Raw genomic sequence first — 57,671 nt, forward strand, 5'->3', positions numbered from 1 at the left:
GCCCGCGATGAGGCCGTCACTTTCAGCATTTTTGGTGACTGACACGCCGCCTTCGCTGGCAAGCCAGCTCCCACAGGGATCTTCGGTGATCTGAAGCTCACCAACGCATACGCACACCCAGGCTGCCAATCAGGCCATTCAAATCGTTGTCGTCGACATCGCTGCTGTAATCGGCACTCACGTACAGACTCACCGACGGTGTCATCCGCGCCACCAGTCCCAGGCCCAATTCAACGGTCGACGACTTGCGACTGCTGCTGATCTTGTCGACCTGATCGAGCGTCACCGTATTGCCGGTGTACACCGTGTGCCAGAGGTTGGTGCGCACGTACGGTTCGACCGGCAGACCGTTCAAGTCGTAACTGCCTTTCAGCCGGGCACCGACACGACCGCTCCAGGCGGTCAGGTCTGTTGATGAGGCATTCCCCGATCCGGCATACGGCGTATCTAGGGTGATGCGCTGGTTGATCAGTTGCGCCTGCGGTTCCACCACCCAATTTTCACTCAAGCCAATCGGAAAACCGCCTTCCACGGAAAAGGTCAGCGCGCTGCCTTCAGTGGCTTGCCGCGCGCCTTGTTCGTTGCGGCTGAAGCCACTGACGCGGCCACCGCTGGCGGACAGGTCGACGTGCCAGCCTTGCGCGCCGGTCAGGCTGTAATAGGCGCCGAGGCTCTGCCCTTGCAGGTTGAGGGTGTCGGTGGTCGGATCGCTTTGGGCGCGACTGGTGAGCAGGCCGTTGCCGTTGGCTTGAATCTGGTTGAGGCCGCCGATCAGGCCGATGGTCTGGGTATGGCCGCTGCCACTTTGCAGAGTCAGGATCGCCGGGCCTTTGAAGTCGCCACTGCCAGGCATCGCAAAACCCGAGGACAACACATCGTCTTGCGCCTGCCGGGCAGGGCGTCCGTAGAGCTGATCCCAGGCATTCGGTGCGAGGTCTTCAGTGATCAGGTTGGCGCCACGCACGTCCGGCCGTGAGCTGAAGCGTTGCTGATCGGGAGTAATGACGGTCGCTGGCAAGGTCATGACCGGTACGTCCGCGCGATACCACGGCGTGGTTTCATCCGCCGCAGGACCGGCCTGCGCCTCCATGGATGAGCACAGCAAGATAGAACTCGACACTGTGCAGAATGTGATTTTGATCTCGTGTGGGGTAATTGAAATTCTCATGGAGGTCTACCTTGCAAGCGCATGCATTCTCTCTGTGTGGCGTCTCTCCTACCCCGAACGAGGGGCGACCGAATGGAGCGGGGCGAACCGTGGCCGCTCGATTTCGCGAGTGTCCGAAGGCTCGCCCCGGGCAGTGATTCCGGGGGTAGTAAGGTAGAGATAAGAAGAGTCGCGCGCGCTCGTCAAGAAATTGAACGATGAGCGGTAGTGGCAAAACGGCGTTTGCAAGTGTTTGTTTTTCTGCACATAACTAAGTGGTTGTTTGTATGGAATATCGAAGGAAAGCCTCGCCATACGGAGGTTTTATTGCCGACGGAAGGTCTGCCAGCAGATGCAAACCCCCCTATGGCCGATCTCTCCGTGTAGGGCGATGCTGTCAATATTTCGTCCAGGCAATCGCATGATTACAGGTGAACTTCAACCGCCAGCGGCAGGTGATCGGAGAGATGCGTCCACGGCTTGTTGCCGAGGATACGTGGGTCGTGGCTGCTGGCATTGCGCAAGTAGATGCGGTCCAGTCGCAGCAAGGGGAAACGTGCCGGGTACGTCTTGGCCGGGCGGCCATGATGACGTTCGAACGCTTCGTGCAGATAGTCACGGCGGGAGAGGGCAGCGTTGCCCTGCAACTGCCAATCGTTGAAGTCGCCGGCGATGATCACCGGGGCATCGTCCGGCAGGGATTCGAGCAATTGGCAGAGCAGTTGCAACTGCAACTGGCGATGGCTTTCGAGCAGGCTCAAGTGTACGCAGATCGCGTGAACCTCGGCATGCCCCGGTACGTCCAGCACACAGTGCAGCAGGCCGCGGCGTTCGGGGCCGGTGATCGACACGTCGAGATTACGGTATTCGCGAATCGGGTATTTCGACAGCAGGGCATTGCCGTGGTGACCGTTGGGGTACACGGCGTTGCGTCCGTAAGCGAAATCGCTCCACATACTGTCGGCGAGGAACTCGTACTGCGAGGTTTGCGGCCATTCGTTGTAACGGCTCGAATGACGTTCGTGCTCACCCACCACCTCTTGCAGAAACACCAGGTCGGCGGACGTGCTGCGCACGGCTTCGCGCAGTTCCGGCAAGATGAAACGCCGATTGAGCGCGGTGAAACCCTTGTGCGTATTGACCGTCAGCACGCGCAGGCGATGAATGCCGGGCGCATCGTTAAGGTGACGCTTGGGATCGCTGGACACGTGCACTCCTCTGAATCTGTCTGCTTATTCATGCGACTGATGCAGAGGCCCGGCAGTTCCTTTTCATACCCATCCGTGTAGGAGCTGCCGAAGGCTCGGGCCGCGATCGGACGATCTTTTGACTTTAGCTGTTTAAAAACCAGATCAAAAGATCGCAGCCTTCGGCAGCTCCTACAGGGGGCTGTTGTTTTTTTAGAGGAAGACGATTTCGTAGGGCTGGCGCATGCGTTCGAGCACCATCGGCGACAGTTTGGCTGCAAGGCCCAGTGCCGGTTCGTCGCTGAGCTGGCTGGCGTAGGCATGGGTGGCGTGGCTTTTGCGCGCGACGGTCCAGGTGTCGAGGCGAATTTTGCGGGCGCGCTCCCAGGGGATCAACTTGTGCTCGCGCTCCGGCCAGTGCCAGGCCCAGATCGGCACATCGTGAAAGGTCGCCCCGGTCAGTTCCGCCGCTCTGGCGCTGGCTCGTCCGACGGCTTCATGGTCGTTGTTGCCATCACCGCGCCAGGTGCTGAACACTACGTCGCCGGGGCGCAAGTAACGGCTGATGAATTCGGTCAGTTGCGTTTCCTGATCCATCAGGCCGCTGTCGTTGAAACCACCGCGCACCCATTTCAGGCTGTGCATGGGCAGGCCCAGACGGCGCAGGGCTTCGACGCTTTCCTGGGGGCGAAACACGCTCAGGCGTTTTTCCGACCATTGCCGCGAACCGGGATGGCTGGCGCTGCCGTCGGTGATCGAGAGTAATTGCAGGGGATGGCCGAGGTTGGCCAGTAACTGTAGGAGACCGCCGGATGTCACCACTTCATCGCCGGGGTGCGGGGCGATGACCACGGCGCGCGCACCGGGCGGGACCAGACTGCGGGTATTGATGACGGGAATATTGTCGAGTTGCGGGGCGCTGTTCCATATCTGCGCTGGCTGCCCGCTTTCGCTGAGGGATAACAGTTTCATGGGTGCGACGTCCTTGTAGTGTCTCGCCCTCAGTCGCGCACGCAGACATAAAAAGCCGCTGGTCGACCCGTGAAGGCAGGTTGATTGCCGTACGACGCTCCGAACCCTGGATTGCCGCGCAGCAGAGTATTGCTCAAGAAGCGCTGTTCGTCTCGTGACAGATTAGCCTGATCTGGTTTTTTTTCTCAAAGCTGTGCCAGTTGTCGCAGATAATCGCCAAATCCGCCGCGTGCGCGGCTGTCCAGACGGGCGCTGGTGTGGATCTGCGGGCGATGGCTCCAGGCAATGTTGGCGCCGGACAGCTCCAGCTCACGCACCAGTTGCACGTCTTCATCGCACGCCAGCGGTTGAAAACCGCCGGCCCAGCGGTAGGCATCGGCGCTGATGCCCAGGTTTGCACCGTGGATATGCCGGTGCCCGTCACAGCCGCGATAGTGGCTGTGATAGCGGATCTGCGCGGCCTGATCGAACGATTCATGCCAGTGTTCCACCGTCACGGTGCCGCATACCGCGTCAGCGCCGAGCCCGAGTTGCGCCACCAGCCAGTCGTCGGCCACGCGGCTGTCGGCGTCCGAGCAGGCGATCCAGCGTGCGCCGCGCTCCAGCAGCAGACGCGCACCGGCAGCGCGGGCCTGGCCGACGTTGCGCGCTTCGATCTGCAGGTTCAGCACCGGATAACGGCCGACGATGTGCGCCGAGCGATCGGTGCAACTGTCCAGCACCACCAGCACTTCGACCGGTTCGCCGGCGAGCAAGGCGTGCTTGCTGGCGCGCAGCGCGGCGCTCAGGCATTCGTCGAGCAAGTCTTCTTCGTTGTGCGCCGGGATCAGAATGCTGATCACCGCAAGCCCTCCAGTGCGGCCACCGAACGTGGCTCACGGCTCCAGACCTCAAGTATGAAGTCCGCCTCCTGATGCAGCACCAGACGCGGCATTTGCAGTTGCTCGTGAATCAAATCGTGAACCTGCCGCGCATTCAGCGGGCAGTCATCAATCGGCGGGCGCCAGTGGCAAGCGAGCAATTGGCCGTCGGCGGTCAGGGAATGGCTGATGTGACGAATAACGGCTGTCAGATCCTGGCTATCGAGGTAGTAGCCGATTTCGCTAAATACAATCAGGTCGAATTTTTCCTCCGGCCAGTCATCCGGCAGGCGGTTTTGCCGTACTTCGGCATGGTCAAACAGGCTCAAGCGGGTTTGCGCCAGACGCACGGCGGCACTGGCGGTGTCGCAGCACAACAGGCGGTCGCAACGGCGAGCCAGTTCAGCGCTCAACTCACCGTTGGCGCAGCCGGGTTCGAAAATCGCCCGATAGTGCGGGCGCGGCAGGGCGGCGAGGGTGATGGCGCGTTTGCGCTGCTCGTACCAGCGCTCGCGGAAGGCCCAGGGGTCATCGTTGCCGGCGAACATGCCGTCGAAATAGCGATCCTCGACACTCATAAAAACACCACTTCGAAAGGCTGCAGCAGGCGGTCGATCACGTAGGGCGCGAGCACCGGGGCGAGTCCCGCTTGCGCGTCGCCTTCCAGTTGGCTGGCAAAGGCGTGCACTGCGTGCCGTTTGCGCGCGATTTGCGCCGGCGTCAGCAGAATCTTGCGCGCTCGCTGCCACGGCACGACGGCGTCTTCAGGCGTCGCCCAGTGCCACGTCCACACCGGCAACTCATGGCAGATGGCACCGACCCGGCGCGCCGCTTCGGCACTGGCGCGGCCGACGGCTTCGTGGTCGCAATGGCCATCCTCGCGCCAAGTGGTAAACACCACGTCGTTGGCGCGCAGATGCTGTTCGATGAACGCGCTCAGTTGTTGTTCCTGAGCCGCCACCTGAGTGTCGGTGAAACCACCGCGCAGCCACTTCAAACGGTGCATCGGCAGACCGAGGCGGCGCAGGGCTTCGGCGGATTCTTGTGGACGGATCACGCTCAAGCGTTCGACCGGCCAGCGTTCGGAGCCGGGATGACTGGCGCTGCCGTCGGTGACCGAGATCAGTTGCAAGTCGCGCCCGGCGGCGGCAAGCAACTGCAGCAGCCCCCCGCAACCGAGCACTTCATCGTCCGGGTGCGGGGCAACAATCACGGCCCGCGCACCTGGGGGCACCAGGCTGAGGATGTCGATACTTTGCAACTCTGCCAGATGCCGCGAGGCCTGCCATTGATGCAAAGACGTGCCTTGGCCGACGATCGGATTGGCTTTCATAGCGACCAGACCTCATCGGGTTGACGGGCAATCAGTTGACCGAGGGCGGCGAGGTCGCGCTCGGCATGGCTTTGCCGCAGGAACACCGGCAGGTCGGCGATCAAACGAGCGAAGTGACGATCCTTGCAATACGGCCCGGCGCCCAGCGCGCGACCGACCTCGCGGATCACCTGCTCAGCGGATTGCTCGACAACAGCACGAGCGCGTCGGGCGAGCAGTTCGGCGTTGTCTTCGGGGTGCGCATCGATGTGCAAGGCGCTGAAGCGCAGCACGTCAGCCGCCGCTTGCAAGGCCGTGTCGACTGCGCCGAGGTGGGCAAGGGCATGCGGCTCTTCACGTTGCGCGCATTGCTGGCGCAGCGAATCGGCAATCCGCCGTGCGGCGCCGTACCAGCACGCGGCAATGCCGACGCCGCCCTGCCAGAAACCGGGGCGTTGCAAGTAATCGCCTGGATTGCCGATGGCTTGGCCTTCGGCGGCATCGAACACCACTTCAACACTGCCGGTGGCGCCCATGCCCACCGCTTGCCAGCCTTGATCGGTGATGGTCACGCCCGGTTGATCGAGTGCCACCGCCACGAGTTGTTGCTGATCATCGGCGTCCCAAGCGGTCAGCAAGGCATGACTGAGCACCGCGGCGCCGGAGCACCACGCCTTGCGCCCGTTCAGTGCGACCATGTGCCCGGCGGGACTGACCTTCACTCGTGCCTGTGGCGGTTCTGCAGCCCACATGCCCCACGTGCTGCCGGGCGTCGGCGAGCCACCGAGTTGTTCGATGATCGCCAACGCATCGGTATGGCCTTCGTAGAGTTTGCACAACCCCAGATCATGCCCGGCGACATCGGCCAGACGCTGGAAACGCTCCAGCGTCAGGCCGCTACCGGGCAACGGCAAACGATCATGCCCGGCCTCGACCATCGCCCGCAGACAGGCGCCGAGGGTCGCCGTGTCGGGATAATCCGGCGTGCGGCGAGCGAGATAGTTTTGCAGGTCCATATCAATCTTCTTCTTCGTGTTGCAGTTCGAACAGCAACAGCGAACGGCCGGTCACCGAGTATTCATGGCCGAAGTCAAATCGCTCCTGACCACGGATCGACGGCTGATTGGTATCGATCATGCACGTCCAGAAACCACCGTCCGGCACCTCCGGCAAGGTGAAGTTGACGATGTCGTGATGGGCGTTGACCACCAGCAGCAGGGTCGCATCGCCACCCTTGCGGCGAATGCCGGTTTCCTGCGCGCGGCCATCGAGCAGCATGCCCAGGCAACGGTTGTGCGCATCGTGCCAGTGCTCGGTGGTCATCTCGGTGGCGTCCGGCGCCAGCCAGGTGACGTCCTTGACGCCGATGTCCTCGTTGTACTCGCCGACGAGAAAACGACCGCGACGCAGGATCGGGTAAGCCAGACGCAACTTGATCAGGCGTTTGACGAATTTCAGCAGCGCCTTGCCGTCTTCACTCAGGTCCCAATTGACCCAGCCGATCTCGCTGTCCTGGCAATAAGCGTTGTTGTTACCGTCCTGGGTGCGGGCGAATTCGTCACCGGCAACAATCATCGGCGTGCCTTGCGACAGCAACAGGGTCGCGAAGAAGTTGCGCATCTGCCGATGGCGCAGTTCGTTGATTTCCGGGTCGTCGGTCGGGCCTTCGACGCCGTGGTTCCACGACAGATTGTTGTTGCTGCCGTCCTGATTGTTCTCGTCGTTGGCTTCGTTGTGCTTGTCGTTGTACGAAACCAGATCGTTGAGGGTGAAACCGTCGTGGGCGGTGATGAAGTTCACCGACGAGTACGGCCGCCGTCCACGCTGATTGAACATCTCGCCAGAAGCGGTCATGCGGCTGGCGAAGTCGGCAACCTGGCCGTCATCCCCTTTCCAGAAGGCTCGCACGGTGTCGCGGAACTTGTCGTTCCACTCGACCCAGCCCGGCGGGAAGTTGCCGACCTGATAACCACCGGGGCCGCAGTCCCAAGGCTCGGCGATCATTTTCACCTGACGCAGCACCGGGTCCTGACGGCAGGCGACGAGGAAGCTGTGACGCTCGTCGAAACCGTCGTGATAACGGCCAAGAATCGTCGCCAGGTCGAAGCGGAAACCGTCGACGTGCATTTCCGTGGCCCAGTAACGCAGCGAGTCGGTGACCATTTGCAGTACGCACGGATGGCTCAGATCCAGCGTGTTGCCGGTGCCGGAATCGTTGATGTAGAAGCGTTTGTCGTCTGGCATCAAGCGGTAGTAGGACGCGTTGTCGATGCCGCGCATCGACAGGGTCGGGCCTTGCTCGTTGCCCTCGGCGGTGTGGTTGTAGACCACGTCGAGGATTACTTCGAGATTGGCCTCGTGCAGGTGCGCGACCATCTCCTTGAACTCGGCGATCTTGCCGCTGGCAAGATAACGCGGGTCCGGGGCGAAAAACGCGATGCTGTTGTAACCCCAGTAATTGGTCATGCCTTTGTGCAGCAGGTGCTGGTCGTTGACGAAGGCGTGGATCGGCAACAGCTCGACCGACGAAACGCCGACGCTGCGAATGTGCTTGAGCACGTCGTCATTCATCAGACCGGCGAAAGTACCTCGCACGTTTTCCGGCACCGAGGGGTGACGCATGCTGATGCCGCGTACGTGGGTTTCATAAATGATGGTTTTGTCCCACGGCACACTGACACGCTGGTCGTTGCCCCAGGTGTGCGCCGGGTCGATGACTTTGCACTTGGGCACGAATGGCGCGCTGTCGCGTTCGTCGAAACTGAGGTCGGCGTCGGGGTGGCCGATGGTGTAGCCGAACAGCGCTTCCGACCATTTCAGCTCGCCGACCAGTTGTTTGGCGTAGGGGTCGATGAGCAATTTGTTGTGGTTGAAACGGTGCCCGTTCGCCGGGTCATACGGGCCGTAGACACGGTAGCCGTAGATCAGCCCCGGGTGCGCATCGGGCAAGTAGCCGTGGTAGATCTCGTCGGTGTATTCCGGCAGTTCGATGCGTTCGAGTTCGACTTCGCCGGCATCATCGAAAATGCACAGTTCGACCTTGGTGGCGTTGGCTGAGAACAGGGCAAAGTTCACCCCCAGACCATCCCAGGTCGCACCGAGCGGGAAGGGCAGGCCTTCACGGATTCTCGAAGGCTCGGCGTGCGCGGTGGGTTCGGCTTTTTTTGGACGGGTCATGATTGCTCCTGCAAAACGGTAGTCTGGGCTGAGACAAATCCAATCCTGGCGAGAACCTTTGTGGCGAGGGGATTTATCCCCGATGGGTCGCGAAGCGGCCCCACTGCTGCACATGCGCGGTATGAAGCACACCGCATGCATAGATTTTGCGACTGCTGCGCAGCCGATCGGGGATAAATCCCCTCGCCACAAAAGCCCTTTTCCACAAGAGGATTTGTGTGTTTCTTAGGGTCGAACGCGCCCTCGGTGGCGAGCAAGCCCGCCACACATTCATTCAGTTCAATAATCCGGTTTAGCTTTAGATCGCCTAAGGCTTGCGCGGCGCTCTCGGCTGTTTCTCGGCGGGTTTTTCACCCGGTGGAATCACCTTGGCAGCGCTGGCTGGTTTGGCTTTGGCCGGCGGTTTTGGTTTAGCGGCCGGTGCTTTGGGCTCGGCTGTCTTGCCAGCGGCTTTACTGCCCGCAGCCTTCGGTGGTTTCTTCGGTGCCAAGGCTTCTGCTTCAGCCAGTTTGCGGGCCATCTCCCAATGGCGCGCTTCCTGACCTTCTGGCTGACCTTCGGACTCCCAGATCTGATAGGCGAATTCGCGGATGCGTTTATCGTCGGTGCTCATCGCAATGCTCCTGAACTGAACTCGTGCTTACGTTAAGTGTTGGATAAAGAGATTGACCGGGACATCCCCCAGCGCGTCGCTGATATTCAGCTCCCTGTTTTTTGTGACTGCGCGGCTTGAAAAAAGTCCCTTCAGGTTTGCGTCAGAGGCGGCGAACGGTAAAACCACCCGCGTATCGCCCCAGCGCAGCGCATCGACCTGAGGTACAGCACCGTTTTCCAGCAGCGTGGCGCAACGGATCGGTACGATCACGATGGCCTGCTTCCCCTCGTGTTCGCGGGCAAACGCGAGCACGTTGTGCGCCTGATCGCCCAGCACCTCCAAGGCCTGGTACGAGCCATGGCGGAACAGCCCGGCATGCTCGGCGCGCAGGTTCAGCACCTCGGCGATCAAGGCCTGCTTGATACGCCCGTCACGCCAGTTCGCCAGCAGCTGCGCAGGTGGCAGAGGCGCCTGCAAGGACTGCGCGCGCGCGGCGTAATCCACCGGCCGGCGGTTGTCCGGATCGACCAGGCTGAAATCCCAATACTCATTGCCCTGATACAGATCCGGCACCCCCGGCACAGTCATGCGCAGCAAGGTTTGCGCCAAGCCATTGAGTGCGCCGGCAGCGGCGATGCTGTTGACGGTCTTGGCCAGTGCGGCGCGCAGCAGTTCACCGTCGGCACCGGTCAGGAGTTTTTCGGTGAAGGCCTGGGTGGCGTTTTCATAGGCCTCGTTCGGCGCGCTCCAGCTGCTTTGCAGCTTGGCTTCGCGCAGGGCTTTTTGTTGCCATTGCCAGATGCGCTTGGCGTAGTCGACGAAACCGCCCTGATCATCGTCGCCCAGATCCAGCGGCCAACTGCCGAGCAGCGCTTGGTAGAGGATCAGCTCATCACCCGCCGACGGTACCTGATCATCAACGCGAACCGGGCGGGCGAGGGCGCGCCACAATTCAATCTGCTCGGCGTACCAGTGGCTGCGTTCGCTGAGCACCGCCAGGCGCGCACGGGTGTCTTCGCCGCGCTTGTGATCGTGGGTCGCGGTGGCCAGCAGGTTGTCCGGGAATTCGGCGAGACGTCGCTGATTGACCGCGTGGAAATCACTGACCGGCGCGCTGAACTGTTCGGTGTTGTAACCCACATCATTGCGCGAGAGCAGCACCGCCGAGCGATACAACGCGGTGTCTTCCACGGCTTTCGCAGCGGCCGGTGAGGTCAGTTGTTGAAAACGTACGCAAGCGTGCTTGAGGATTTTCCGCGAGCGGCCACGCGGTTTGCGCCGCCACGGTGTGCCACCGAGCCAGGCCGCGACGCAGTCGAGTACCGGCCAGTCGGCTTCGCTGAGGGTTTGCCGGGCACCGTCCATGGCGTGCTGGAAAAACACCTCGTCCTGCGCCGAGCGGCCCATTGCACCGATGTAAGTGCGATAGACCGGGAAATGCACGATCAACGCCTGCAGCACCCGGCGGATCGCACCGAGGGTCAGGTCGCGGGTCATCAGGTCGTCGCGAGCCACTTGTAACAATGCCTGCGCCACGCTTTCGCAGTCGCTGGCCAGCGAGCCGTTGAGGATCTGCTGACGCGCCAATTGCGCTTCTTCGATGAACGCGGCGGGCCGTTCGGTGCGCCGTTGCCACAGGTCACCGAGGACGTATTCGCCGTCGGGATCATGCTGCAACAGCGACAATTGATTCATGAATTCATAACCGGTGGTGCCGTCCACCGCCCAATCGCGGTGCAGGGTTTCACCGGCGCCGAGGATCTTCTCGACGTAGATCGGCAAGTGTCGGTCTGGCGCGATCAGGTCGAGGCGTCGACGCAATTTGCGGCAGTAACCGCGCGGGTCGGCGAGGCCGTCGATGTGGTCGATGCGCAAGCCGTCGACCAGCCCTTCGGCGATCAACTGGAAGATTTTGCCGTGCGTTGCTTCGAACACTGCCGGACGCTCGACGCGTAAACCGCCGAGTTCATTGATGTCGAAAAAGCGCCGCCAGTTGATGTCATCGGCAGCGGTGCGCCAACTGGCCAGGCGATAGCTTTGTCGCTCCAGCAACTGATGCAGCGATTGGAAGCCTTCTTCAGTGGTCGAGTCGAAATTTTTCAGGTTGCTTTGAATCGCTTCGAGAACCTGCGGATCGCTTGCCAGTTGCCGCAGCTCTTCCTTTAACGGGATCGCCAGCGAATGCGCATCGGTCTGGTAGCTGAGGGTGCTGAAGCGATCGGCCAAAGACTTGAGCGCCTCCTCGGGTTTGAGGATGTCACCGTAATCGCTTGGGCAGATCGGGAAGTGGTGGTCGTAATGCTCGACGTAAAAGCTGCCTTTTTCTGCATTGAAATGCAGCTTCAGCGTGCCTTCCTGTAACGCCACACCGTAGTCGCTGCCTAGAAAGGGCAGCAACAACTGGCCTTCCATCAACGGGTCCGGCGAGTGCCACTGAATGTCGAAAAATTCGCCAAAAGGGCTCAGTCGTCCCCATTCGAGCAGGTCAAGCCACCACGGATTGTCGTTGCCGCCCACGGCCATGTGGTTGGAAACGATGTCGAGGATCAGCCCCATGCCGTGCTCGCGCAGGGTGCTGACTAAATTTCGCAGCGCCGCTTCGCCACCGAGTTCCGGATTGACTTGGGTCGGGTCGACCACGTCGTAGCCGTGCATTGAGCCGGCCCGCGCCGCGAGCAGCGGCGAGGCGTATATGTGGCTGATACCTAATTGGGCAAAATACGGCACCAACGGTACCGCTTCTTCGAGGGTGAAACCTTTATGGAATTGCAGGCGCAACGTCGCGCGCAGTGGCTGGATGAGCGTTTGGTTCATTGGTCACGCTCGGCAGCCTGAAGCCTTGCGCAGGCGAGCAATTCCAGACGGCGCGCGGCATCGGCGTCATCGAGCAAGGCTTCGCTGGTACCGGGCAAACGTCGCGACCAGTTCGGGTGCGTGTCGATGGTGCCCGGGAAATTGGCTTGCTCGTTGATGCCCAACGCGTCTTCGATTGGCAGCAGCACCAGGGGCGCGCGGGTATGGCCGAGGAAACGCACGGCGGCATCGACCACTTGATCGGCCTCGTGGGATTCCTCGCGAAAGTTCTGCGGGTCCTGACTCAAAGCGCTGCGCAGACCTTCGCGCTCACGCTGGCGATGGTGGCGCCATTCGATTTCACCGTTGGCGTCGACAAAACCCAGCCGCGCATTCCAGTCGATGTCGCGACCGTGCCACCAGCCATTGATCGTCGGCAAATCGTGGGTGCTGGTGGTCGCCAGCGCGTTGTCCGGCCAGTCGAGGATCGGTTTGAAATGGGTGTTGTCCTGTTCGAACAGCAACACGCGCATGCCGAGCATCGAACGGGCGATAAGCTTTTCGCGCAGACCGTCTGGCACGGTGCCGAGGTCTTCGCCGAGGACGATGGCCTGGTGACGGTGGGATTCGAGCGTCAGCAAACGCAACAGATCGTCGACCGGGTAATACAGATAGGCGCCATCCGCCGGGGCGGAGCCGTTAGGAATCACCCACAAGCGTTGCAGGCCCATGACATGGTCAATACGCAAGCCGCCGGCATGGGCAAAGTTGGCACGGAGCATGTCGATGAATGCGCGGAAACCATTGCGGATCAGTCCTTCCGGGGAGAACGCGGAAATCCCCCAACCTTGCCCGGAGCGGTTGAGAATGTCCGGCGGCGCACCGACGGTCAGCGACGCGAGTAACTCATCCTGAAAACTCCAGGCCTGACTGCCGGCGCCATCGGCCCCAACCGCCAGGTCGGCGATCAGGCCAATGCCCATGCCCGCGCTGCGAGCGGCGGTCTGTGCGCGCTCCAGGCAGCGGTGAATCAGCCATTGGCAAAAAGCGAAGTAACCGATGCGCTCGGCGTATTCCTCGGCGAACGCTGCCAGCGCCGCGCCGCGCGGGTCGTGCCAGTGCTCCGGCCATTGCCGCCAGTCGAGATTTTCCCCGCGCGCGGCGCGCATTTCCTGAATCGCTTCGAAGCGGCAGTGATTCTCCAGCGCTTCGCCGCCCGCGTGACGGAAACTGGCAAAGTCCGGGTGCAGCGGATGATCGCCGGCGACGAAGCCTTCATACAGCGCTTGCAGCAGTTTCTGCTTGGCCTCGGCGGCGGCTGGCCAGTCGATCAGTTTCAGGTCTTCCAGTTGCGCAAATTGGGCGGCCAGACCTGCCGCGTCGATGGCATCGCGTAGTGCCCGTTCGCCGAGGATCGCGCCGGGCGCGGCGTACAGCGAATTGAGAAACAAGCGACTGGACGGCGAATACGGGCTGTAGCGCCCGGTATCAGCGTTGAACATTGCGTGCAGCGGGCTGATCGCCAGCGCCTCGGCGCCACGCTCACCGGCCACACGAGCCAGTTCTTCCAGCGCCTGAGTGTCGCCAAAACCGCCATCGCCAGGGCGACGCAACGAATACAACTGCACGCTGAGGCCCCAGGCTCGGGGGATCGGGTTGTCCACCGCGTCGCCAACGCTGAAGCAGCGCTCCGGCGCCACGGCCAGGGTGAAATATTGATCGGCGATGTGTACCTGCTGATAACCGACCGGAACCAGGCCGGGCAACATCGCTTCGTTGTCGAGTTTGAGGTTCAGTCGCGAACCGTCTTCGAGGTGGATTTCACAAGGCGTCTCAGGGGCGAAATAGCGCGCCAGATCGAGGCTGACGCCGACGTCGCTGGTCAGCAGCGGCGGCAGGTGGCGATCCTGTTGCACTTCTTGCAGTTGCAGCAGGCTGGCGTCGATTTCCTGAGCCGTGCTGGCCGGGTGGCCGAGTCCGATGAGGACGTTGCGCAGCACCGCCGGGGCGACTTTTTGCGGGCGGCCGTTGGCGTCGATCCAGTCGACGGCGAGGCCGGCTCGGCTGGCCAGAATTTCCAGTTGCGCATCGCTCATAGGCGCTCTCCATCCAGAGGTTGCAAAGGGGTTGCGGCCGTGAGGCTGACAAGCGCGCAATACGCGGGCAGTTCGCCCGACTCCGACAGATCGGCGCTGGGCGGCTGTTGAAACAGCCACACGGTTTCGGTCTGTGGAGGGTTGACCACTGGCGTGTCGCTGAGGTTCAGGTCAATTCGCAGCTCACTGCCATTGCCCAGGCGCCAGCGCGCACTGACCGCGCCAAACCCGAGCATATGGGCGCCGAGCGCTTGCGTGCCGGACAGATGGGGGATGATGTATTGATGGCGAAATTGCAGCAGTTTTTGGTACAGCGCGAGGGTTTCCTGCTGTTTCACGCTGCCATTGCCAATCAACCTCGGCTGAGAGGCGTGGAAGGTTTTTTCGCCATTCGGATCAGGAATCTGTTCACGCTTGTGCGGGTCGGTGAAAGCGCTGAACGCCGCGAATTCATTGCGGCGGCCCTCGCGCACCAGTTCGGCCAATTCACCATGGTGACTGGTGAAAAACAGGAACGGCTGTTCGGCGGCGAATTCGTCGCCCATGAACATCAGCGGAATCATCGGTGACAGCAGCAACAATACCGTCGCTGCCTGCACGGCGCGTGGATCGGCCAGCTGATGCAGACGCTCGCCGAACGCGCGGTTGCCGATCTGATCGTGGTTTTGCAGGAACAGCACAAACGCGGTGGACGGCAAGTGTTCACTGGGCTCGCCGCGAGGTTCGCCATGACGGGTGATGTGGCCCTGGAACACAAAGCCCTGACTCAGGCAGCGCACCAGTTGTTCGGTGGGTTGCGCGGCATAGTCGGCGTAATAGGCGTCGGTTTCACCGGTGAGCAGTACGTGCAGGGCGTTGTGGCCGTCGTCGTTCCACTGCGCGTCGTAGTCGTATTCGAGCAGGCTGGACTGGTTGAGTTCGTTTTCCACGGTCAGCCAGACATGCCGATTCGGGTCGATTTGCGCGCGGATGCGCTGGGCCATCTCGGTGAGGAAATCCGGGTCTTCGATGGCATGCACCGCATCGAGGCGCAGACCGTCGAAGCGGTATTCGAGCAACCACATCAGGGCGTTTTCGATAAAGAATTCGCGCACTTCATCGCGGCGAAAATCGATCGCCGCGCCCCACGGCGTGTGTTTGTCTTCGCGGAAAAAGCCTTTGGCGTAACGGTGCAGGTAATTGCCGTCGGGGCCGAAGTGGTTGTAGACCACGTCGAGAATCACCGCCAGACCGTGGCCGTGGGCGCTGTCGATCAGGTGTTTGAGTTGTTCCGGGGTGCCGTAAGAGGCTTGCGGTGCGTAAGGCAAGACGCCGTCGTAGCCCCAATTGCGATCGCCGGGGAACTGCGCCAGCGGCATCAGTTCGATGGCGGTGATGCCCAGGCCCGCGAGGCGCGCCAGGTGTTGTTCGACTTCGGCAAAGCCGCCGAGCGCACCGACGTGCAACTCGTAGATCACCGCTTCACTCCACGGCCGACCGTGCCAGGCACTGTGTCGCCATTGATAGGCCAGCGGATCAACCACCACGCTGTGGCGGTTGAGGTCGCCATCCTGCGCTCTGGAGGCCGGGTCGGGCACCTCCAGTTCACCATCAATGTTGTAGCGGTAACGCGTGCCCGCCGGACAGCGGGCCTTGATCACGAACCAGCCGTCTGCCTGCGGCAGCATTGGCAGCGACTGGCCGTTTTCCAGTTCGACGCTGACGTAAAACGCATCCGGTGCCCACAACGCAAATTGCGTGTGCTCGGCATCCAGCATGATCGCGCCGTGTGGCCAGGTTTCAGTAGACCGTAACGGCATCGTTGACCTCCCTGTTACTTGTGAATTGCTTTACCCAAGGCCTTGGCCACCAGTTGTTCATAAAGTTCGGCGTATGGTTCAACCGCTTTGCACCAGTTGAACGGCGCGGCCATTGCCCGGCAACGCATGGCATTGAGCAGTTCAGGATAGGCGAAGACTTTGAACGCGCGGCTCAAGGCTTCTTGATAGCTTTCGGCGGTGGATTCGTCGAAGAGGAACCCGGTGACGCCGTTTTCAATGGTGTCGGCCAGGCCGCCGGTGTTGCGTGCAACCGGCAACGAACCGAAACGCTGGGCGTACATCTGGCTCAAACCGCAAGGTTCATAACGCGACGGCATTAACAGGAAATCGCTGCCGGCGAACATGCGGCGGGCGTCGGTTTCATTGAAGCCGATGCGCACACCGATCTGGCCAGGGAAACGCAGTGCCAGTTCGCGCATGGCTTGTTCTTCTTCCGGCTCGCCGCGACCGATGATCGCGATCTGGCCACCGTTCTGCACGATGTACTCGGAAACGGCTTGAGTCAGATCCAGACCCTTTTGGTAAACCAGCCGGGAAACCACGGCAAACAGCGGACCTTCGGAGTCATTCAGTTCGAACAGCTCGCGGACATGGGCTGCGTTGACGGCTTTGCCTTCCCAGTCGCCAATGGCGAACGGTGCGAACAGGTGTGGATCAGTGGCAGCGTCCCAGCTCTCGTCGATACCGTTAGGGATACCGCTGAGCAAACCTTGCTGGGTCTTGGCGGCGAGGAAACCGTCGAGGCCGCAGCCGAAATCCGGGGTGGTGATTTCCTGCGCGTAAGTCGCGCTGACCGTGGTGATGTGGCTCGAATAGGCCATGCCGGCCTTGAGGAACGACATCTTGCCGTAGAATTCCATGCCTTCCTGTTGCAGGGCATGGTTGGGAATGCCCAGCTCTGGGCACGAGCCGAGGCTGGTCACCCCTTGATAAGCAAGGTTGTGAATGGTGAACAGGGTTGGCGTGCGCTGCCCACGCCAGTGCATGTACGCCGGGGCCAGGCCTGCAGGCCAATCGTGGGCGTGCACCAGATCCGGGCACCAGTGGATTTGTGCGAGGTTGGCGGCGATGTCGGCAGCGGCCAGACCGAGGCGGGCGAAGCGAATATGGTTGTCCGGCCAGTCACGGCCATTGTTGGCACCGTAGGGCGAACCTTCGCGCTCGTAGAGTTCAGGGCAGATCAACACGTAGATCACCAGGCCGTCGGGCATGTCCATGCGACCGATTTTGCACGGTGGCAGCGCAGCATGGCCGCCGAGTTCGCCGATGATGTGAATCGGGTTCTCGCTGTGCATCACTTGCGGGTAACCGGGGATCAGCACGCGCACATCGTGCAGGTGCGCCATGGCGCGGGGCAGGGCGGCAGACACGTCACCCAGGCCGCCGGTTTTCACCAGATCGGCGATTTCCGAGGTCACGAACAACACTTTCTTCTTGTTGGGATTCTGGCTCGCTACCGGAGTCAGCGTCTTGGTGCCGGGGACGTTGATCTGTCGGCTGCCGGAAACGCTGATGGTGCTCGCTTCGCCAACCGCCTGCTGAGCACGCTCTCCCTGAATATCCAATGCCGCACTGATCATATGAATCTCCCGTGTTGTTGATCTGATTCTTCTCTCTTTCCCTGTAGGCGCTGCCGCAGGCTGCGATCTTTTGATCGTTTAAAAGCAAAGATCGCAGCCTGCGGCAGCACCTACATGAATTACGCGAGCGCAATCGCGCTACGCATCGGTGAGCAAACGCTACCCAACACGCGCAAGCAGAATGGGTGATTGGGCTATTGCAAGGATTGCACCAGCCACTTTGGCCCTACCTTTCAGATGACCCGCCGCTTCGTGCAAAAGTTTCGAGTTTTTTTCCGCAAGATGACCGGCAGGTCGAACCCTGAAAAATCCAGTCTAGGCCAGATCCTAGAGCGGGCCAGAGCAAATGGGTAAATTGTTCGACAATCGGTTTGCCGTTAACGGCAACTTGGCTTTTGGAGGGCAAACGCACCGACGAAGTGCAGTTTTTTTTGCGAGTTAGGGCCAAAACGGTGACTGGTCGGTCACGATTCTGTGCTAGCGAGGAGTGCGGTCGCACTGTTGTGGTGCGAACACATTGTTGATGGAGTGACTGTTGAACCCTGTAGGAGCTGCCGAAGGCTCGGGCCGCTCCTACAGGGGAGGTAGGGGCAGGCCGGATTAATTAAGCAGGCGAATCGGCTCCCCCGCAGCCCAGGCCTGAATATCCTCGATCATCTGCGAAAAGAACTGCTCATAGTTCTGCCGACTGACGTACCCCACGTGCGGCGTCGCCAGCACGTTGTCGAGTGTGCGAAAGGGGTGCAGCGCCGGTAGCGGCTCCTGCTCGAAGACATCCAGTGCCGCCCCGGCGATCTGCTGTTTTTGCAAGGCCTTGATCAGCGCCGCTTCATCGACGATCGGCCCACGGGCGGTGTTGACCAGCAGCGCCGTCGGCTTCATCCAGTTCAACGCTTGGGCGTCGACCAGGCCGCGACTGCGCTCGCTGAGCACCAGATGCACCGAAAGCACATCAGCCTGTTCGAACAGTTGCTGCTTGCTGACATAGCTGACGCCAGCCTGTTCGGCCCGCTCAGCCGTGAGGTTCTCGCTCCAGGCGATCACCCGCATGCCGAAGACCTGCCCGAACTGCGCGACTTTCTGGCCGATGCTGCCGAGGCCAAGAATGCCCAGCGTGCGGCCGTGCAGATCACCGCCCAGGCCCTGCTGCCATTGGCCAGCCCGCAGTGAATTGGCTTCGTTTACCAGATTGCGCGTGGCCGCCATGATCAGTGCCCAGGTCAGCTCCGGCGCGGCGTGCTTGTAGCTGTCAGTGCCGCAGACCTTGATGCCGAGTGTCGCCGCCGCCTGCATGTCCAGCGCTGCATTGCGCATGCCGCCGGTGACCAACAGTTTGAGATCAGGTAGCTGCGTGAGCAGGTCTTCATCAAAGCGTGTGCGCTCGCGCATCACGCAAATCACCTGATACTTGGCCAAACGCTTGGCCAGGGTCGCGTTGTCTGCCGGATAGTCATGTTCGAACGTCACCTCACCGAGGCTGTCGAGCACTGACCAGTCGACCACGTCGCGCGCCACGTCCTGCCAGTCATCGATCACTGCAATCTGCACCGCCATCAGCCTTACCTCATCAACGAACAGGATTGGTTGTGTTCAGCCAGCCGAGCAAGGCCTTGTGGAACTGCGCCGGTTCTTCCATTTGCGGCGCGTGGCCCATGCCGGGGAATTCCACCAGCGTCGATTGCGGGATCAGCTTGGCCACTTGTTTGCCGAGCACGTCATAGTGGCCGATTTTCGCTTTCACCTCAGGTGGCGCAAGGTCCTTGCCAATGGCTGTGGTGTCCGAAGTGCCGATCAGCAACAGGGTCGGCATCTTCAAGTCCTTGAACTCGTAGTACACCGGCTGGGTGAAAATCATGTCGTAGATCAGGGCCGAGTTCCACGCGACTTGAGTCTTGCCCGGGCCTTTGCTGAGGCCGGCGAGCATGTCGACCCAACGGTCGAATTCAGGTTTCCAGCGGCCGTCGTAATAAGTGGTGCGTTCGTAGTCGCGAATGCCTTGAGCGCTGACTTTCAGTTCGCGCTCATACCATTGATCGACCGTGCGATAGGGCACGCCAAGGGCTTTCCAGTCTTCCAGACCGATCGGGTTGACCAGTGCCAGTTGTTCGACTTGCTCCGGGAACAGCAGCGCGTAACGGGTGGCGAGCATGCCACCGGTGGAATGACCGAGCAGGGTGGCTTTCTGAATGCCCAGCGCCTTGAGCAACTGCTGGGTGTTGGTCGCCAGTTGCTGGAAACTGTACTGATAGTTGTCCGGTTTGCTGGAAGTGCAGAATCCGATCTGATCCGGCGCAATCACCCGGAAACCGGCCTCGCTCAAGGCCTTGATCGAGCTGTCCCAAGTCGCTGCGCAAAAATTCTTGCCGTGCATCAGCACCACGGTGCGGCCGTTGGCCTTGCCGTGGGCAGCTACGTCCATGTAACCCATCTGCAGGGATTTGCCCTGAGATTGGAAGGCGAAGTGTTTAAGTGTGTAAGGGTATTCGAAGCCTTGCAGCTCCGGGCCGTAGGCCGGGCCCTCGGCAGGCGTTGCCTCGGTGGCGGCATGCGCGAACAGCGGCAGGGCAGCGCTGAGGAAGAGGCCGGGAAGCCAGCGGGAACGCGTGACGGTCATAAGGGCAAACTCCATGAAAATCGGCCGATGCTGGAACGGCGGGATTACGGTGACGTTAAACACAGGCAATGGGGGTAGCTGATGGTTCAACCGAGCCAGCCAAGGGTCAGCATGGCCAGCACGCCATAACGTGCACCTTTGGCAAGAGTGACAATCAGCAGGAAACGTCCGAGCGGCTCGCGCATGACCCCGGCGATCAGCGTCAGCGGGTCGCCAATGATCGGTAGCCAGCTGAGTAGCAACGACCAGTGGCCGTAACGTAGATAGTGCTTGCGCGCCTGCGCCATGTGCCTGGGGCTGACCGGAAACCAGCGCCGATCCTGGAACCGCTCGATGCCCCGGCCCAACCACCAATTGACCAGCGAACCGAGCACGTTGCCCAGGGTCGCCACCGCCAGCAAACCCCACAACCAGTAATGATCACTGACAATCAAGCCAACCAGCAACGCCTCGGACTGCAACGGCAACAATGTCGCCGCGCCGAACGCGGCCAGGAACAGCCCGTAATACGCAGCGCCCATCAATGAGCCGGGTAGTCCGCCACCACCACATCAGCGCCATCTTTCTTCAGGCCGATGACTTGATAGGCATCGCTCATGCCGTCCATTTCCATGCCCGGCGAACCCATCGGCATGCCCGGGGCGGCAACGCCCAACAGGTCATCGCGCTTGCTCAGTGCCAGCACTTGCTCAGCCGGCACATGGCCTTCGACGAATTTGCCATTGATGATAGCGGTGTGGCACGACGCCAGGCGCGGTGGCACGCCGTGTTGCTGTTTGAAGCTGGCCATGTCGCTTTCGACATGGTCTTCAACTTTGAAGCCATTGGCCTGGAGATGACTGATCCACTTTTTGCAGCAGCCGCAATTGGCGTCGCGATGGACTTCAATCGGGATCAGGTCGGCGGCCTGGGCCAGGGAGGAGATGAACAGGGCGCTCAGGGCGACCAGACGCAGAGAGGTTCGCATGACGGGATCTCGACTCGGTTGGCGGTCAAAAAGGAGCGTATTTTGACCGGTTTTTCCTGTCCGGCATCAACGGAGTGTTTCCAGTTGCTACAAGACAGGCTGGCGGGATGATCGTAGATCAACCCTGACAAAACCCTGAGCGCAAGATGACAAATCGGTAAGGTACCACCCTGTAGGAGCTGCCGCAGGCTGCGATCTGTTGATGTTGATCTTTTAAAATCCAGATCAACAGATCGCAGCCTGCGGCAGCTCCTACAGGGTTTAGGTTAGCGGACTTTGAAGCGGCCCATGATCGCGCTGACGCGGCTGTTGGCTTCGAGCAACTGGCGGGTGTTGAGTTCGCTGGCCTGGCCGCTCTGCACCAGTTCGTCGACCATGTGGCGGATCTGCACCATGCTGCGGTTGATCTCCTCGGTCACGGCGCTTTGCTGTTCGGCGGCGGTGGCGATTTGCGTGCTGAGGCTGTTGATGTGGCTGACCGAACCGGCCATTTCATCCAGGCCCGAATTGACTCGTGCCGTGGCGTCGGCCGCCGACTGGCAACTGGCCTGAGTGTTCTCCATGGCCGCGACCGAGGAACTCACGCCTTGGGTCAGGCGGGTCAGCATCTCGTTGATTTCCGAGGTACTGGCCTGGGTCCGGGCGGCGAGGGCGCGCACTTCATCAGCGACCACGGCAAAGCCGCGACCCTGCTCACCGGCGCGCGCGGCTTCAATCGCCGCGTTAAGCGCGAGCAAGTTGGTCTGGCCGGCAATCGCACCGATCACGCCGAGAATCTCGGTAATGCGCTGGGCGTCCTGCTGCATGTTTTCAACTTTGTGCGTCGCGCTGGCCACTTCGTCGATCAGCGCCACCACGCTGTTGGTTGCTTCGCCGACGACAACCCGCGAGCGGTCGGCGTTTTCGTTGGCGCGCTGAGTGAACGCTGCGGTTTCGGCGGCGTTTTGCGCAACGCTGTCTGCCGTCGAGCTCATCTCGGTGATGGCGGTAACGGTCTGATCGGTTTCCGAAGCATGACGCAGCAGAATCTGGCTGGTGTGTGCCGAGGTGCGTTGCAGGTTGTCGAGGCTCGACGCCATGGCGCCAGTGGCCTGGGTGACTTCGCCAATCATGTTTTGCAGGTAGGTGATAAAGGTGTTGATCGAGTGGCCGATCGCGCCGAGTTCATCTTCAGCGCGAATGGTGATGCGTTTAGTCAGGTCGGCATCGCCGCTGGAGAGCAGGTCGATATTGGCCTTCAGCGCTTTCATGCGCTGGATCAACTGGCGGATTGCGTAGACTTGCAGCAGCACCAGCAGAATCACTAGCGGAATCTGCAACAGACTCAGGGTGCTGAGTACATCGTCACGCTGCGCGGTGAGCATCTTGGTCGGCAGGGCGGTGGCGAGGAACCAGGGCGTGCCTTCGATCGGGCGCATGAAAAAGGTGCTGTCCTGACCGTTATTGTCGAACTCGACGCGTTGTGCCTGCTCGCGATTTTGCAGGCCGGTTTTGATCTGGCTGGCGAAGGTCGAGCTGCCGGCCAGTTCACTGATGTTCTTCAGTACGATCGGGCCGCTGATGCGCGAGCTGTTGCTGATGATCTTGCCGTCGGCCTCGACGATGAGCATCTCGGCGTTGAGGTCTTTTTCCTTGCGGGCGACCAGGTCGTTGAAGAAGCCGAGGGTCACGTCAATGGTCGACACGCCCCAGGCACTGCCATTTTTCTGGATCGCCATTGCGCAGTTGGTGCGCGGCTCGGCGCTGGCGTCGTCTTTATAGGCGGCGGCCCAGGCGCACTGACCGCGTGGCGTGGCCATGCCGCCCTTGTACCAGCTCTGGTCGTAATAGTTGGGCGCTGCGTCGCTGTTCCAGAAGGTGTTCACCGCCAGCTTGCCCGAGGCGTCGCGGTGCCAGAAGGTGCTGAATTTATTGCGCCCGGCTTCACGCTGGCCCGGCAATGGCCAGATCCCGCCACCAAAAACCTTCAGCTCACCGTACTGATCCACCAGCCCCGGCAATACCGTGTCGATCGCGGCACTGTCGAGCAGCGGGATGGTCTGGGTGATGCTGCGTTGTTGTGACTGAACCTTGTTCAGTTCCCCCTGAATCTGTTCGGCGACTTCGGCTATGCGGTTGAGCACCACTTGCTCTTCGGTGTGCCGCAATTTGGGCGCGACCAGTTGGCTGATACCGACCACCGTCAGCACCGACAGCAGCAGGATGAACAGAACCAGAAACAGGGTGTAACGAGCCTGAATGGTACGGAATGCGGGCATGGAAACCGGTCCTTGTGCTGCGATTCTTATTGTGGATTCGAGAGGGAAAACGCTGTGGGCTTTTATACGTATCGTCGGTGCCGGGGGAAGCTTTAGGTACTTTCGTGCAAGAAAACATATTGTCGACCGATGGAAAGTATCGAAAATCTTACAAGTGACTTATTGACTGTCGGGTTAGAGCAGAAGTACTAGACGAGGTATTTTGGTTGGAGGCTCTATAGCAATGCTTTCAGAGATTTTTCCGGTGTTCTGCAAATGTATCTGAATTGTAAAAAATCGATAAAAGCAGTTGGTGCCATTACTTTGCCCGTCGATACTTTCGTGCACTAAAACAGGTCAAAAAGGACATTTCCCATGTTGGCTTTACAAGGAGCAGAGTCATGACGATCGGTTACACCGGAGGTTGGCAGGCCAAAGGTGGCTTGTTGGTCAAGGACACCAGCTCTCGTGGCCAGGCGGTTTCGCAGAATGCCAAGGTCAAGCAGATGCTGGCACTGGTTGGCAATGACCCGAGCGTGCTTAATACCCTCGAGATGGACAAGCAGAAGCTGCACAAGAACATCAAAGGTTTCGACCCGGAAAACGTGTCGGCGAAACAGTTGGGTAATCTGAGTACGTTTTTGCGCAGTAAGGGCCTTATTTCTGATTTGACGGCGATGACGCTGCTCAATGCGGGCGACAAGTTCGACCGTTTTGGTGTGCAGAAGGAACCGGACGCCAAGTTCAATGCGCTGGAGTATTTCGCCACGCAACTGGATACCATCCAGACCAACAATATCAAGGGTGACAAATACGCCAATGGCTTGATCCCGGAGTACAAGAAAGCCATTTACGTGCTACAGAACCTCAAGACCTATGGCATGGGCAATGGCCAGACGGCGCCGACGGACCAGGGTATCCGCGCCAAAGCATAAGACCCGACGATGGCCCGTATGCCTGCGCTACGGGCCATTTTTGCGTTCCGTCATCCCGCGATATTGTGCTGGGCCTCTTCATGCAGGCGCTGCATGAGTGGGCATTGCAGTTGCAATGTTCTTCGACTGAAGCCTCGGTGGAACAGCGCGAGCCAACCACGATAGTCACCGTTGCCGGGGGCCAGCCCGGTGAATATGAAACCGATGGCGGCCAACCTGCTCAGGTCATGGGCAAATCGCCGGGACAGCCTGAGCCGGATTGACACCAGCCAATGTGCAGGCAAGTCGCGCAACTGTTTGAGCAAGCCATGGCCGAGTGTCTTCAGCACCATGTCATAACGATTGGCCTGTTGATCGATTTGAATCGCTGCGCCGCGCCAGTGAAAAGTGCGCTCCTGCGTTCCAAACACGCTGCTCAAATGTTGCATGAAATCCGCGCAACTCGCGGGCCAGCGCTGCTGTGGCAGAGGGCAACGATTGCCGTCAACGGGGCGGACCCCGATGACGATCGTTTCCGGCCCAGACTCGCCGAACGGTGAAGGGACATAGTCTGGCAATAGCCCGGTACTTTGAAAGCCAAGGTTGATCGCCATACGCTGCGTATAGGGATGGTGAGTCACCTGTTTGATCGATACATAGCGACAACCCAGTGCCTGAGCATGAGTCAATAATCGCTCGCCCAGGCGAGTCGCAATATTTTGACCGCGGGTTTGCGGGTGAACGACGCTCAACGCCAGTTCGGCGTTGTGCGCCGTAATGTCGCGTAACAGCGTAGCGTGCCCGAGTATCTGTTCATCCACCTCTGCGACTAAAGAATGCCAGCGGTTGTCAGTATGATTCTGGCTGATCATGCGTGGCAGATAGACATGCGGTTGAATGTAGCGGTCACCGTACACTTGGCGAAACAGCTGGCTGACAGCTGCCGCATCGGATTGGCGATAATTGCGCAAGATCAGTGGCTCCATCACGTGTACTCCATCGCACCAGGGCCATAGTCGCGCCGGTCGAGGAACCGCAGGCATTTGCCTGAGCGCGGGTGACGTTGCAGATCGTCTGTCCGGCAGCACTGCACCTGCAGATCCAGACGCTGATCGGCCTGCAGTTGATCGATCAGCGGGTACTGTTTGATCAGGGCGAGTTGAAGGGTTCGCTCGTCGTTGGTGCAGGCACGGGAAAATTCGCGCGGTACCCATTTCAGGGTCAATACATCCTTGTGAACCCTCTGCTCGATCACCAGTTGCCAGTCATCGCAACCGACCGAGTGCTGGACGATTTCGTCGATTTCGACAGGGCTCAGGGACAGCGTACCGACCCGTACCCGCTGGCTGTTGGCGCTGCGCCCCTTGAGCGCAAATTTGCGCATCGCTGTTCCGGCGGGCTCCCGCCAACAGGCGCGATCACCCACGGGATAACGAATCAACGGCATCAATCGGCGCGTGAGGTTGGTCAACACCAGCATGCCCGTGCGATCGCAGTCGTCAATGACTTCCCCCGATTGCTCGTCAATGATTTCCAGCACGGCGTGAGCGTCCGGCATGCGATGTTCGCCGTCTGCGCAGTCACGGTGGCTGGCGCCAATAAATCCCGCGTCGACGCTGGCGTAGCCGATGGAAGTGATCCGGGCAGTGGGGAATACCTGGCTGAGCATCTGGCGTTGCGAGGCAAACAGGCTTTCTCCGCCGTACAGTATCGTGTCGACGCCGTTGAGAGCTTGGCCCCGGCGGTTCAACAGGCTGGCGAAGGTCAGCAAATGCGCGGGTACGCCAGCGAGTACGTTGATTCGGTGGCGAACAATGGCTTGCGCCAGGACTTCGGCATCGACGTCACCGGTGAAAGGGAACTCGCTGATATCCTCGGCCACGTTTGCCAAGGCGCCGTGGATGAACAGAAAACTTGCATACAGGTCTCCGGCAAAGAACAGATTGGCAACCCGGTCACCGGGTTTGAATTGTGGCGTCAGGCTCTTGCCGAAGTCGCTGACCAGTGTTCGCCATTCCTCGCGGGTATAGACAGACAGTTTGCCGGCGCTGGTTGATCCGCCGGTCTTGAAAATCAATGCCTGCTCGATCGGCCCGGTCAATACAGGCCATTGATCAAGGTTGTCGCTGTGACGCCAATATTCGGCCGGGTCGAGCACTGGCAGTTCGCTGAGCAACGTCATAGGCGCGGCCGCGCCCGAAAGGTGTTGGCAGTAAAAATCGGAATGCCGATGAGCGAAGGTGATCAACTCATTCAGAGGGTGGTTAATGGTCACGGTTTTTTCTCTAATTATTGTCAAGGGTGATCTGCGTCGCGCGTCATCGCCGCGAATCAATCAGAAGGGCCGTTTTGCCGCTGTGTCTGTTTCGCGTGAACTGTTCGATCGCACAGACTTCAACGTCTATAATCAACAGCCCGCTTGCATTGGCGGTCGCCAACGTTGCGTAGTTCGACAGTCGCGCTCGAACATCAGTGGGCGCGTGTTCGCAGCGCACACGCATGCGCTCGACACCCTCGGGTGTGTGGTCGAGCAGCAGTTGGAAAGGGCATTGCAGGTGCTCGGCCAATTCATTCAAACAGATGAAGTCGGTGCCGATGCGGATCAACTTGCCGTGGCGCTGCAACAGTTGGAATCGCGGGGCGGGCAGGCCACAGGTGCAGGAACCGGGTACCCAGCGACCGCTATCGCCCACGTCGTAACGTTCAACGCGCTGACCTTCCCGGCCACTGGAGGTGAACAACAGTCGACCGATCTCATTGCCGATGACAGGGGTGTCCTCATCGAACGCGACGATTTCCAGTTGCTGAATATCGCTCATCAGATGAAACACGCCGTCCCCGCTTGCTTTGCAGGCGTGGCCCAGCGGGCCGGCGTCGACGCTGCCATAAATCGCCGAACGGATGCTGGAGACGCCGCAACTGTGCAGTAATTCGCGACTGTGTTCGCTGAGATGTTCACCGCCCAGAAATACCTTGCTGATAGCGCCGTAGGCGCACAGTCGTTCATGCTCGTTGAGAAACAGTCGATGCAGGGTACTCGGCATGCCCATCAGCACCGTCACCCGCTGGTCAATGATCATCTGCGCGATTTCACGGTAGTCTTCATCGGCGGTGGTACCCATTGGCAAATGCGTCACGCCCATCAATTCCAGGACTTTGGCGAAGCTGAAAAAGCCGCCGTACAGCCCACCACTGAAGAACAGATTCATCACCCGATCGCAGGTCGGATCGAGTCCGGCGGCCAATAATCCGTCAGCAGTGGCGCGCATCTGGCGCTCAAAGTCGCGGTAGCTGTAGCCCGACAGTATCGGGGTGCCGCTGCTACCTCCCGAGCGGAAAAACAGCCGGGCTGCCGGTTGTACCGGTTGGTTGATAAACGCCTCTTTGCTCATGATCGGTCGATTGCCGGGGGGCGCAAACGTGGTGGGGCCGTCGAGGGTGGCGTGAAAGGGCAGCGTGGTCGCGGACAAACTGACTGACACGCGTCGACACAATCGCTGTAGCGCGTAGGCGCCGTCATGGGGTTCACCGTCATAGCCGTCGTGGATGCCGTTGATCGGGGCAATGCGTGTGACGCCGGCACTGATCAGTGATTGCGCAAGCGCTGCGGTCTGCAGTTCGTTGCAGATCAGCGCGCAGCTCTGCAAGACGTTGCGCCAGGTGTGCAAGGTCTGGGTGAGTAATGCGCGAGGCACGGGTTTGAGCAGTACGCTGCGAAACAATGGCGAGGGCCTGAGTTGCCGGTCATGCGCCCAGATCACTCGCCAGCCCGGTGCTTTCCAGACATGGCCGATTTGTCCGGAAAAACTCTGTGCCAACCGCATCATCTGGGTATCGGTGGTGATCTGCGAAGCTTCTTGCAGCGTCGGGACCAGCGCGGGCCACTGCCCGCTACGGCGTTCGAACGCCGCCGCCAGGCGTGCGCCGATGTCGCGCAGAACATCCGCGTTATCACTGTCTACCAGTAGCCATTGCGGGCTGGAGCAGGCTTGCTGATCGAGGCGGCAAACTTCATCCGCCACCGCCTCCAGCGCCTGCGTGTTGGCGGCATCGGGCGTCATGTAGACGAAGCTGATGCGATGCCCCCAATCGATCCAGCGACATCCAGCCGGAATTTGCCGGCGGATAGCCTGCAGGGCCGATTCCCCACCCCAGGCAGCCACCCCGTTGGCGTGTTTGCACAGCCGGGCGATATGCTCGGTGCTGACCGGTATTACCGCGATGTAGTGCGCCAGTTGTCCACTTGGATCGCACTGCACGAATGCCTGGAGCAACCGCGCGGTCAGCCCCTGATCACTGCTGCTGGGACGCAACCAATTGATATTGCCGGCCAGCAGGCTTTCAAGCACCGCACAGAATGCCAACAGCGGCGCGTTGGATGGCGTGATGTGCACCACCAGCCCAAGGGGGCTCCAGCGTTCAAAGCGGGGTTGGCAATAATCAAAACGCCGCAACGAATCAGGACGGTCGCCCAGTTCGCGTTCAAGCTTGGTGCGTAATGCATCGGGATGGCAGAAGTCAATCAATGCCTGGCGTTGTTCGGCCTCCAGTTCCACCGTCAAAGACGTTTCGTGCAGGTGTTCAGCGAACTGTGCGGCGGCGTCGATCACCTTTGCACTTGTCAGTGCTGTGCCCAGATACTGCGGAAGCTGTGTGTATAGAAGGCCCAGCGCTTCGTCGAAATGAATGTCGGTGCGCAGATTCCCTTCAATCAAGTACATATCAATGCCCTCCGAGCAGTTCGGCTGCCGCCATGGCACAGCTTCTACCGGTGTCAGTACCTGCACGACCGTGCAGCTCGAACCAGTCGCTGGTCAGACCGCAACCGCAGTGCTGACCGGGATGTAATGTCGCCAGGTCACTCATCACCACCGCATGCGCAGGGCTGGACGAGATGTAGGGCGAGACGAACCCCAGAAGCCCTTTCTGACCGTAAGGCAAAACGGAAAAATCTGCACGATTGCGCACGTACGCTTTCGAATAGACCGGCACGTGAAAATGATGGCGGGCACATTCTATGTAAGGCACGGGGTGCTCCACCGCGCCGTAGCCATCGCGACAGGACGCCGTTTCAATGCCCAATTGCTGGTGAATGCGGGCATACAGTGTTGATTTGGGGATTTGTCGTGCCGCCTGGGTTTTCCAGCCTCCACCGAAAAACACCAGCGACCGTGCCGGCAACTGGACATCGGCCACCCCTGTGTCGCGCATTCGTTCGAGGGCCTGCCATAAAAAAGCCGGAAAACCGAAAATTCGCACCGGCAGGCCTTCTTCGGCGAAGGACTGCAACGCGGCAATCACTCCGAACACGTCGAACTCATGCCCGTCTCCGGTGAGGCGCAGTCCGTAAACCAGGCGATTGATGGGGGCAAATCGACAGAGAAACTGGTCGGTGTACGACGTCCCCAGGGTGATTCGGCCTTCAGGTTCGTAGCTCAGCAGCAGGTAATTGCAGGGGGTATCTGGGGTATTCCAGTGGTAATGATCGAAAATGCGTTCGACCATGAACTGCGCGGCGGCCATGCTCCGGTTGTCATAGCGCAGACGGCTTTTCTCGCCGGTGGTGCCGGAAGAGGTGAGCTCGAGTGCATCCTTCCCGGCGCTGCTCGACAGCAGTCGTTGCTTGAAGAAGTTGGCAAAGATCGGAGGCAACAGCGACCAGTCCTTCATCTGCTCCAGGTCTTGTATGGCGAGACCGTTAGCGTTCAGCCAGCGTTCGTAGTCGGGGGTATGTTGGCAATGAAACCGGCTGATTTCGGCCATGGCCTGGTCAAACAGACCGTCAGGTACTGAATCCGGGCAATAGGGGTGCGGTAACGCGCAAAGCGCATCACTGAAAGGGAAACAGGTCATCAATATTCCTTTATCGAGATTGAGTTCCGGGGGTGTCGGTACCCTTCAAGAACCCGTAGAGGAACGGCAGGCACAGCAGACCGCCGAAGGCTGCCCAGAGCGCGAAGTGCTCAAGGCGAGTGCCGCCGCCGTTAGCCGCAATGACAAGGCCGCCAGCGCCCATCACGGCAATCGAGAGCATGCCGATGGTGGCGCTGACCAGGCCTTTGCCGTCATCACTTGCAAACAGTGCCAAGCGAAAAAGTGCGGCGTTGCTGATGCCCAGCCCGACGCAGTACAGCGCCAGGCTGGCAACCACTGGCCCAGTGTCAGTGGTCAGCAATGCGCAGGCGATGAGCCCTGCAAGACCGATGCAGAATGGCCACAGGGCAAGACGAATCAAGCTGGAAAGGGTGTGGTTGACGAGCAAGCGGGCCAATATCAGATTGCCGGCGATGACGCCCGAAAAGATCGGAATTTGCCACAGGCCATAGGCTCGCGGAGTCAGGCCCTGCAGCTGAATCAGCAATAAAGGCGAGAGCCCGATCCAGGCAATCAATGGCAGGCTCATCAGACCGAGTGCGAGGCTTGCGCAGAGGAATCGGCGATTGCTCAGCAGCGCCCCATAACGTTGACACGTTTGCCGCCAGCACAGAGCGGCTGGCGCCAGTTGCTGGCCATCACGGCGCGCCACGCCCACTGTTTCCGGCATGCAGGCGTACAGTCCGAGCCAGATACCGGCTGCCGCCAGACCCAGGCTGTAGAACAGCTCTCTCCAGGTCAGCCATTCCAGCAACAGACTGCCGAGCAACGGCCCCAGCAACGGTGACAGCAGCGCGACGTTACCGAGCAACGCCATCAGGCGCACGGCATCGGCTTCGCAGAACACTTCTTGCAGGGCTGGATAGCTGACCGCCACGACGAAGCCCAGCCCCATGCCCTGGATCAGGCGCAGCAGGTTGAATGTTTCAATATGCCGCGTCGTGACGGCGGCGATGCAGGCGACACTGAACAGCGCGCACCCGCTCAAGAGCAAGCGTCGACGCCCCAGTCGATCAGAGAGCGGGCCAATCAGCCATTGCAGGCAGACACCGCCGATCAGGTAGAGATTGAACGCATTCGGAACGTGCCGTGGATCGGCTTCAAACTCATCTGTTATGGCCAGCATTGCCGGCATGATCATGTCACTGGCCAGATAGGTCAGCAGCTCGAACCCTGTTAGGGCCAGACAGAAACCAATGAGTTTTGCAGGCCGGATATTGATTAATGTTCTCTGCATGGACGTCCTTGTTAGCAAGTCGAAAAAGCTTGCTGGAGACTAGGTGCAGAGGCTCAGAGAGCCTAACGGTTTGCTGCGACATTAAATTTCAAATGCTTGCAGCGTATTTAACCTGGTTGAACGGCGGCGTTGCGCAGAAACAGAAATGCCCGCGCAGAGGCGGGCATTGGGAGGAGGTGGATCGGCGGTCTATTCCTCGCCTCAGGCATTCAATGGCTTGGAGGCGGGGCGAACAATCCTGTTCTATCGATGTTGGTAATAGCCAGGGCCACCCTGGTAATAACGATGGTGATCGTCGTGCCAGCCGCCGTGGGGGAAGATGATGCAGCCACTCAGGGTCAGCAGGGCGAGAACGGGAATCAGCCAGGTGATTCGACGCAGCATTTCAAAAATCCTCATGGTTAAGCCGTCATGAAGCCAAAACTCTTCATCGGCTGTAACATGAGACCCCGTTTGTTGCAGCGCATCCCCGTGAAACGGTATGCGCATGGCATGCAAACGGATACAAACCAGATACATTCAAACGTTTCAGGAACCCGCAATGACCCACAAGCAACGCTTGATTTATTCGATTGTGATCGCCGTGTCCGTGCTGCTGATCATGCTCGGCCTGTCCTGGCTGCAAAACGCGGGAATGATCACCGAGAAAATGTTCCAGTACATCGCCATCGGGGTTGCAGTGGTCGTGGTGATTATCAATGCCGTGCTGCGCCGCAAGGTCAAATCCTGACGGCAATCGCAGCAGGTTTTACTCGGTGAGAAGGGCCGCGGCCTGTGGATGCAGGCTGTAGCTCTTGTCCGCATTGAACGTAATGACGCCTTCGGCGCACAGGCGCTTGAGGACTTCGCGCACACTGAGAAACGACAGCGGGATGTCCAGGTCCAGCAACTGGCTGTGCACACCGCGAACGCCCAGACGACGGTCGGTTTGTGCCGCGACCAGCAAGGCATCGATGACTTTCAGGCGAATCAGGCTGGTGCGCAGACCGAAACTTTTCAGCAGCAACCGGATACGTTCGTTGCCGTGACGTTCCACGCGTTGTCCGAAATCGCTCGCGTGCGGGCTCATGGAAGCTCCTTGTGGCGCCTGGCTACCTTCCGTTGGTAGTTGCGAGTTGTACATGCGATTACTCCTTTTCAGGGCCTGATCGGCAAAGGTTTTTTTGCTCTCTCTAAACAAGACGTTTCAGCTCGACAAATCATGAAAGAAAAAATGTAGAAAATTCGTCGCCATTTCGTCTTTTCCACGTTTTCACGGCTCGAGAATGCCCTTTATCGGGCTAAATTTTTTTCTCCGGTTTCGTTTCTTGGACAGGCTCATTGCGCGTGGACGCGTGGGTGTTTCCAGAGCGGATCCGCAGCCGTCCCATTCGCGTGGCAAGGTCAGATCCGCTCCTCGGTATTTCGATCAGGAGCGAGCGTGATTATTTCCAGGCAGTTAACACGGCTGACCCTTGCCAGTATGTTTTTCGGACTGAGTCTGTCGGCGCATGCCTTCAGTCCAGCCTCTGAGGCCCATGCCGATATCCGCCGCACCGGTTTTGGTGTTCCGCACATCCGTGCAGAAAATGAGCGTGGCCTGGGTTTTGGCATCGGCTACGCCTACGCACAGGACAACCTTTGCCTGCTGGCCAATGAGATCGTTACGGTCAATGGCCAGCGTTCACGTTATTTCGGCCCCGATCAGTTCACCGTTGAAGAGCGCGAGAATCGCGTCAGTGATGTGTTCTTCACATGGCTCAATACCCCTGAGGCCGTCCAGACGTTCTGGCAGGCGCAAACCGCTCAGGTGCGTGATCTGGTCGAGGGTTATGCCGCCGGCTACAACCGTTATCTCGCCGAGCGTCGCCAGCAAGGCTTGCCGCAGCAGTGCCAGGGCGAATGGGTGCGCGATATCGCCCCAGAGGATCTGGTGAAGCTGACCCGGCGTCTGCTGGTGGAAGGTGGCGTTGGCCAGTTTGCCGAAGCCTTGGCGGGCGCCACGCCGCCGCAAGCCACCGCGCGCGTCGAGCACGACAACCACGCTTACCAGTTGGCCGACGCGCGTCGGCAGCGTTTTGCCCTGGACCGTGGCAGCAACGCGGTGGCCGTGGGCAGCGAGCGCTCATTCAATGGCCGTGGCATGTTGTTGGCAAATCCGCATTTCCCGTGGGTGGGCGGCATGCGTTTTTATCAGATGCACCTGACCATCCCCGGCAAACTCGACGTCATGGGCGCCGCATTGCCCGGCTTGCCGATGATCAATATCGGCTTCAACCAGCATCTGGCGTGGACGCACACCGTCGACTCGTCCAAGCACTTCACGCTGTATCGCCTTCAGCTTGATCCGAAAGACCCGACACGCTATCTGCTGGACGGTCAGTCGCTGCCGATGAGCAAGCAGACCGTGACTGTGCAGGTCAAACAGGCCGACGGCCAAGTGGTGCCGGTGGCGCGTGAGGTCTATAGCTCGCAGTTCGGCCCGATTGTGCAGTGGCCGGGCAAGCTCGACTGGGATAACCAGTTTGCTTACAGCCTGCGTGATGCCAATCTCGACAACGACCGTGTGCTGAAGCAGTGGTACGCGATGAATCAGGCCACCAGTCTCAAGGACTTGCAGGATTCGGTGCACAAGATTCAGGGTATTCCCTGGGTCAATACCCTGGCCGTGGATGACCAGGGGCAGACGCTGTACATGAATCTGTCGGTGGTGCCGAATGTCAGCGTCGACAAGCTGGCCAAATGCAGTGACCCGCGTGCCGGTTTGCAGATGATCGTGCTGGACGGCGCCAACAGCGCCTGCGCCTGGGACATTGATCCGCAAGCGGCGCAGAAGGGCATTTATGCCGCCAGTCAATTACCGCAATTGCTGCGCAAGGACTTTGTCCAGCACTCCAACGATTCCGCGTGGCTGGCCAACCCGGCGCAACCATTGACGGGTTTCTCGCCGCTGATCAGTCAGCAAGGCCAACCGCTGGGATTACGCTCCCGGTTCGCCCTTGACCGCTTGGGTCAACTGAGCAAAAAAGGCTCGCTGGCGGTGCAGGACCTGCAACAAATGGTCATGGACGATCAGGTGTATCTGGCGACACTGGTGGTACCGGATCTGCTGAAGTTTTGCGCGGCTGACCTGGGCGCCGACGCAGCGACATTGAAGCCTGTGTGCGCCAGCCTCAAAGCCTGGGATGGTCGGGCAAACCTCGATTCGGGCCTGGGCCTGGTGCATTTCCAGCACATCATGCAGGCGCTGCAGGAATCGCCGGATATCTGGAGCGTCGCCTTCGATCCGAACGACGCGCAACATACCCCGCGCGGTCTGGCGGTCAAGCAACCGGCCGTGGCACAGGCACTGCGCGACGCGATGCTGGCTTCTGCCGAGTCGACCGGCAAAATGGGCCTCAAGGCGCAAACGCGCTGGGGTGATATCCAGGTGGTCAGCAGTGGTGGCCAACAGACGCCTATCCACGGCGGGCCGGGGACGTTAGGTATTTACAACGCGATTCAAAGTGTTCCGCGCGAGGATGGCAAGCTTGAGGTGGTCAGTGGCACCAGCTACCTGCAAGTCGTGACGTTCGATGAAAAAGGACCGCATGCGCAGGGGCTGCTGGCGTTCTCGCTGTCCAGTGATCCAGCGTCGAAATACTCGCGTGACCAGACCGAAGCATTTTCGAAGAAGCAGTGGAGTGTGTTGCCGTTTACCGAGCAGCAGATCCAGGCTGACCCGCAGTATCAGGTGCAGACGGTCGGCGAGACCGTGGACAAGGCAGGGAAAGTCGCGGCGCAATAACTGGATTGTTTCTACAGCAAGACCCGAGGGCCGCATCCCGCTAAAGGATGTGGCCTTCAGTTTTTTACCGGTTTTTGTGGCAACGAGTTGATGACCGGGTTGCCTTCCTTGTTGCGTGTCAGATAGACCGGCAGCACTTTGGGCAGGGAATTCACCAGATTGTGCAGCTCTTTGATGTTGTAGACGCCGCCAACCCGAATCGAGCCGGTACTGGTGTCGGCGAGCATCAACGGATTGTTCAGGTAACGGTTGATCAGCGGCAGCGCTTCATTGAGGGCCAGATTGTCCAGCACCAGTTTGCCACTGCGCCAGGCCAACGCTGTGTCGTTGGCGTAGGTCTGGCTGATCTGCGGCATGTAATCACCGTGCCTGTAACGGGCCTGCATCGACGGCCCGAGGCGCAAGCCATCGCCCGGCAGTGTGGCATCGCTGGTCACCAGTACCGAACCTTCAATCAGGTTCACCCGCACCTGATCTTCATACAACCAGACGTTGAACCGCGTACCGGTCACGCGAATCTGGCCTTCGCCTGCACGAACGATAAACGGGTGGGTCAGATCGTGGCTGACGGTGAAGAACGCTTCGCCTTTTTTCAGCGTGACACGACGTTCATTCTTGTAGTTGCTGAAGGTCAGATCCGTATTGAGGTTCAATTCAAGTTGGCTGCCGTCACTCAGGGTCACCTGACGCACCGCATCAGTGGCGGCGAAATGCTGATAGCTGTTGGGCAACCAGCCGAGATTCCAGCCGGTGTACGCCGCCAGTGGCAGCGCAAGCGCACAGACACCGGCAGCTACCGCATATTGACGCCATGGACGGGAACGCTGGCTGCCTGGCAGCACGACAGGCGCAGGTTCCGGGCGCGGCAGATGCTCGGCAACGTCCCAGATTTCCAGCATGGCCTCATACTCGAACGCATGCAGGGGGTGAGCGGCATGCCATTGTTCGAATGCGCGACGCTCTTCGTCCGTGCAGTCGGCGGCGTGCAGACGCATGCACCAATGCGCGGCGGCATCAGTGATCGCATCGTATTCGGCTTCCGATAGAGTGTCTTGGGTCATTGACTCGTCCTGATTTCGCACATTCTAACCTTGAGGGGAAGTTGCCGAGAACATCAGTCATGGCAATTAACCATCAAAGTGGAACTTATTTTTCGCTCTGACGCCCAAAAAGCAGGACGCCACTGACTACTATCCATAAATGGAGTGAAAAAATGATCAAAAGAACCTTCGCCGCCGTGATTGCCACTGCCACGTTGCTCAGTGCGGGGGCTGCATGGGCGGACAAGCCAGGTGCTGGCTGGATTACCATTGAAAAAGCCATCGAAACCGTCAAGACCAAGGCCGGTTACGTTGAAGTCTATGAAATCGAAGCCGACAACAATGGCTACTGGAAGGGCGAAGGGCGCAAGGCTGATGGCGTGGTCTACGAATTTCGCATCGATGGCGCTTCCGGCAATATCTTGAGGGATCAGAAGGACTGATCCGCGCTTCAAACCAACCAGCACATGCGCAGGCCAGGCCTGCGCATTTTTTTTGCCTGGGCTACGGCGAAACAGCCGGCACCGGATCGAGCTGCCTGCCCATCTCGCAAATCAGAAAGGCAATCGAATCGGCATTGCGCAAGATCGTCTCAATTCGCGGATAAGGCGTCTGTTGATCGAGGAATGCGTCGCGTGCCGCCGCCAGTGTGGGGCTCAGTGTCGCGTCGAGAATTTCCTTGCTGACATTGGACATTTCCGCGATCTGATCGAACCCGATCCACGATTGACGCTTGTCGCTCCAGCGGGAAAACAACTCTTGTCGCGGGGTCGCCAGGGACAGCGCCTCACGCTGGAAAGCCTGCTGGGAGTTTTTCATCGCCGCGCCCTGGCCGGTAATCGTTTCAATCAGATCGGTAAACGGTCGTCGTGCTTCCAGCGAGGCAATGTCGACGGCATTGCAACGTTGATGAGCGAATTCATGGATCAGAATGGACGCCTGGGCATGCCCGTCGACATTGAAAGGTTCGGTCAGCGAAGACTTGTACCAATCCAGTTGTTGGGCGAAGAATTTCTCGGTGAAATGCACCTTGCGATGCTCGTCATCATCGAGCACAAACGCGATCAGGTTGGCCTCGGGATATTTGTTCGAGCCGATGATGAAACGATCGGTGTTCATCAGATCTTCCGCAGGATCCACCAGCGCCGTACAGACGGGGACGATCGCGTTTTTCACTTTGCCGAGAAGCGTGCTGTCGACGGTGTTTACATCAAAAAACGCCTTGAGGAAACGATCCAGACGCGTTCCGGGAAGGTCCCTTTTCAACTGTGCCAGATTGTGCAGACTGTTGAACGCATAGTAGCGGGCCATATCGACGGCCTGGACCAACATGCGCGCCTTGTCCGGGTGTTTGGCGCGAATATCCTCCATACCGTGTGCTTCGATGTTCAGCACCAGTCGGCGTTCGCGGTCGGTCGCATACCGGTTGTACATTTTCGACATGGCCTTGCCGTAGTGGATGGTGTGCCGGTCCGGGTCCAGCACCAGTTGCGTGGCGGTTTTATGCAAACTGGGACCATAGGTTCGGTCGTTAACCATTCGCCACACAACACCTGGTTTGTCGACACGGTAAACCTTGCCGGCAATGGCCGCGTAGGTGCGTCTGTCGTGGGTATTGAGGTAAGTCCCGCTTTCGGCGTCATGGCGCAGTTCGGACAATGTGACGGTTGTGGATTCGAACCATTGCAACTCGGTGCGTGACGGTGCCGTCGGATTTATCTGGGCGCGATGGACGGGCGCTGGAGAGATTTGCCGGGGCTGCGACGCGCTCTCCGCAGCGGTTTCAGCGGATTCCTCCATCGATAGACGACCCATGCTGATCATTTGCAGAGCGCCGGCGATAAACGCCTTCAGCGCGCGTTTCCAGTGATGATCCTGCAAGGCTTCGGCGGAGTCCTTGAAGTCTTTGTAGCTTTGCCAGAGAAATGCCACGTAGGCGAGTTTGCCCGGCAACAGGCCGGAGATCAGTTTGATGCCATCGCTGAAGAGGTTTTTGGCCGCCTCCCAATCCGCTTGGGCAGTACGTTGCACTTGACTGGCGAGCAGGTGCGGCAAGAGGGCGATGTTGTCCTGGTACAAACGGGACAGGAAATGCTTGTCGATAACATTGACCGATAGCGTCATTTCGCTGGCTTCGCCGACGCTCGACGCTAATAAACCGCGCAACGATGCTTGCTGATGTTCGGGCGAGCGTCTAATCAGCAAATCCTGCAGTGAGCCCGGCGTATTCAGCGCGCTGATCAGATCGGTCTCGCTGGCGAATTCGCGAAACGCCTCCTCGGCATAGGGTGTGTAGAGCACGGTTGGGCCAGGTCGCGAAGCGTCGATCACGTACATTGCCAGTGTTTCGACCGGTGCAGCGCCGGGCGTCTTGATCAATGCAAGCGGCGATACGCGCGCATGAGCACCCTCGACGCTGGCGCGTGCCTTGCCATCCGGCATGTCCAGCACCTGGCTGATCAGGTCGTAGGCCTGCTCGGACAAGCGCTGTTGCAGTTTCAATGCGTGGGCATGTTGCAGCAGTTGCCAGGGAACTTGTCGTAAGAAACGCTGCTTTCGCACAGCGGCCTGTGGGGTGTTTTGCGAAAGCGTGTCAGTCACCGTCTTGGCGTAGACAGTCGGGATGGCGAGGGACAAGAGCATCTGGCGGACAGCCTGTTGATCCAGGCTGGCCGGTAATGCCTGCGAGGTGCTTGAAGCCACTTTGAAGCCAGTGCCCTGGGCGATGTTGACGTGGTTCAAGGCGAATTCGACCAGGTTGCGTGCCGGCCCGACGAGCGTCAGATCAGGGGTGATTTCGATCTGTAGCGGGTCCAGATGACGCCCCGCAAATCGAGCTTCCAGCAACGATTGCAGCGTCTCGCGTACATAGCGGGCCAGGGGGGCAATACCGTGCAGGTAGTCCTTGTTATCGATAACGCTGTTGCGCCATTGCTCCAGCAGTTCGAGGTGGCGTTGTTGCTCGGCAAGCGGCGCCATGCCCAGCCATGCCGGAAGTAATTGTTGTTGCCGGATGGCCTGGGCAAGGTCGGAGGCACGCTGCAGATTGGTTTCGAGCAGATTGTTTCTCAGAGCAGACAGTGCCTGAGTCATCTGTGCATGATCCGGCAGGCGCTTGCGCAGTTGTTCGGCACGAGCGAGATAGAGCTCGATCGCCGATTGCATGCAGGCATCCAGCACATTGTCTTCGATCAACTGCAACGGCCCTAACGAGTATCGGCGGTGGAGCATTTGTGGATAGGCGCGCAGGTTCTCCAGCAACGCCAGTCGTTGAACACTGTCCTGAAGTCGCTGGTTCAATGCTTTTCGAGCACTGACAATGCTGTCGAATGCCTGAAGTCCCAGCGCGGGTGTCCACAGTATCACCCGGCCGGAGTGCTCCGTATCGAGTCCGCCGCGCTCAGTCAGAAGAACACACTGATCGAGAGGCAATGGGTTGTTCTCCCCGGACACATTCACCGTCAGGGACCAGGCGTCCGGGCGAAAACCGTTGAGGGAACGTCGATCCTTGCGTGTCGGCTGGTCTGCATTGAACACCGCATCGACAATTGCCCGCTGGGGGCGTTGCAGCGTGCCGTGGATGACCCTGAGTTCTGCTTCGCCACAAACACCCACGAACAGTGCATGCGCCAGCCTTCCTTTCATGTTCTCCAGATAGGCCCGCTGATCAGTCGCGGGCGACAACGGCTGGGCAGCGAATTCGGCGGCCAGAAGGGTTTTGACGTCGTCGAACGATTTGATCGCAATCGTGGTTTTGTCGGCCAGTACCTGCGAGGGTTGCTGATGTCCGAGCAGTATCGGGCGGGTGCTCCAGCGTTCGAAACTGTCGAGCGTCAGCAACTGCTCGTGGAGCATCGTGCGGATATCCAGCGCCTTGTCGCAAAGGGCATGTGCGTCCACGGCGCCATCGCTGTGGCGAAACACCTGCAACACGTAGTCGACGTTACGCCGTTGTTTGGTCAGGATGAGTTCAAACAATACTTTGAAAATCTCGCCGGAAATGACTTCGCCTGTTACCTGCGGGTGATCGAAACCGATGAAACGGTTGCGTTCCTCCAGATTCAATAGCCCGTACAGTTCGTCCTCGTGTCCGGCCCGCTTGAACTTGCTCAGCAGGGTTTGCTTGAGATCCGGGTAATCCCTGAGTACTTGCAGGCCGTGGGTCGGTGTGTACAGGTAGGCGTTGGTGTGGCTGATCATCAACGAGCCCGCCAGTTCGACGTAGTTGGCCTGGTACTCCCACATGCGCACGGTCTCGATGGTGGGCAGACGAGAGACTGACGGCAGCGGTTCTATCATGGCGTGCAAGGTCGTGAACTGTGCAGCATCAATGATGTTGGTTTCTCGTTTGAGCAACAGGTCGGCGCGGGCCTGATCTTCAAGTGCCTGCGCGAAAAAATCGCGACGCGTGGAACCCTCTGCGCAAGGCGACTGCCAGTACATTACAAGGCGCTCGAACAACAGCACGGTAAGTTTTCCGGCAGCGCTGATGACGGCATTCTCCCAGTGCGCCTGATCTGTCACTGCCGGCGGTTGCGCTGGATTGGAATACTCATGCAGTGAGCCTTGCGGCCATCTTCCGTGTCGGTAATACATCAGCAGGGCGTCGCTCAGGCTCATGGCGTCGAGCCAGTGTCGGGTCATATCGAGATCAGGACTGAGATAAAAACTGACGCGCGTGTGACGCTGTTGCATCCCAGGGAATGCGTCTTGAAGCGACGCTTGCAGGACGTGCTCGATCATTGAAGCGAGGGAGGGGAGTTGCTGCAGTTCAGCCAGCATCGCTTGCGCGTTTACCTGCTGGGCTTGAGTGATGCCTGCTCGCTGGTCGTCGAATATATCGTCGCCGATGCTTTGAAAACTGATCTGAAGGTCATCGGCTTCCAGCAACTGCCGGCGTTGACTGATCGGCAGGAACGCCAATAAACGTTCGGCCATGCCCGGCGTATCGAGGCGTTTCTTCAACTGCTCCTTGAGGTCGGTGCGGCTGTGGTGCTTTTTGATACCTTCATAAGGTGTGTAGAGAATCTCGCCGCCGTCATCCGGGGTCGCACCGAGGGTGAAACAGCCGGCCAATGGCACGGCGGGGAGGCCTGTGGCGCTGAGCAGGATGCGCTGCGCCAGCATCGGCGGGATCTGCTGGCTACGTAGCGTTTGGGTGGCCAGTTGGGTGTGGGCCAGCCAGTCGAATTCCCTGCGCGACAAGCCATGCGTTCGCCCAAGCTCATTCCAGAGACCGGGCGATTTCAGGGCTTCGGGAAACAGTAACGGAGAAACAGCTGCAGACATGATCGAGTCTCGACGGGGCGCGTTGCAGCGCCGATAGATAGAGGCTCTAGGTTATGAGTCGCAGGGGGCCGGCAGGTGGTACATAGTTACCGCACGCAGACGGGCGCAATGTGCCAATCTGTGACGCCGTTGCCCCGGCCTGTCGTGTTCGAGGGTTGACACGTTGGCTTGGCGGCGTGATTAATCGGATCGCGAGTTCGTACGCTGTTGTTCCCTCCAATAATTAATCTGGAGCTTCAGATGTCTGCGCCATCCGATCCTGTGTCGTCTGCTGTCTCATCAACGCTGTCGCTGGCGGCGTTGACGCAACTGCTTGAAACGATTTTTCTGCGCCACGGTACGTCTGCCGCCGTCGCCCGATCGCTGGCCGCCAATTGCGCGGGGGCCGAACGTGACGGTGCTCACAGCCATGGCGTGTTCCGCATTCCCGGTTATGTGTCGACCCTCAACAGCGGCTGGGTCAACGGGCAGGCAGTGCCGCAGGTCGAAGATGTCGCCTCGGGGTTTGTGCGGGTCGACGCTGCTAACGGCTTTGCCCAGCCAGCACTGGAGGCGGCACGGCCATTGTTGGTGGAAAAGGCCCGCAGTGCCGGCATCGCGGTTCTGGCCATTCGCAACTCGCATCATTTCGCCGCGCTGTGGCCGGACGTTGAACCTTTCGCCGAAGAAGGTCTGGTGGCCCTGAGTGTGGTCAACAGCATGACCTGCGTGGTGCCGCATGGTGCCGACCGGCCGCTGTTCGGCACCAATCCGATCGCTTTCGCCGCGCCACGGGCGGGGGCTGCGCCGATTGTCTTCGATCTGGCTACGAGTGCCATTGCCCATGGCGATGTGCAGATTGCCGCGCGTAAAGGTGAGCGTCTGCCGGCCGGGATGGGTGTCGACAGCCTTGGTCAGCCGACGCAGGACCCGAAGGCGATTCTGGAGGGCGGTGCGTTGCTGCCGTTCGGCGGTCACAAGGGCTCGGCCCTGTCGATGATGGTTGAGTTGTTGGCGGCAGCGCTGACGGGGGGCAATTTCTCTTTCGAATTCGACTGGAACAATCATCCCGGCGCGAAAACCCCGTGGACCGGTCAATTGCTGATCGTGATCGATCCGAGCAAAGCCGCCGGGCAGAGTTTTGCCGAGCGCAGTCATGAATTGGTGCGGCAGATGCACGGCGTCGGGCTCAAGCGCCTGCCGGGTGATCGTCGGCATTTGCAGCGGGAAAAATCTCTGGAGCAAGGGATTGTGCTGGAGGCGAAAACTTTGGAACAACTTCAGCACCTGGCAGGATTTTAAGCGATTCACTCGGGTGAAAATGGCTGCCGGGCGGAAGGCGGCAGCCAGCCTTTGAGGGGGATTGCCGAGGCGTTCCTACAGATTTTGAAATAATTTGTGGCTGGGGAAATGCCTGCGAGTGCCTGTACGCTTCAAGGCCTTTTTCCATTCAGGACTTGCATGAACACCCTCTCGGAGCCTCCCAGTTTTCCGTTTTCCCTGCGCCATGGCGCGGTCTTGACGCACTCGCAGCATCCAGTTTTCCGACTCCCGACCATCGTAGACAACGCAGCCTCAGAGCTTTCGCGTTGCACTTTGCCGTGTCCGGCAGCCTGACTTCACTGAAGAGAGATCGAGACATTTTATGGAATGGTTAGCGGATCCCACGGCCTGGCTTGGCCTTTTGACACTGATCGTGCTGGAGTTGGTGCTGGGCATCGACAACCTGGTGTTCATCGCGATTCTGGCGGACAAACTGCCTCCGCATCAGCGTGACCGCGCGCGGATCATTGGCTTGTCGCTGGCACTGATCATGCGCCTGGGCCTGTTGGCGAGTATTTCCTGGCTGGTGACGCTCACTCAGCCGTTGTTTGAAGTGTTCGACAAGAGCTTTTCCGGCCGTGACCTGATCATGCTGTTTGGTGGCGTGTTCCTGTTGTTCAAGGCCACCATGGAATTGCATGAGCGTCTGGAGGGGCATGTCGGCGAGCGTTCGAGTAACACGGCGTATGCGCTGTTCTGGCCGATCGTGGCGCAGATTGTGGTACTCGACGCGGTGTTCTCGCTGGACGCGGTCATTACTGCTGTGGGCATGGTCGATGAACTGGCGGTGATGATGATCGCGGTGATCATTTCCATCGGCCTGATGATCGTCGCGAGCAAGCCATTGACGCGCTTCGTCAATGCGCACCCGACCGTGATCATGCTGTGTCTGGGCTTTTTGATGATGATCGGTTTCGCCTTGACGGCCGAAGGCCTGGGCTTCCACATCCCGAAAGGTTATCTGTACGCGGCGATTGGTTTCTCGATCCTGATCGAAGTGTTCAACCAGATCGCCAGGGCCCGACGCAAGCGCTCCATGCAGGGTTTGCGGCCGATGCGCGAGCGTACGGCGCATGCGGTGATGCGTTTGCTGGGCGGCCGCAAGTTGGCCGTGGAGGAGGTCGGCGAAGAGATTTCCGACCTGTTGGATAATGGCGACGCACCGATCGCGGAGCTGTTCGACCGACGCGAGCGGGTAATGATCAGTGGTGTACTGCAATTGGCCGAACGGCCGATTCGGGCACTGATGACCGTGCGCGCCGATGTCGACTGCATTGATCTGGCAGACGATGCTGAGAGCATTCGCACGAAGTTGATGCACTCGTCCTACTCACGTCTGCCGCTGATTCGTGATGGCGCGGTGGATGAGCCGTTGGGCTTCGTGCACAAAAAGGAGTTGCTCAAGGAATACCTGGCCGGCGAAGAGCCGAATCTGGAACACCTTGCACGCCAGACGATCAATCTGCTCGACAGTTATTCGATCCTCAACGCGCTGGAGCAAATGCGTGCGGCCTCAACCCACATTGCCTTCGTGGTCAATGAATTCGGTGACTTTGTCGGCGTTTTGACCATGACCGACATTCTCGAATCGATTGCCGGCGAGCTGCCTGATGCCAGCGAAATCGAAGGCCCGGATGTGATCGAGGAGCACGGCGGGTTCATGGTCAGCGGCGCGCTGAACCTGATGCGAGTTCGGCAGCGTACCGGGTTCGGCGCAGAGCCGACCGAGGATTACCAGACGTTGGCCGGGTTGGTGATGAGCTTGCTCGATCGATTGCCGATTGTGGGCGATCGGCTGGACTACGAGGAATGGCAAATGACCGTGGTCAAGGTCGAAGAGCGGCGCGTGACACGGGTATTGCTGACCCAAAACCAACCCTGAACCACATACCCCTGTAGGAGCTGCCGCAGGCTGCGATCTTTTGATCCTGGCGTTTTCAAGAACAAGATCAAAAGATCGCAGCCTGCGGCAGCTCCTACAGGTGGAAGGTGCCGTCCTCTACCAGCGACGCGCGATACAGAGGGTCACGCGATTTTCGCACCACTCGGCACATTTCGCCGGCCAGCAGTTCGGGGGAGGGTGCACAGAGTGCGCAGCGTACTGCGTAGCCAGGTCAGATCATGCGTAGGCTTTTGGTGCACGGTACGGGCATTGGTCTTGCCGATGTGCCTGGCGAAATCCTCACTTAATGTTTCTTCACTGGCGAAGCCTTTGAGTTTCTTCAGCAGTTTGCCGTCCTGGTAGAACAGCACCGTCGGGGTTCCAGTGACAAGTGGGTGACGAGGTGTTTCGCGAGTGTTGAGCATATAGATGGCGGCGCGATGCCGAAAAGGTTCGGCTACCTGGCGAAAGACCGGACTTGCCCACTCACACGCAGGACAATCTTCATTCGCGAAGTAGAAAATCACCGGGCGCCAGGTTTTCAAGGCTTTGCGGTAGACCGGGGCCAGATCTGCACGTGAAGTCATCGTGTTCATCCGGATAGCCTCAATAACCGTTGATGTCTGCAGACCTTACAAGTAAGGACTCAGGCAAATCTACTGTCAGATATGACAGGTGTGCAGATGCGTTTTTGAGTATTGAATCAATGGGCCGCTTCCGAAGCTGCATTGATAGGCAATGACGCATGGAAGCGTCTATTCGTTGACAGGAGTTACACAATGCAAACAGATAACCTGATCCCAAATGGCGATTTTTCTCAAGGCGATAAGGAGTGGCGGATCTACTTTAGTCCTGGCAGCCCGGCGTGGGCTGAGATCCGCGACGGTTACTGTCATGTAAAGGAAGGTGCAGCGGCTGAGCAAACCCTGGAGCTGGCTGCTGGTACGTACTATTTTTCTTTCGAGTGTTTGTTTCCGGAAGCATCAAAAAGTTACGTTAATCTTGCATTGGAAATGTCCGGTTTGCGCAAGCAAATTGATGTGAGGACCGGGCCCGACTATCTGCCCTACGCAATGACATTTGAAGTTGCTGCTCAGCAATCAGGCGGCCCGGATTTGTTTAGCTTGGCGCTGAGGGGCAATCAGGTGGGCGGGAAATATCGTAATGTCCGACTGATCTCGATTGATTGACCATTGGCCCAAAAAGACTTCGTCTGGGAGCTGATAGTGCTCCCACGGCGTTGAAGTTTATCCCTGTAGCGTGTGAAATTTTACCCGCCCAATTCAAGCATCAGATTGATGCACATGTGCCCTGATGTGTCACCGAAATCAGAAAATGTAGCTAAATGTAGCGCTGGTATCTAAGCGTTCACGTTAGGCATTTTTTCCACCTGCTTCCATCCCTCTGATTCACATCACATTTCATATTCTCCAGGACGTCCGCCCATTCCTGTGGCACACTTTCTGCTGTCTATTCCGTAGTAACAAACCGTGTTCCGGTATAGCGGAATAAACACAAATCCTGGAGTGCTTGCCATGCATCGCCGACCTTCCTTGTTCAAAGCGTGTGTTTTTGTTCTTGCGGCTTCTTCCACTGTCATCGGGCTCGCTCAGGCAGCCGACAGTAAGCTCGACAGCGTGCTGGCCCGTGGCAAATTGATCGTGGGCACCGGGAGCACCAATGCGCCATGGCATTTCCAGGGCGCGGATGGCAAGTTGCAGGGATTTGATATCGACATCGCGCGCATCGTCGCCAAAGGCCTGTTCAACGACCCGAGCAAGGTCGAGTTCGTGGTGCAGTCGTCCGATGCGCGGATTCCCAATCTGCTGACCGACAAGGTCGACATGAGCTGCCAGTTCATCACCGTCACCGCCAGCCGCGCGCAGCAAGTGGCGTTCACGCTGCCGTACTATCGCGAAGGCGTCGGTCTGTTGCTGCCAAACAACAGCAAGTACAAGGAAATCGAAGACCTGCAAGCCGCTGGCGACAGCGTCACCGTAGCCGTGCTGCAAAACGTCTACGCCGAAGAACTGGTGCACCAGGCATTGCCGAAAGCCAAGGTTGACCAGTACGACAGCGTCGACCTGATGTATCAGGCGGTGAACTCCGGTCGCGCCGATGCCGCCGCCACCGACCAGTCCTCGGTCAAATACCTGATGGTGCAGAACCCTGGCCGTTATCGCAGCCCGACTTACGCCTGGAGCCCGCAAACCTATGCCTGCGCCGTCAAGCGTGGCGATCAGGACTGGCTGAACTTCGTCAACACCGCGTTGCATGAAGCCATGACCGGGGTTGAATTTCCGACTTATGCGGCGTCGTTCAAGCAATGGTTCGGTGTTGATTTGCCATCGCCCGCGATCGGTTTCCCCGTCGAATTCAAATGATCCCGTGAGAGTGGGGCGATGCATGTCGCCCCGCTCAAGGTACTGCTGACCATGAACTATCAGTTGAACTTTGCCGCCGTGTGGCGCGATTTCGACACCTTGCTGGCGGGGCTCGGTCTGGGCCTTGAACTGGCCTTGGTGTCGATCGCGATCGGCTGCGTGATCGGCCTGCTGATGGCGTTTGCCTTGCTTTCAAAGCATCGCGCTCTGCGGGTGCTGGCCTCGGTGTACGTCACGGTGGTGCGTAACACGCCGATTCTGGTGTTGATTCTGTTGATCTACTTTGCCTTGCCGAGCCTCGGGATTCGTCTGGACAAGATCCCGTCGTTCATCATCACGCTCTCGTTGTATGCCGGGGCCTATCTGACCGAAGTGTTCCGGGGCGGTTTGCTGAGCATTCCCAAGGGCCAGCGCGAAGCGGGGTTGGCGATCGGTCTGGGCGAGTGGCAGGTCAAGGCTTATGTCACCGTGCCGGTGATGCTGCGCAACGTCTTGCCGGCGCTGTCGAACAACTTCATTTCGCTGTTCAAGGACACCTCGCTCGCTGCTGCGATTGCGGTGCCGGAGCTGACTTATTACGCGCGCAAGATCAACGTCGAGAGCTACCGGGTGATCGAAACCTGGCTGGTGACCACGGCGTTGTATGTCGCGGCCTGTTACCTCATTGCCATACTGCTGCGTTACCTCGAGCAGCGTCTGGCGATCCGCCGATAGGAGGCTGCGATGTACGAATCGCCCAGTTGGCTACATGAATTATGGGTGGCGCGCGAGCCGCTTTTGCAGGGCTTTATAACCAGTGTGCAAGTGTCGGCGCTGGCGATCCTGCTCGGCACGATGCTCGGCGTGGTCGCCGGTCTGGTGCTGACGTACGGCAGGTTCTGGATGCGCGCGCCGTTTCGCTTTTATGTCGACCTGATTCGCGGCACACCGGTGTTTGTGCTGGTGCTGGCCTGCTTTTATATGGCGCCGGCACTCGGTTGGCAGATCAGTGCGTTTCAGGCCGGTGCGTTAGGGCTGACGCTGTTCTGCGGCTCGCACGTCGCCGAGATTGTTCGCGGTGCGCTGCAAGCGTTGCCGCGTGGACAGATGGAAGCGAGCCAGGCCATCGGCCTGACGTTCTACCAATCCCTCGGCTACGTGTTGTTGCCTCAGGCGTTGCGGCAGATCCTGCCGACCTGGGTCAATTCGTCCACCGAAATTGTCAAGGCCTCGACCTTGCTCTCGGTGATCGGCGTCGCCGAGTTGCTGCTCAGCACGCAACAGATCATCGCCCGGAACTTCATGACCCTGGAGTTCTATCTGTTCGCCGGTTTTCTGTTCTTCGTCATCAACTACGGCATCGAATTACTCGGCCGGCACATTGAAAAGCGGGTGGCCCTGCCATGATTGAAACTCCAGTTTGCAACCTTCAGAACGGCCAGCCGCTGCTGGACATTCGTGGCCTGCACAAGCAATACGGCGCGGTCGAAGTGCTCAAGGGCGTCGACCTGAGCATGCAGCGCGGCAACGTGGTGACGCTGATCGGCTCCAGCGGATCGGGCAAAACCACGCTGCTGCGATGCGTGAACATGCTCGAAGAGTTCCAGGGCGGGCAGATCCTGCTCGACGGCGAATCGATCGGCTACGACGAAAGCAACGGCAAACGCGTGCGCCATGCGGAAAAGGTCATCGCCCGGCATCGCGCAATGACCGGCATGGCGTTTCAGCAATTCAATCTGTTCCCGCATCTCACCGCGTTGCAGAACGTCACCTTGGGTCTGCTCAAAGTGAAGAAGATGCACAAGGACGAAGCCGTGGCGCTCGCCGAGAAATGGCTTGAGCGCGTGGGGCTGTTGGAGCGGCGCAATCACTTTCCCGGTCAGTTGTCCGGTGGTCAGCAGCAGCGTGTGGCGATCGCCCGGGCGATTGCGATGAACCCGAGTTTGATGCTGTTCGACGAAGTCACTTCGGCCCTCGATCCTGAGCTGGTGGGCGAGGTGCTCAACGTGATCAAGGGCCTGGCCGAGGACGGCATGACCATGTTGCTGGTGACCCACGAGATGCGTTTTGCCTTCGAGGTCTCGGACAAGATCGTTTTCATGAATCAGGGGCGAATCGAAGAGCAGGGGCCTCCCAAGGATCTGTTCGAACGCCCGCAATCGCCGCGTCTGGCTGAGTTTCTCAAAAGCACGCGGTTCTGACTTTTCACTTTTGTAATCAGGAGAAATACCCATGAGCATTACTCGTTACGGCACCGGCAGCACCGCCGCTGGCGGCCAGCCACGTCCATTCGCCCGCGCTGTTGAGGCGGATGGCTGGCTGCACGTTTCCGGGCAGGTGCCGGCGGTGGATGGCGAGATCATTATCGGCGGCATCGTCGAGCAGACTCACCAGACCATGAAGAACCTGATCGCGATTCTCGAAGAGGCCGGTTATGGCCTGGAAGATGTCGTGCGCGCCGGTGTGTGGCTGGACGATCCGCGTGATTTCAGCAGTTTCAACAAGGTTTTCGGCGAGTACTTCAAACCCGAGCACGCCCCGGCGCGAGCCTGTGTGCAGGCGAGCATGATGGTTGATTGCAAGGTCGAGATCGACTGCATCGCCTACAAGAAAAAGCCCTGATCACTCGCGCGTTTGCGCGTAAACGGTTACCTGACTGACGATGACCCTTGTAGGAGCTGCCGAAGGCTGCGATCTTTTGGCATTTTTGGAAGCGCCAGAAAGGCAAGATCAAAAGATCGCAGCCTGCGGCAGCTCCTACAGGGAATATTGAGTGAGTAATGACATGACCGAAGACACCATCAAACGCCGGGCCCGCGGTCTGGACCGGGCGTTCGATATCCTCGACTTCCTCAAGGAGATCGGCCAGCCGCTGCGCCCGAACGATATTGCCAACGGCATCGGCAGCCCGAAATCCACGGTCTACGAATTGGTTGCCTCGTTGCTGGAGCGACGGATTCTCGAGCCGGTGGGCAAGGACGGTCATGTCTATCTCGGCCGTCAGCTGTATTTCCTCGGGCAGGCGCATCTGCGTCATTTCGACCTCAGTCGCGAAGCCGATCACGCCTTGCAGGAGATCGTCAGTCAGACCCATGAAACCGCGCAGATGTGCCTGCTCAACGGGCGTAAATACACGGTTGCGCTGATGAAGGAGGGCGAGCGGCATTTTCGGATCTCCTCCGATATCGGCGAAAACGCGCCGATCCCGTGGACGGCTTCCGGTCGCTTGCTGCTTGCACACTTGAGCGACCAGCAGATCATCGACCTGATCGACGAAGACGACTACATCCTGCCCGACGGCGAGCGCTTGCCGCTGGAACTGTTTCTCGGGCAAATCCGCCAGGCCGGCCTCGATGGATTTTTTTCCTTCGACAGTGTCGCCGACACCTTTACCCATTGCTTCGCCGCCCCGGTCAAAGACCGTAATGGCGTGGCTATCTGCACCCTGTGCATCGTCGCCCCACGGGCCGATGCAAAGAACAATTACAACGACTATCGCCGGGTGCTGATCGAGAGTGCCAACAGCCTCGCCCGGCGTATCAACGAATAACCGCGACCGCCTGCGGCCGCGAATGTGAGGAGTTCGACCATGACGACTGCCATCAATACTGCCGGGGATAAAGGCGACGCCAGCATCGGCGCGCACCTGGCGCAAGACGTCAGCCTGCCCGCGCTGGTGCTGCATCGCGAAGCGCTGGAGCACAACATTCGCTGGATGCAAAGTTTTGTCAGCGACAGCGGCGCCGAGCTGGCGCCCCACGGCAAAACCAGCATGACCCCGGCGCTGTTCAAGCGTCAGCTCGACGCTGGCGCGTGGGGCATCACCCTCGCCAGCGCCACGCAGACCCGCGCAGCCTATGCCCACGGTGTGCGCCGGGTGCTGATGGCCAACCAACTGGTCGGCACCCCGAACATGGCGTTGATTGCCGATTTACTGGCCGATCCGTCGTTCGATTTCTATTGCATGGTCGATCACCCGGACAACGTCGCTGATCTCGGGGCGTACTTCGCTTCGCGCGGGGTCAAGTTGAACGTGATGATCGAGTACGGCGTGGTCGGTGGTCGTTGCGGTTGCCGCAGCGAGCAGGAAGTCATTGAGCTGGCCAAGGCCATCAACGCCCAACCGGCGCTGGCCCTGACCGGCATCGAAGGTTACGAAGGCGTGATCCACGGCGATCACGCAGTCAGTGGCATTCGTGAATTCGCCGCCTCGTTGGTGCGCCTCGCCGTGCAGTTGCAGGACAGTGGCGCGTTTGCCATTGCCAAACCGATCATCACCGCGTCGGGCTCAGCGTGGTACGACCTGATTGCCGAATCGTTCGAAGCACAGAATGCTGGCGGACGCTTCCTCAGCGTCTTGCGTCCGGGCAGTTATGTCGCGCACGACCACGGGATCTATAAAGAAGCGCAGTGCTGCGTGCTCGATCGCCGCAGTGACCTGCAAGAGGGTTTGCGCCCGGCGCTGGAAGTCTGGGCACATGTGCAGTCGATGCCGGAGCCGGGGTTTGCGGTGATTGCTTTGGGCAAGCGTGATGTCGCGTTTGATGCCGGATTGCCGGTGCCATTGCTGCGTTACAAGGCTGGCGTGGTGCCAGCGACGGGCGACGACGTCAGTGCCTGCAAAGTGACGGCAGTGATGGATCAGCACGCATTCATGACGGTGGCACCGGGCGTGACGTTGCGCGTTGGCGACATCATCTCCTTTGGGACGTCGCATCCGTGCCTGACGTTCGACAAGTGGCGCGTGGGTTTGCTGGTGGATGATCAACTCACGGTGATCGAGCGCATGGAAACCTGTTTCTAAGGCCTGAGACCGCGTAGCGCCCAATCGCTGGCAAGCCAGCTCCCACAGGGGCCGGGGGTTGATTGCTAATCCTTGTGGGAGCTGGCTTGCCAGCGATGGGGCCGTAACAGACACACGTGAATCCACAGAGACACCACAAGATGAACACCCTAAGCCCCTTGGGCCCCAACACCCCGCGCATCGCCCTGATCGGCGAATGCATGATCGAACTTCAGCAGCGCGCCGACGGCAGCCTGCAGCAAAGCTTTGGCGGCGATACGCTGAACACGGCGGTGTATCTGTCCCGAGCCTTGGGCGACAAAGCGCAAGTCGACTACGTCACCGCGCTGGGCGATGACAGCTTCAGCGATGCCATGTGCCGGATCTGGACGGACGAAGGCATCGGCCTGACCCTGGTGCAACGCCTGCCCGGTCGCTTGCCAGGCTTGTATTGCATCCAGACCGACGCCAATGGCGAGCGGCGCTTCCTCTACTGGCGCAACGAAGCGGCGGTGCGCGACTGCTTTACCACATCGGCCGCCGAGCCGATCCTCGCCGCGCTGCCGGATTACGACGTGCTGTATTTCAGCGGCATCACCCTGGCTGTGCTCGGTGTGCAGGGCCGCGAGAAACTCATCCAGACCTTGATCGAAGCCCGTCAGCGCGATGCGCGGATCGTCTTCGACAACAACTACCGTCCACGTTTGTGGGCATCGGTGGAGGAGGCGCGGGCCGCGTATCGCAGTGTCTTGCCCTACGTAGACCTGGTTTTGCTGACGGTGGATGACGAACAGGCACTGTTTGGTTTTGCGGATTGCGAAGAGGTGTTTGCGACCTACGCGCAAATCGGTACGCCGGAAGTGGTGCTCAAGCGCGGCGCCGAGGCGTGTCTGATTTGCTGTGATGGCGAGGCGTTTGAAGTGCCGGCGCAGAAGGTTGCGAAGGTTATCGACACCACGGCGGCGGGGGATTCGTTCAGTGCGGCGTATCTGGCAGCGCGCTTGATGGGCGGCAGTCCGGTAGAGGCTGCGCAGGCCGGACACCAATTGGCGAGTCAGGTGATTCAAGTCCCTGGCGCCCTGATCCCCAGATAAGCAAAGCAATAACCCCTGTAGGAGCTGCCGAAGGCTGCGATCTTTTGATCCTGATTTTGAACAACAAGATCAATAGATCGCAGCCTGCGGCAGCTCCTACATGGATTTGTCAGTCGCGGTAGAAGACCTGGACCAGGTGATACCCAAACTTGCTCTTGATCGGCCCATGCACCGTGCGCAGCGGTTTTTTGAAGATCACCGCATCGATCGCACCGACCATCTGCCCCGGTCGCACTTCCCCCAGATCGCCGCCACGCTTGCCGGACGGGCAGGTGGAGAATTTTTTCGCCAGTACATCAAACGCTTCACCCTTGGCGATACGTTGTTTGAGCTGTTCGGCCTCTTCGGCGGTTTTCACCAGAATGTGGCGGGCTTGGGCTTTCATCGTGCGGTACCTGATAACGGGGTGACGGCGGGGCGCGGGATTATGCCTCAAGTCACGGGGTTTGGCTGATCATCGTGCGGATCTTGCTGGCCAGCAGCTCAATGGCAAAGGGTTTGGCGACCATGTCCATGCCGTCTTCTAGAAAGCCCTGACGTTCGGCGGCTTTCTGCGCATAGCCGGTCATGAACAGCACTTTCAGCCCCGGCCGATGCTGGCGGGCAATCTCCGCCAGTTGCCGACCGTTCATGCCCGGCAAACCGACGTCGGTCACTAGCAGATCCACCCGCAGATTCGATTCCAGCAAGGGCAGGGCGGTTTTTGCATCTTCAGCCTCGTACGCTTGATAACCCAGCTCCTTGAGCAGATCGAGCACGAGCATGCGCACCGCCGGGTCGTCTTCGACCACAACCACGGTTTCACCGGTGGCGGCGGCCGTTGGCTGCTGGATCGGTTCGGCGGCCGGGCGTTCCGGCTCCAGGCCTTGCAACCGTGGCAAATACAGGCGCACGCAGGTGCCTTGCCCCGGCAGGCTGTCGAGGCTGACATGCCCGCCGGACTGCTGGGCAAAACCATAAATCATCGACAGGCCCAACCCGGTGCCCTGGCCAATCGGCTTGGTGGTGAAGAAGGGGTCGAAGGCTTTGGAGCGCACGGAAGGCGTCATGCCGGTGCCGTTGTCACTGACCGCGAGCATCAGGTAATCGCCGGCCTTGACCGGTTCCAGCGTGGTGATATCACTGCCATCAAGGTAGACGTTGGCCGTTTCGATCAGCAACTCGCCACCGTCGGGCATGGCATCGCGGGCATTGATCACCAGATTGAGCAGGGCATTTTCCAGTTGACTGACGTCGGTGCTGACCGGCCATACCGGCTCGACCAGGCGCAGTTCAAGTTCGATCGGGTCGCCCTTGGTGCGACGGATCAGATCCTCCAGCGAATGAATCAGCTCATTGACGTTGAGGGTTTTGCGATCCAGCGACTGGCGCCGCGAAAACGCCAGCAACCGATGGGTCAGTGCTGCGGCGCGATTGGCCGAGGACACCGCCGCCTCGGTAAAACGACCGATCTCATCGGCGCGGCCATTGGCGATATAGCGTTGCATCAGGTCCAGACTGCCGATGATCCCGGTCAACATGTTATTGAAGTCATGGGCAATGCCACCAGTGAGCTGGCCGACGGCTTCCATCTTTTGTGCATGGCGCAGCGCGTCTTCGGCTCGCTCGCGTTCGAACATCTCGTTCTGCAGGCGTTGATTGGCCTGAGCCAGTTGTTCGGTCCGCGCGCTGACACGCTCTTCCAGCGTTTCATTGAGATTGCGCAGCGCTTCTTCAGTCTTTTTGCGTTCGGTTTCGTCGATGACGAAGATATAGAAACCGTTCACCGCACCATCGGCGCCGTGACGCGGCAAATAATTCATCAAGGCATGGCGGTTGCTGCCATCGCGGTGCGGTGTATAGAGGCTGAACGAGCAGGAGCGACCCGCCAGTGCCTCGGCAATGTAGGGCGCGCGCAGGAAGTAGGCTTCTTCGCCAATGACCTCGCGGATGGTGCGCCCATACAGCTCCTGCGGCGTCAGCCCGTACCAATCCAGGTAGGCGGCGTTGTTCAGGCGAAAACGTTCGTCGTGGTCGACGTAGCTGATCAGGATCGGCATGGCGTTGATGATCAACTGCAATTCGGTCTGACTCTGGCGCAGCGCCTGTTCCGTGTGTTTGCGCTCGGTCAGGTCCAGCGCGGCACCGAGGAAACGCATCGGCCGGCCATGATGATCCTTGTAGCAGCGGCCACGCGCGAACACCCAGCGCAACTCGCCATCGGCCTGCAGCAGGCGATATTCCTCGGCGTATTCGGTGCCATGCGTGATGCAATGCTTGATGCTGCGCGCAACCATCGCGCGGTCTTCGGGGTGTACGCCTTGCAGGTAGTCGCTGATCGGCAACTGGCGCGCCTGCGCAGGATCGACTCCGTGTAACTGAGCGAAATGCGTATCGGCGATAAAACGGTCTTCGGCAATGTCCCAATCCCACGTGCCCACCGCATTGGTGGCGGCGAGGGCCAGTTGCAGGCGTTCTTCGCTTTCGCGTTGAGCCTTGAGGCTTTCTTCGGAGCGTTGTTGCAGCTCCAGGGCGATGCGCCTGCGCTCGTTCGTCTCGATGGCCGTGACCAGAATTCCGGCGACTTGCGCGGTTTCGTCGCGGATCGGGCTGTAAGTCAGGTCCAGCCAGAAGTCCGACTCTTTGCCCTCACGCTGCAAAGTGAAGCGGCGTTCGGTGTAGGTGCGCACCTGACCTTGTAGGACGGCGCTGTAAATCGGGTCGGTAAAGTCTCGAAGTTCTGGCCATATCAGGTGCGCCGGTTGTCCGAAAGCGTGCGGATGCTTGTGGCCGGCGAGCATGGCGAAGCCGTTGTTGTAGATCTGCGTGAGTTGCGGCCCCCACAGCAACAGCATCGGCATCGGCGAGTGCAGCACGATGTCCACCGCGGTGCGCAGGCTTTGCGGCCACGCACTGGCACTGCCCAGCGGGCTGCGGGTCCAGTCGGTACGGGCGATCAGCGCCAGCGCATCGTCGTTGGTGGGTACAGCGTTCATCACGTCAGTCCTGAGCATCATTCGTTGAGGCGGCGTCTACAATCCTTGAGGACGGTAGACGCTCAATGTACCGCTGCGTCACCGCCGCGGGCCACGTCTGAATTTTTGCAAGCTTCGCGGGTGCTTTTTTGCCATGGAAATCGATGCATTGTTAACACGCCTGGCCAGCCAGCACGGCTCGGACCTGTTCCTGTCGACCGGGGCGCCACCCAGTGCACGTTTTCAAGGGGTGCTGACGCCGTTGAGCGAACAGTCGTTCAAGCCTGGCGAGGTGGCGGCCATCGCCAGTTCCCTGATGGACGCCGAACAGCGGCAGGAGTTCGACCGCGATCTGGAAATGAACCTGGCGATCTCGCGCGCCGGCATCGGCCGCTTTCGCGTCAACATTTTCAAGCAGCGCAATGATGTGTCGATTGTCATCCGCAACGTCAAGCTGGATATTCCGCGTTTCGAAGACCTCAAGTTGCCGCCGGTATTGCTCGACTCGGTCATGCTCAAGCAGGGCCTTATTCTGTTTGTCGGCGCCACCGACTCCGGCAAGTCGACGTCGCTGGCGGCGCTGATCGATCATCGCAACCGCCACAGCAGCGGGCACATCGTCACTATCGAAGACCCGATCGAATACATCCACCGCCATCGGCAGTCGATCATCAACCAGCGCGAAGTCGGTGTCGATACGCGCAGTTTCCATGCCGCGCTGAAAAACACCTTGCGCCAGGCGCCTGACGTTGTGCTGATCGGCGAAATCCGCGACCGCGAAACCATGGAGCATGCCCTGGCCTTTGCCGAAACCGGCCATCTGGTGCTGTCGACCCTGCACGCGAACAATGCCAATCAGGCGCTCGACCGAATCATCAATCTGTTTGCCGAAGAGCGGCGGCCGCAGTTGCTGCATGCCTTGGGCAATAACCTCAAAGCCTTTGTTTCGCAGCGCTTGGTGCGCACGCTGGACGGGCAACGACGCGCAGCAGTCGAAGTGATGCTGGGCACGCCGACCATTGGCGACCTGATCCGGCGCAATGAATTGGGCGAGCTCAAAGGCATCATGGAAAAATCCACCGAACTGGGCATGCAGACCTTCGATGCGGCGCTGCACGCCTTGGTGGTGGAAGGCGTCATCAGCGAAGACGAAGCGCTCAAACATGCCGACTCGGTGAACAACCTGCGTCTGCGCCTGAAGTTGCAGGCCGATGCCACGCCAGCGCCACCCACTTCGGGTGAGTGGGGGCTGATGGATTGAGCGGCTTCAGTCGTTGAGTTCAGCGCGGTTGCGAAACTGCTCCAGTGCCTCGGGGTTGGCCAGTGCATCGGTGTTCTTGACCTTCTCGCCGTGCACCACATTACGTACGGCCAGCTCAACCACCTTGCCGCTGATGGTGCGCGGAATGTCGGTCACCGCGACGATTTTTGCCGGCACATGCCGTGGTGTGGTGTTGGCGCGGATCACCTGGCGAATCTGTTGTTGCAGGGTTTCATCCAGTTCGATGCCGTCTGCAAGGCGCACGAACAACACCACGCGCACATCGTCTTGCCATTGCTGACCGATGGCCACGCTGTCCAGCACCTGCGGGACTTTATCCACCTGGCGATAGATTTCCGCCGTGCCGATGCGCACGCCGCCGGGATTGAGCACGGCGTCCGAACGGCCGTGGATCATCATGCCGCCATTGGGCAGTTGTTCGGCGTAGTCGCCCTGCGCCCAGACCCCGGGAAACAGGCTGAAATAGGATTGCCGCAACCGGCTGCCGTCGGCGTCGTTCCAGAGCCCGATGGGCATCGCCGGGAAATGCCGGGT

47 protein-coding genes (1 of these 47 running past the window's edge) are annotated in these 57,671 nt (G+C 59.5%); 16 read left to right on the forward strand and 31 right to left on the reverse strand.

The window, feature by feature from the left end:
* Positions 1–97: 97 nt before the first annotated feature.
* From EJA70_RS27605 to EJA70_RS27690, 18 genes are all read right to left on the reverse strand, one after another.
* A complete protein-coding gene (locus EJA70_RS27605) occupies positions 98–1,168 on the reverse strand; it encodes an autotransporter outer membrane beta-barrel domain-containing protein (RefSeq protein WP_158835239.1) in 1,071 nt (356 codons plus the stop codon).
* Positions 1,169–1,572: 404 nt separating this feature from the next.
* Complete coding sequence (locus EJA70_RS27610) at positions 1,573–2,355, reverse strand: endonuclease/exonuclease/phosphatase family protein (RefSeq protein ID WP_158835242.1); 783 nt, start codon at positions 2,353–2,355, stop codon at positions 1,573–1,575.
* Positions 2,356–2,547: 192 nt separating this feature from the next.
* Positions 2,548–3,306 (reverse strand): PIG-L deacetylase family protein, encoded by a 759-nt coding sequence (locus EJA70_RS27615; RefSeq protein ID WP_008084139.1) that lies wholly within the window; start codon positions 3,304–3,306, stop codon positions 2,548–2,550.
* A gap of 185 nt (positions 3,307–3,491) precedes the next feature.
* Positions 3,492–4,148, reverse strand: coding sequence for a glycosyltransferase family 2 protein (locus tag EJA70_RS27620; RefSeq protein ID WP_158835245.1), 657 nt, complete (start codon positions 4,146–4,148; stop codon positions 3,492–3,494).
* The gene (locus EJA70_RS27625; protein WP_158835247.1) at positions 4,145–4,744 is read right to left on the reverse strand and encodes an SAM-dependent methyltransferase; all 600 of its coding nucleotides are present in this window, start codon (positions 4,742–4,744) and stop codon (positions 4,145–4,147) included. The genes EJA70_RS27620 and EJA70_RS27625 overlap by 4 nt, the downstream gene beginning before the upstream one ends.
* Positions 4,741–5,499: a PIG-L deacetylase family protein gene (locus EJA70_RS27630; RefSeq protein ID WP_158835250.1), complete on the reverse strand. Its 759-nt coding sequence runs from the start codon at positions 5,497–5,499 to the stop codon at positions 4,741–4,743. Before EJA70_RS27630 ends, EJA70_RS27625 begins: the two co-directional genes overlap by 4 nt.
* Entirely contained in the window at positions 5,496–6,494 is a 999-nt protein-coding gene (locus tag EJA70_RS27635; RefSeq protein ID WP_158835252.1) for an acyl-CoA dehydrogenase, read from the reverse strand. The genes EJA70_RS27630 and EJA70_RS27635 overlap by 4 nt, the downstream gene beginning before the upstream one ends.
* Before the next feature lies 1 nt (position 6,495).
* Positions 6,496–8,655: a glycogen debranching protein GlgX gene (gene glgX, locus EJA70_RS27640; RefSeq protein ID WP_008084148.1), complete on the reverse strand. Its 2,160-nt coding sequence runs from the start codon at positions 8,653–8,655 to the stop codon at positions 6,496–6,498.
* Positions 8,656–8,962: 307 nt separating this feature from the next.
* Positions 8,963–9,268, reverse strand: coding sequence for a DUF2934 domain-containing protein (locus tag EJA70_RS27645; RefSeq protein WP_158835255.1), 306 nt, complete (start codon positions 9,266–9,268; stop codon positions 8,963–8,965).
* A gap of 27 nt (positions 9,269–9,295) precedes the next feature.
* Positions 9,296–12,064, reverse strand: a complete 2,769-nt coding sequence (locus EJA70_RS27650) for a malto-oligosyltrehalose synthase (RefSeq protein WP_158835258.1) — start codon at positions 12,062–12,064, stop codon at positions 9,296–9,298.
* A complete protein-coding gene (malQ, locus tag EJA70_RS27655) occupies positions 12,061–14,139 on the reverse strand; it encodes a 4-alpha-glucanotransferase (RefSeq protein ID WP_158835261.1) in 2,079 nt (692 codons plus the stop codon). Before malQ ends, EJA70_RS27650 begins: the two co-directional genes overlap by 4 nt.
* Positions 14,136–15,938: a malto-oligosyltrehalose trehalohydrolase gene (treZ, locus tag EJA70_RS27660; protein ID WP_158835264.1), complete on the reverse strand. Its 1,803-nt coding sequence runs from the start codon at positions 15,936–15,938 to the stop codon at positions 14,136–14,138. Before treZ ends, malQ begins: the two co-directional genes overlap by 4 nt.
* A gap of 14 nt (positions 15,939–15,952) precedes the next feature.
* Positions 15,953–17,539 (reverse strand): glycogen synthase GlgA, encoded by a 1,587-nt coding sequence (gene glgA / locus EJA70_RS27665; RefSeq protein ID WP_158835266.1) that lies wholly within the window; start codon positions 17,537–17,539, stop codon positions 15,953–15,955.
* Positions 17,540–18,139: 600 nt separating this feature from the next.
* Complete coding sequence (locus tag EJA70_RS27670) at positions 18,140–19,093, reverse strand: D-2-hydroxyacid dehydrogenase family protein (protein WP_158835269.1); 954 nt, start codon at positions 19,091–19,093, stop codon at positions 18,140–18,142.
* Positions 19,094–19,106: 13 nt separating this feature from the next.
* Positions 19,107–20,153, reverse strand: coding sequence for an alpha/beta fold hydrolase (locus tag EJA70_RS27675; RefSeq protein ID WP_158835272.1), 1,047 nt, complete (start codon positions 20,151–20,153; stop codon positions 19,107–19,109).
* Between the two features lie 86 nt (positions 20,154–20,239).
* Positions 20,240–20,674 (reverse strand): YqaA family protein, encoded by a 435-nt coding sequence (locus tag EJA70_RS27680; RefSeq protein WP_158835275.1) that lies wholly within the window; start codon positions 20,672–20,674, stop codon positions 20,240–20,242.
* Positions 20,674–21,120, reverse strand: a complete 447-nt coding sequence (locus tag EJA70_RS27685; protein WP_158835278.1) for a DUF411 domain-containing protein — start codon at positions 21,118–21,120, stop codon at positions 20,674–20,676. The genes EJA70_RS27680 and EJA70_RS27685 overlap by 1 nt, the downstream gene beginning before the upstream one ends.
* Before the next feature lie 266 nt (positions 21,121–21,386).
* A complete protein-coding gene (locus EJA70_RS27690) occupies positions 21,387–23,378 on the reverse strand; it encodes a methyl-accepting chemotaxis protein (RefSeq protein WP_158835282.1) in 1,992 nt (663 codons plus the stop codon).
* Positions 23,379–23,758: 380 nt separating this feature from the next.
* On the opposite strand from EJA70_RS27690, the gene EJA70_RS27695 reads away from it, so the two are divergent.
* Positions 23,759–24,292 carry a hypothetical protein gene (locus EJA70_RS27695; protein ID WP_158835285.1) on the forward strand — a complete coding sequence of 178 codons (534 nt, stop codon included), beginning with the start codon at positions 23,759–23,761 and terminating at the stop codon, positions 24,290–24,292.
* Positions 24,293–24,342: 50 nt separating this feature from the next.
* Here EJA70_RS27695 and EJA70_RS27700 read toward each other — a convergent pair whose 3' ends face one another.
* The 6 genes from EJA70_RS27700 to EJA70_RS30895 form a co-directional block, all read right to left on the reverse strand.
* Complete coding sequence (locus EJA70_RS27700; RefSeq protein WP_158835288.1) at positions 24,343–25,257, reverse strand: GNAT family N-acetyltransferase; 915 nt, start codon at positions 25,255–25,257, stop codon at positions 24,343–24,345.
* A complete protein-coding gene (locus EJA70_RS27705; protein ID WP_158835291.1) occupies positions 25,257–26,546 on the reverse strand; it encodes a phenylacetate--CoA ligase family protein in 1,290 nt (429 codons plus the stop codon). The genes EJA70_RS27700 and EJA70_RS27705 overlap by 1 nt, the downstream gene beginning before the upstream one ends.
* A 43-nt stretch (positions 26,547–26,589) precedes the next feature.
* Positions 26,590–28,992: an aldehyde dehydrogenase family protein gene (locus tag EJA70_RS27710; protein ID WP_158835294.1), complete on the reverse strand. Its 2,403-nt coding sequence runs from the start codon at positions 28,990–28,992 to the stop codon at positions 26,590–26,592.
* Position 28,993: 1 nt separating this feature from the next.
* Positions 28,994–30,124 (reverse strand): acyl-protein synthase, encoded by a 1,131-nt coding sequence (locus EJA70_RS27715; protein ID WP_158835297.1) that lies wholly within the window; start codon positions 30,122–30,124, stop codon positions 28,994–28,996.
* A 10-nt stretch (positions 30,125–30,134) separates the two neighbouring features.
* The gene (locus EJA70_RS27720; RefSeq protein WP_158835300.1) at positions 30,135–31,382 is read right to left on the reverse strand and encodes an MFS transporter; all 1,248 of its coding nucleotides are present in this window, start codon (positions 31,380–31,382) and stop codon (positions 30,135–30,137) included.
* A 243-nt stretch (positions 31,383–31,625) separates the two neighbouring features.
* A complete protein-coding gene (locus tag EJA70_RS30895; protein ID WP_007918111.1) occupies positions 31,626–31,766 on the reverse strand; it encodes a hypothetical protein in 141 nt (46 codons plus the stop codon).
* A gap of 157 nt (positions 31,767–31,923) precedes the next feature.
* Here EJA70_RS30895 and EJA70_RS27725 point away from each other — a divergent pair, with 157 nt between their 5' ends.
* Positions 31,924–32,112, forward strand: coding sequence for a hypothetical protein (locus tag EJA70_RS27725; protein ID WP_008077621.1), 189 nt, complete (start codon positions 31,924–31,926; stop codon positions 32,110–32,112).
* An 18-nt stretch (positions 32,113–32,130) separates the two neighbouring features.
* On the opposite strand, the gene EJA70_RS27730 is transcribed toward EJA70_RS27725, so the two are convergent.
* Entirely contained in the window at positions 32,131–32,505 is a 375-nt protein-coding gene (locus EJA70_RS27730; RefSeq protein WP_045122940.1) for a fe2+ zn2+ uptake regulation protein, read from the reverse strand.
* Between the two features lie 297 nt (positions 32,506–32,802).
* Between EJA70_RS27730 and EJA70_RS27735 the strand changes: the two genes are divergently transcribed.
* Positions 32,803–35,148: an acylase gene (locus EJA70_RS27735; RefSeq protein WP_158835302.1), complete on the forward strand. Its 2,346-nt coding sequence runs from the start codon at positions 32,803–32,805 to the stop codon at positions 35,146–35,148.
* Positions 35,149–35,204: 56 nt separating this feature from the next.
* Here EJA70_RS27735 and EJA70_RS27740 read toward each other — a convergent pair whose 3' ends face one another.
* The gene (locus tag EJA70_RS27740) at positions 35,205–36,209 is read right to left on the reverse strand and encodes a FecR family protein (protein ID WP_158835305.1); all 1,005 of its coding nucleotides are present in this window, start codon (positions 36,207–36,209) and stop codon (positions 35,205–35,207) included.
* A 152-nt stretch (positions 36,210–36,361) separates the two neighbouring features.
* On the opposite strand from EJA70_RS27740, the gene EJA70_RS27745 reads away from it, so the two are divergent.
* Positions 36,362–36,631 (forward strand): PepSY domain-containing protein, encoded by a 270-nt coding sequence (locus EJA70_RS27745; protein ID WP_008077864.1) that lies wholly within the window; start codon positions 36,362–36,364, stop codon positions 36,629–36,631.
* A gap of 61 nt (positions 36,632–36,692) precedes the next feature.
* Here the strand turns inward: EJA70_RS27745 and EJA70_RS27750 are convergent, their stop codons facing one another.
* Positions 36,693–41,477: a dermonecrotic toxin domain-containing protein gene (locus EJA70_RS27750; RefSeq protein WP_158835308.1), complete on the reverse strand. Its 4,785-nt coding sequence runs from the start codon at positions 41,475–41,477 to the stop codon at positions 36,693–36,695.
* Positions 41,478–41,717: 240 nt separating this feature from the next.
* Here EJA70_RS27750 and EJA70_RS27755 point away from each other — a divergent pair, with 240 nt between their 5' ends.
* Together EJA70_RS27755 and EJA70_RS27760 are read left to right on the forward strand one after the other, a co-directional pair.
* A complete protein-coding gene (locus EJA70_RS27755) occupies positions 41,718–42,758 on the forward strand; it encodes an Ldh family oxidoreductase (protein ID WP_158835311.1) in 1,041 nt (346 codons plus the stop codon).
* Positions 42,759–43,101: 343 nt separating this feature from the next.
* Positions 43,102–44,661 (forward strand): TerC family protein, encoded by a 1,560-nt coding sequence (locus tag EJA70_RS27760; RefSeq protein ID WP_158835313.1) that lies wholly within the window; start codon positions 43,102–43,104, stop codon positions 44,659–44,661.
* 143 nt (positions 44,662–44,804) lie between these two features.
* On the opposite strand, the gene EJA70_RS27765 is transcribed toward EJA70_RS27760, so the two are convergent.
* Positions 44,805–45,257, reverse strand: coding sequence for a co-chaperone YbbN (locus EJA70_RS27765; protein ID WP_158835316.1), 453 nt, complete (start codon positions 45,255–45,257; stop codon positions 44,805–44,807).
* A gap of 183 nt (positions 45,258–45,440) precedes the next feature.
* Between EJA70_RS27765 and EJA70_RS27770 the strand changes: the two genes are divergently transcribed.
* The 9 genes from EJA70_RS27770 (at position 45,441) to EJA70_RS27810 (ending at position 52,901) form a co-directional block, all read left to right on the forward strand.
* Positions 45,441–45,851: a hypothetical protein gene (locus EJA70_RS27770; protein WP_158835319.1), complete on the forward strand. Its 411-nt coding sequence runs from the start codon at positions 45,441–45,443 to the stop codon at positions 45,849–45,851.
* Between the two features lie 345 nt (positions 45,852–46,196).
* Positions 46,197–47,045 (forward strand): transporter substrate-binding domain-containing protein, encoded by an 849-nt coding sequence (locus EJA70_RS27775; protein ID WP_158835322.1) that lies wholly within the window; start codon positions 46,197–46,199, stop codon positions 47,043–47,045.
* Between the two features lie 51 nt (positions 47,046–47,096).
* On the forward strand, positions 47,097–47,759 hold the full coding sequence (locus EJA70_RS27780) for an amino acid ABC transporter permease (protein WP_158835389.1): 663 nt from the start codon (positions 47,097–47,099) through the stop codon (positions 47,757–47,759).
* 9 nt (positions 47,760–47,768) lie between these two features.
* Positions 47,769–48,431, forward strand: coding sequence for an amino acid ABC transporter permease (locus EJA70_RS27785; protein ID WP_158835325.1), 663 nt, complete (start codon positions 47,769–47,771; stop codon positions 48,429–48,431).
* Positions 48,428–49,225 (forward strand): amino acid ABC transporter ATP-binding protein, encoded by a 798-nt coding sequence (locus EJA70_RS27790; RefSeq protein WP_158835328.1) that lies wholly within the window; start codon positions 48,428–48,430, stop codon positions 49,223–49,225. Before EJA70_RS27785 ends, EJA70_RS27790 begins: the two co-directional genes overlap by 4 nt.
* 31 nt (positions 49,226–49,256) lie before the next feature.
* Positions 49,257–49,646 (forward strand): RidA family protein, encoded by a 390-nt coding sequence (locus EJA70_RS27795; protein ID WP_158835331.1) that lies wholly within the window; start codon positions 49,257–49,259, stop codon positions 49,644–49,646.
* A 163-nt stretch (positions 49,647–49,809) separates the two neighbouring features.
* Positions 49,810–50,574 carry an IclR family transcriptional regulator gene (locus EJA70_RS27800; RefSeq protein WP_158835392.1) on the forward strand — a complete coding sequence of 255 codons (765 nt, stop codon included), beginning with the start codon at positions 49,810–49,812 and terminating at the stop codon, positions 50,572–50,574.
* A 39-nt stretch (positions 50,575–50,613) separates the two neighbouring features.
* Entirely contained in the window at positions 50,614–51,828 is a 1,215-nt protein-coding gene (locus EJA70_RS27805) for an amino acid deaminase (RefSeq protein ID WP_158835334.1), read from the forward strand.
* Between the two features lie 140 nt (positions 51,829–51,968).
* On the forward strand, positions 51,969–52,901 hold the full coding sequence (locus EJA70_RS27810) for a sugar kinase (RefSeq protein ID WP_158835337.1): 933 nt from the start codon (positions 51,969–51,971) through the stop codon (positions 52,899–52,901).
* Between the two features lie 109 nt (positions 52,902–53,010).
* Here EJA70_RS27810 and EJA70_RS27815 read toward each other — a convergent pair whose 3' ends face one another.
* The gene (locus EJA70_RS27815) at positions 53,011–53,286 is read right to left on the reverse strand and encodes a peptidylprolyl isomerase (protein WP_007912322.1); all 276 of its coding nucleotides are present in this window, start codon (positions 53,284–53,286) and stop codon (positions 53,011–53,013) included.
* A gap of 52 nt (positions 53,287–53,338) precedes the next feature.
* Positions 53,339–55,876, reverse strand: a complete 2,538-nt coding sequence (locus EJA70_RS27820) for a PAS domain-containing sensor histidine kinase (protein WP_158835340.1) — start codon at positions 55,874–55,876, stop codon at positions 53,339–53,341.
* A 133-nt stretch (positions 55,877–56,009) separates the two neighbouring features.
* Here EJA70_RS27820 and EJA70_RS27825 point away from each other — a divergent pair, with 133 nt between their 5' ends.
* Entirely contained in the window at positions 56,010–57,116 is a 1,107-nt protein-coding gene (locus EJA70_RS27825) for a PilT/PilU family type 4a pilus ATPase (protein WP_158835344.1), read from the forward strand.
* A 6-nt stretch (positions 57,117–57,122) separates the two neighbouring features.
* Here the strand turns inward: EJA70_RS27825 and EJA70_RS27830 are convergent, their stop codons facing one another.
* Positions 57,123–57,671, reverse strand: partial view of an acetoacetate--CoA ligase gene (locus EJA70_RS27830; RefSeq protein ID WP_158835347.1) — the final stretch only. The gene runs 1,407 nt beyond the window's last position; 549 of the gene's 1,956 nt are visible here — the last part of the coding sequence; its start codon lies off the right edge, out of view; it ends in the stop codon at positions 57,123–57,125.

The organism is Pseudomonas sp. PB103 (assembly GCF_009764635.1).
Taxonomy (GTDB): Bacteria; Pseudomonadota; Gammaproteobacteria; order Pseudomonadales; family Pseudomonadaceae; genus Aquipseudomonas.

Bases quoted from the DNA above. Each gene is read 5' to 3' on its own strand.
- EJA70_RS27785 (WP_158835325.1), top strand. From the start codon at position 47,769: ATGTACGAATCGCCCAGTTGGCTACATGAATTATGGGTGGCGCGCGAG.
- EJA70_RS27710 (WP_158835294.1), bottom strand. From the start codon at position 28,992: ATGTACTTGATTGAAGGGAATCTGCGCACCGACATTCATTTCGACGAA.
- EJA70_RS27760 (WP_158835313.1), top strand. From the start codon at position 43,102: ATGGAATGGTTAGCGGATCCCACGGCCTGGCTTGGCCTTTTGACACTG.
- malQ (WP_158835261.1), bottom strand. From the start codon at position 14,139: ATGAGCGATGCGCAACTGGAAATTCTGGCCAGCCGAGCCGGCCTCGCC.
- EJA70_RS27650 (WP_158835258.1), bottom strand. From the start codon at position 12,064: ATGAACCAAACGCTCATCCAGCCACTGCGCGCGACGTTGCGCCTGCAA.
- EJA70_RS27635 (WP_158835252.1), bottom strand. From the start codon at position 6,494: ATGGACCTGCAAAACTATCTCGCTCGCCGCACGCCGGATTATCCCGAC.
- EJA70_RS27680 (WP_158835275.1), bottom strand. From the start codon at position 20,674: ATGGGCGCTGCGTATTACGGGCTGTTCCTGGCCGCGTTCGGCGCGGCG.
- EJA70_RS27720 (WP_158835300.1), bottom strand. From the start codon at position 31,382: ATGCAGAGAACATTAATCAATATCCGGCCTGCAAAACTCATTGGTTTC.
- EJA70_RS27615 (WP_008084139.1), bottom strand. From the start codon at position 3,306: ATGAAACTGTTATCCCTCAGCGAAAGCGGGCAGCCAGCGCAGATATGG.
- EJA70_RS27795 (WP_158835331.1), top strand. From the start codon at position 49,257: ATGAGCATTACTCGTTACGGCACCGGCAGCACCGCCGCTGGCGGCCAG.
- EJA70_RS27690 (WP_158835282.1), bottom strand. From the start codon at position 23,378: ATGCCCGCATTCCGTACCATTCAGGCTCGTTACACCCTGTTTCTGGTT.
- EJA70_RS27805 (WP_158835334.1), top strand. From the start codon at position 50,614: ATGACGACTGCCATCAATACTGCCGGGGATAAAGGCGACGCCAGCATC.
- EJA70_RS27810 (WP_158835337.1), top strand. From the start codon at position 51,969: ATGAACACCCTAAGCCCCTTGGGCCCCAACACCCCGCGCATCGCCCTG.
- glgX (WP_008084148.1), bottom strand. From the start codon at position 8,655: ATGACCCGTCCAAAAAAAGCCGAACCCACCGCGCACGCCGAGCCTTCG.
- EJA70_RS27820 (WP_158835340.1), bottom strand. From the start codon at position 55,876: ATGAACGCTGTACCCACCAACGACGATGCGCTGGCGCTGATCGCCCGT.
- EJA70_RS27605 (WP_158835239.1), bottom strand. From the start codon at position 1,168: ATGAGAATTTCAATTACCCCACACGAGATCAAAATCACATTCTGCACA.
- EJA70_RS27670 (WP_158835269.1), bottom strand. From the start codon at position 19,093: ATGGCGGTGCAGATTGCAGTGATCGATGACTGGCAGGACGTGGCGCGC.
- glgA (WP_158835266.1), bottom strand. From the start codon at position 17,539: ATGATCAGTGCGGCATTGGATATTCAGGGAGAGCGTGCTCAGCAGGCG.
- EJA70_RS27780 (WP_158835389.1), top strand. From the start codon at position 47,097: ATGAACTATCAGTTGAACTTTGCCGCCGTGTGGCGCGATTTCGACACC.
- EJA70_RS30895 (WP_007918111.1), bottom strand. From the start codon at position 31,766: ATGCTGCGTCGAATCACCTGGCTGATTCCCGTTCTCGCCCTGCTGACC.
- EJA70_RS27685 (WP_158835278.1), bottom strand. From the start codon at position 21,120: ATGCGAACCTCTCTGCGTCTGGTCGCCCTGAGCGCCCTGTTCATCTCC.
- EJA70_RS27825 (WP_158835344.1), top strand. From the start codon at position 56,010: ATGGAAATCGATGCATTGTTAACACGCCTGGCCAGCCAGCACGGCTCG.
- EJA70_RS27815 (WP_007912322.1), bottom strand. From the start codon at position 53,286: ATGAAAGCCCAAGCCCGCCACATTCTGGTGAAAACCGCCGAAGAGGCC.
- EJA70_RS27750 (WP_158835308.1), bottom strand. From the start codon at position 41,477: ATGTCTGCAGCTGTTTCTCCGTTACTGTTTCCCGAAGCCCTGAAATCG.
- EJA70_RS27790 (WP_158835328.1), top strand. From the start codon at position 48,428: ATGATTGAAACTCCAGTTTGCAACCTTCAGAACGGCCAGCCGCTGCTG.
- EJA70_RS27770 (WP_158835319.1), top strand. From the start codon at position 45,441: ATGCAAACAGATAACCTGATCCCAAATGGCGATTTTTCTCAAGGCGAT.
- EJA70_RS27625 (WP_158835247.1), bottom strand. From the start codon at position 4,744: ATGAGTGTCGAGGATCGCTATTTCGACGGCATGTTCGCCGGCAACGAT.
- EJA70_RS27700 (WP_158835288.1), bottom strand. From the start codon at position 25,257: ATGGAGCCACTGATCTTGCGCAATTATCGCCAATCCGATGCGGCAGCT.
- EJA70_RS27740 (WP_158835305.1), bottom strand. From the start codon at position 36,209: ATGACCCAAGACACTCTATCGGAAGCCGAATACGATGCGATCACTGAT.
- EJA70_RS27630 (WP_158835250.1), bottom strand. From the start codon at position 5,499: ATGAAAGCCAATCCGATCGTCGGCCAAGGCACGTCTTTGCATCAATGG.
- EJA70_RS27695 (WP_158835285.1), top strand. From the start codon at position 23,759: ATGACGATCGGTTACACCGGAGGTTGGCAGGCCAAAGGTGGCTTGTTG.
- EJA70_RS27725 (WP_008077621.1), top strand. From the start codon at position 31,924: ATGACCCACAAGCAACGCTTGATTTATTCGATTGTGATCGCCGTGTCC.
- EJA70_RS27755 (WP_158835311.1), top strand. From the start codon at position 41,718: ATGTCTGCGCCATCCGATCCTGTGTCGTCTGCTGTCTCATCAACGCTG.
- EJA70_RS27715 (WP_158835297.1), bottom strand. From the start codon at position 30,124: ATGACCTGTTTCCCTTTCAGTGATGCGCTTTGCGCGTTACCGCACCCC.
- EJA70_RS27745 (WP_008077864.1), top strand. From the start codon at position 36,362: ATGATCAAAAGAACCTTCGCCGCCGTGATTGCCACTGCCACGTTGCTC.
- EJA70_RS27730 (WP_045122940.1), bottom strand. From the start codon at position 32,505: ATGTACAACTCGCAACTACCAACGGAAGGTAGCCAGGCGCCACAAGGA.
- EJA70_RS27775 (WP_158835322.1), top strand. From the start codon at position 46,197: ATGCATCGCCGACCTTCCTTGTTCAAAGCGTGTGTTTTTGTTCTTGCG.
- EJA70_RS27800 (WP_158835392.1), top strand. From the start codon at position 49,810: ATGACCGAAGACACCATCAAACGCCGGGCCCGCGGTCTGGACCGGGCG.
- EJA70_RS27765 (WP_158835316.1), bottom strand. From the start codon at position 45,257: ATGAACACGATGACTTCACGTGCAGATCTGGCCCCGGTCTACCGCAAA.
- EJA70_RS27675 (WP_158835272.1), bottom strand. From the start codon at position 20,153: ATGACCGTCACGCGTTCCCGCTGGCTTCCCGGCCTCTTCCTCAGCGCT.
- treZ (WP_158835264.1), bottom strand. From the start codon at position 15,938: ATGCCGTTACGGTCTACTGAAACCTGGCCACACGGCGCGATCATGCTG.
- EJA70_RS27645 (WP_158835255.1), bottom strand. From the start codon at position 9,268: ATGAGCACCGACGATAAACGCATCCGCGAATTCGCCTATCAGATCTGG.